The 53,045-nt window shown below is 56.9% G+C and carries 42 protein-coding genes and 1 tRNA gene; 29 read left to right on the top strand and 14 right to left on the bottom strand.

The features are described from left to right. Together VMJ32_16760 and VMJ32_16765 are read right to left on the bottom strand one after the other, a co-directional pair. A partial coding sequence (locus VMJ32_16760) for a hypothetical protein (protein ID HTQ40676.1) occupies window positions 1-237 on the bottom strand: 237 nt, incomplete at its 3' end. Window positions 238-302: 65 nt separating this feature from the next. Continuing rightward, window positions 303-980, bottom strand: coding sequence for a carbonic anhydrase (locus VMJ32_16765; GenBank protein HTQ40677.1), 678 nt, complete (start codon window positions 978-980; stop codon window positions 303-305). 425 nt (window positions 981-1,405) lie between these two features. On the opposite strand from VMJ32_16765, the gene VMJ32_16770 reads away from it, so the two are divergent. Next, window positions 1,406-2,554, top strand: coding sequence for a hypothetical protein (locus tag VMJ32_16770; GenBank protein HTQ40678.1), 1,149 nt, complete (start codon window positions 1,406-1,408; stop codon window positions 2,552-2,554). A 56-nt stretch (window positions 2,555-2,610) separates the two neighbouring features. Here the strand turns inward: VMJ32_16770 and VMJ32_16775 are convergent, their stop codons facing one another. After that, window positions 2,611-3,804, bottom strand: coding sequence for a galactokinase family protein (locus tag VMJ32_16775; protein ID HTQ40679.1), 1,194 nt, complete (start codon window positions 3,802-3,804; stop codon window positions 2,611-2,613). A 207-nt stretch (window positions 3,805-4,011) separates the two neighbouring features. Here VMJ32_16775 and VMJ32_16780 point away from each other — a divergent pair, with 207 nt between their 5' ends. From VMJ32_16780 to VMJ32_16810, 7 genes are all read left to right on the top strand, one after another. After that, window positions 4,012-4,458 (top strand): hypothetical protein, encoded by a 447-nt coding sequence (locus VMJ32_16780; protein HTQ40680.1) that lies wholly within the window; start codon window positions 4,012-4,014, stop codon window positions 4,456-4,458. A 510-nt stretch (window positions 4,459-4,968) separates the two neighbouring features. Then, on the top strand, window positions 4,969-6,294 hold the full coding sequence (locus VMJ32_16785; GenBank protein HTQ40681.1) for a PLP-dependent aspartate aminotransferase family protein: 1,326 nt from the start codon (window positions 4,969-4,971) through the stop codon (window positions 6,292-6,294). A 3-nt stretch (window positions 6,295-6,297) separates the two neighbouring features. Further along, complete coding sequence (locus VMJ32_16790; protein ID HTQ40682.1) at window positions 6,298-7,440, top strand: PLP-dependent aspartate aminotransferase family protein; 1,143 nt, start codon at window positions 6,298-6,300, stop codon at window positions 7,438-7,440. Window positions 7,441-7,880: 440 nt separating this feature from the next. After that, a complete protein-coding gene (locus VMJ32_16795) occupies window positions 7,881-9,959 on the top strand; it encodes a DUF6666 family protein (GenBank protein HTQ40683.1) in 2,079 nt (692 codons plus the stop codon). Between the two features lie 151 nt (window positions 9,960-10,110). After that, complete coding sequence (locus VMJ32_16800) at window positions 10,111-11,337, top strand: C45 family peptidase (GenBank protein ID HTQ40684.1); 1,227 nt, start codon at window positions 10,111-10,113, stop codon at window positions 11,335-11,337. Window positions 11,338-11,412: 75 nt separating this feature from the next. Then, entirely contained in the window at window positions 11,413-12,186 is a 774-nt protein-coding gene (locus VMJ32_16805; protein HTQ40685.1) for an AMP nucleosidase, read from the top strand. Between the two features lie 518 nt (window positions 12,187-12,704). Continuing rightward, window positions 12,705-14,456, top strand: a complete 1,752-nt coding sequence (locus VMJ32_16810) for a polymorphic toxin-type HINT domain-containing protein (protein ID HTQ40686.1) — start codon at window positions 12,705-12,707, stop codon at window positions 14,454-14,456. 79 nt (window positions 14,457-14,535) lie between these two features. Here the strand turns inward: VMJ32_16810 and VMJ32_16815 are convergent, their stop codons facing one another. The 3 genes from VMJ32_16815 to VMJ32_16825 form a co-directional block, all read right to left on the bottom strand. After that, window positions 14,536-16,392, bottom strand: coding sequence for a chloride channel protein (locus VMJ32_16815; GenBank protein ID HTQ40687.1), 1,857 nt, complete (start codon window positions 16,390-16,392; stop codon window positions 14,536-14,538). A 178-nt stretch (window positions 16,393-16,570) separates the two neighbouring features. Then, a complete protein-coding gene (locus VMJ32_16820; protein ID HTQ40688.1) occupies window positions 16,571-17,404 on the bottom strand; it encodes an arginine deiminase-related protein in 834 nt (277 codons plus the stop codon). Window positions 17,405-17,454: 50 nt separating this feature from the next. Continuing rightward, complete coding sequence (locus VMJ32_16825) at window positions 17,455-18,789, bottom strand: TIGR00300 family protein (protein ID HTQ40689.1); 1,335 nt, start codon at window positions 18,787-18,789, stop codon at window positions 17,455-17,457. A 343-nt stretch (window positions 18,790-19,132) separates the two neighbouring features. On the opposite strand from VMJ32_16825, the gene VMJ32_16830 reads away from it, so the two are divergent. After that, on the top strand, window positions 19,133-20,461 hold the full coding sequence (locus VMJ32_16830; GenBank protein ID HTQ40690.1) for a hypothetical protein: 1,329 nt from the start codon (window positions 19,133-19,135) through the stop codon (window positions 20,459-20,461). Between the two features lie 186 nt (window positions 20,462-20,647). Here VMJ32_16830 and VMJ32_16835 read toward each other — a convergent pair whose 3' ends face one another. Further along, entirely contained in the window at window positions 20,648-21,259 is a 612-nt protein-coding gene (locus tag VMJ32_16835; GenBank protein ID HTQ40691.1) for a hypothetical protein, read from the bottom strand. 333 nt (window positions 21,260-21,592) lie between these two features. Beyond that, a complete protein-coding gene (locus VMJ32_16840) occupies window positions 21,593-22,336 on the bottom strand; it encodes a hypothetical protein (protein HTQ40692.1) in 744 nt (247 codons plus the stop codon). A 338-nt stretch (window positions 22,337-22,674) separates the two neighbouring features. Between VMJ32_16840 and VMJ32_16845 the strand changes: the two genes are divergently transcribed. After that, the gene (locus VMJ32_16845; GenBank protein ID HTQ40693.1) at window positions 22,675-23,193 is read left to right on the top strand and encodes a methylated-DNA--[protein]-cysteine S-methyltransferase; all 519 of its coding nucleotides are present in this window, start codon (window positions 22,675-22,677) and stop codon (window positions 23,191-23,193) included. A gap of 129 nt (window positions 23,194-23,322) precedes the next feature. Further along, on the top strand, window positions 23,323-23,571 hold the full coding sequence (locus VMJ32_16850) for a hypothetical protein (GenBank protein HTQ40694.1): 249 nt from the start codon (window positions 23,323-23,325) through the stop codon (window positions 23,569-23,571). Window positions 23,572-23,630: 59 nt separating this feature from the next. On the opposite strand, the gene VMJ32_16855 is transcribed toward VMJ32_16850, so the two are convergent. After that, window positions 23,631-25,415, bottom strand: coding sequence for a hypothetical protein (locus VMJ32_16855; GenBank protein ID HTQ40695.1), 1,785 nt, complete (start codon window positions 25,413-25,415; stop codon window positions 23,631-23,633). Window positions 25,416-25,463: 48 nt separating this feature from the next. On the opposite strand from VMJ32_16855, the gene VMJ32_16860 reads away from it, so the two are divergent. From VMJ32_16860 to VMJ32_16875, 4 genes are all read left to right on the top strand, one after another. Continuing rightward, window positions 25,464-25,700 carry a hypothetical protein gene (locus VMJ32_16860; GenBank protein ID HTQ40696.1) on the top strand — a complete coding sequence of 79 codons (237 nt, stop codon included), beginning with the start codon at window positions 25,464-25,466 and terminating at the stop codon, window positions 25,698-25,700. A gap of 20 nt (window positions 25,701-25,720) precedes the next feature. Continuing rightward, window positions 25,721-25,794: transfer RNA gene (locus VMJ32_16865), tRNA-Arg, on the top strand. 420 nt (window positions 25,795-26,214) lie between these two features. Continuing rightward, a complete protein-coding gene (locus VMJ32_16870; GenBank protein HTQ40697.1) occupies window positions 26,215-27,555 on the top strand; it encodes a lipid II flippase MurJ in 1,341 nt (446 codons plus the stop codon). Then, the gene (locus VMJ32_16875; protein HTQ40698.1) at window positions 27,539-28,144 is read left to right on the top strand and encodes an acyltransferase; all 606 of its coding nucleotides are present in this window, start codon (window positions 27,539-27,541) and stop codon (window positions 28,142-28,144) included. The genes VMJ32_16870 and VMJ32_16875 overlap by 17 nt, the downstream gene beginning before the upstream one ends. Here the strand turns inward: VMJ32_16875 and VMJ32_16880 are convergent. From VMJ32_16880 to VMJ32_16900, 5 genes are all read right to left on the bottom strand, one after another. Further along, entirely contained in the window at window positions 28,141-29,577 is a 1,437-nt protein-coding gene (locus VMJ32_16880) for a hypothetical protein (protein ID HTQ40699.1), read from the bottom strand. The genes VMJ32_16875 and VMJ32_16880 overlap by 4 nt on opposite strands. Window positions 29,578-29,641: 64 nt before the next feature. Further along, window positions 29,642-31,516 (bottom strand): nucleoside-diphosphate sugar epimerase/dehydratase, encoded by a 1,875-nt coding sequence (locus VMJ32_16885; GenBank protein ID HTQ40700.1) that lies wholly within the window; start codon window positions 31,514-31,516, stop codon window positions 29,642-29,644. Window positions 31,517-31,537: 21 nt separating this feature from the next. After that, entirely contained in the window at window positions 31,538-34,333 is a 2,796-nt protein-coding gene (locus tag VMJ32_16890) for an O-antigen ligase family protein (GenBank protein ID HTQ40701.1), read from the bottom strand. A 48-nt stretch (window positions 34,334-34,381) separates the two neighbouring features. Continuing rightward, on the bottom strand, window positions 34,382-36,655 hold the full coding sequence (locus tag VMJ32_16895) for a polysaccharide biosynthesis tyrosine autokinase (protein ID HTQ40702.1): 2,274 nt from the start codon (window positions 36,653-36,655) through the stop codon (window positions 34,382-34,384). A 12-nt stretch (window positions 36,656-36,667) separates the two neighbouring features. Beyond that, a complete protein-coding gene (locus VMJ32_16900; GenBank protein ID HTQ40703.1) occupies window positions 36,668-37,960 on the bottom strand; it encodes a polysaccharide biosynthesis/export family protein in 1,293 nt (430 codons plus the stop codon). Window positions 37,961-38,247: 287 nt separating this feature from the next. On the opposite strand from VMJ32_16900, the gene VMJ32_16905 reads away from it, so the two are divergent. The 14 genes from VMJ32_16905 (at window position 38,248) to pyrF (ending at window position 52,955) form a co-directional block, all read left to right on the top strand. Beyond that, the gene (locus tag VMJ32_16905; protein HTQ40704.1) at window positions 38,248-39,333 is read left to right on the top strand and encodes a glycosyltransferase; all 1,086 of its coding nucleotides are present in this window, start codon (window positions 38,248-38,250) and stop codon (window positions 39,331-39,333) included. A gap of 64 nt (window positions 39,334-39,397) precedes the next feature. Then, on the top strand, window positions 39,398-41,194 hold the full coding sequence (gene asnB, locus VMJ32_16910) for an asparagine synthase (glutamine-hydrolyzing) (GenBank protein HTQ40705.1): 1,797 nt from the start codon (window positions 39,398-39,400) through the stop codon (window positions 41,192-41,194). After that, complete coding sequence (locus VMJ32_16915; GenBank protein HTQ40706.1) at window positions 41,188-42,234, top strand: glycosyltransferase; 1,047 nt, start codon at window positions 41,188-41,190, stop codon at window positions 42,232-42,234. Before asnB ends, VMJ32_16915 begins: the two co-directional genes overlap by 7 nt. A 13-nt stretch (window positions 42,235-42,247) precedes the next feature. Continuing rightward, complete coding sequence (locus tag VMJ32_16920) at window positions 42,248-43,045, top strand: CpsB/CapC family capsule biosynthesis tyrosine phosphatase (protein HTQ40707.1); 798 nt, start codon at window positions 42,248-42,250, stop codon at window positions 43,043-43,045. A 113-nt stretch (window positions 43,046-43,158) separates the two neighbouring features. Then, window positions 43,159-43,707, top strand: a complete 549-nt coding sequence (locus tag VMJ32_16925; GenBank protein HTQ40708.1) for a carboxypeptidase-like regulatory domain-containing protein — start codon at window positions 43,159-43,161, stop codon at window positions 43,705-43,707. A gap of 161 nt (window positions 43,708-43,868) precedes the next feature. Next, the gene (locus tag VMJ32_16930; protein ID HTQ40709.1) at window positions 43,869-45,203 is read left to right on the top strand and encodes a glycosyltransferase family 4 protein; all 1,335 of its coding nucleotides are present in this window, start codon (window positions 43,869-43,871) and stop codon (window positions 45,201-45,203) included. 2 nt (window positions 45,204-45,205) lie between these two features. Then, window positions 45,206-45,868 carry a sugar transferase gene (locus VMJ32_16935; protein HTQ40710.1) on the top strand — a complete coding sequence of 221 codons (663 nt, stop codon included), beginning with the start codon at window positions 45,206-45,208 and terminating at the stop codon, window positions 45,866-45,868. After that, the gene (locus tag VMJ32_16940) at window positions 45,861-46,685 is read left to right on the top strand and encodes a TylF/MycF/NovP-related O-methyltransferase (GenBank protein HTQ40711.1); all 825 of its coding nucleotides are present in this window, start codon (window positions 45,861-45,863) and stop codon (window positions 46,683-46,685) included. Before VMJ32_16935 ends, VMJ32_16940 begins: the two co-directional genes overlap by 8 nt. 56 nt (window positions 46,686-46,741) lie before the next feature. Beyond that, a complete protein-coding gene (locus VMJ32_16945; GenBank protein ID HTQ40712.1) occupies window positions 46,742-47,875 on the top strand; it encodes a DegT/DnrJ/EryC1/StrS family aminotransferase in 1,134 nt (377 codons plus the stop codon). An 83-nt stretch (window positions 47,876-47,958) separates the two neighbouring features. Continuing rightward, complete coding sequence (locus VMJ32_16950) at window positions 47,959-48,765, top strand: class I SAM-dependent methyltransferase (GenBank protein HTQ40713.1); 807 nt, start codon at window positions 47,959-47,961, stop codon at window positions 48,763-48,765. A 30-nt stretch (window positions 48,766-48,795) separates the two neighbouring features. Then, complete coding sequence (locus VMJ32_16955; protein HTQ40714.1) at window positions 48,796-49,668, top strand: transketolase; 873 nt, start codon at window positions 48,796-48,798, stop codon at window positions 49,666-49,668. Then, window positions 49,661-50,617, top strand: a complete 957-nt coding sequence (locus tag VMJ32_16960; GenBank protein HTQ40715.1) for a transketolase C-terminal domain-containing protein — start codon at window positions 49,661-49,663, stop codon at window positions 50,615-50,617. Before VMJ32_16955 ends, VMJ32_16960 begins: the two co-directional genes overlap by 8 nt. Before the next feature lie 84 nt (window positions 50,618-50,701). Continuing rightward, window positions 50,702-51,730, top strand: a complete 1,029-nt coding sequence (locus VMJ32_16965) for a class I SAM-dependent methyltransferase (protein HTQ40716.1) — start codon at window positions 50,702-50,704, stop codon at window positions 51,728-51,730. Between the two features lie 256 nt (window positions 51,731-51,986). Continuing rightward, complete coding sequence (pyrF, locus tag VMJ32_16970) at window positions 51,987-52,955, top strand: orotidine-5'-phosphate decarboxylase (GenBank protein HTQ40717.1); 969 nt, start codon at window positions 51,987-51,989, stop codon at window positions 52,953-52,955. Window positions 52,956-53,045 lie beyond the last annotated feature (90 nt).

The raw sequence follows: 53,045 nt of genomic DNA on the forward strand, positions 1-53,045 counted from the left end.
GCCGCTGGTGGGCAAGTCCTTGGGCGGATTCAGCGGCCCAGGCTGTCCGTCGGCGCCCAGCAGCGGCCACAGCCGGACCAGCGACGGATTCTGCTCCACGCTGGGCGCATCATCGAACACCAACGGCGAACCCATCGCCCGACCATACACCCACCACAACACGACGCCCAGCACGATTACGGCTACCCAGGAAAAAATCGCATCTTTTCGCTGGAGAGGATGATTCTTGGTCAGCATCGAGAATTGGCTGCTCGTGTGCAAAGTGCCCCGGCGGAAGCTCCTCGGCACTTTCTCACCGACGTTTAAATCGACGCCATGTCTAGGCGCGGCGGCGTGGTCGATTCAGGCGCGTGCTCTCGGAGCGAAACAAATTGGCCCGCGTCCGGGCTGAAGCCGAATACTTCACCCGTTTCTAGCTTGTACACCCAACCGTAAATTTGCAAATCGCCCCGTGCCATGCGCACGGCCACCGCGGGATGGGTGCGCAAGTTCTCCAATTGGCACAGCACATTTTCCTGAACGGCGACGTTCAATTTCGCATCTTCTGGCAATTCGGTGTAATTTTCCTGAACAATCCGCCGGGCGCTTTCCGCGTTGGCCAGCCAGCCGCGGACGCTTGGCATGCGCGATAAACCGTCCAGGTTCAGCAACCCTTGAACTGCACCGCAACGAGAATGGCCGCAGACAATAATGAATTCCACCTTCAACTGGGTGGCCGCATATTCAATGGCCGCGGCTGCCGCGCCGTCGGCGGTATGCGGCGTAAACGGCGGAACAATGTTGCCGATGTTTCGCAAAATGAACAATTCCCCCGGCTTCGTCTGTGTGATTAAATTGGGGTTCACCCGCGAATCCGCGCAGGTAATGAACAGGCCTGGCGGACTCTGGGTTTCCGCCAGACGCTCGAAAAACTTGCGTTGATTGGCAAACACGTTGTTTTGAAACTGATGGACGCCGGCCACCAGCCGATGCAATTCCATAGCGAATACCTCAGCGGGAAGATTTCTGAAAGGATGATTTTCAAATCGGTCAGGCTGATTCCGGCCAAAGCGCCGTCCACGGTGTGCAAAATCATGAACGAACGAGCACGGCAATTTATTATCGCTGAAATTTAGATTAAAGCGAAGAGGCCTTTACGAATGGTAGTGGGCCAATTTGAACATAGCCCGACTGTGTCAGTCGGGAAAAGCGGCTGTCGGAATTTCAAATTGTCCCACCACCTTACGAATCTCTCCATGAGCGGCGGCTCACACTATACGATTCCCGCTTCTGCTATGATGGGCGAAATGTTCATGATTTGTTCTATGTGCATACACCGGTCAGCACCTATCATCTCATACTACGGCTCACAGGCCGTTCAAACCGCTGGCCATTCTGGCGCCGGCAAAAGATAAAGATGCAATTCATGCCTCATGATAAACAACAAACGTCTCAAACTTGGCCGCAATCGCTGGCGATTGCCGGCGCTTGGGGGTACATCGGTCGTAAGTTTCTCGAAGCGTCACAACAGCTTGGCCTCCAGCCCAGCGTTTTCGATCCAGGACCCGCTCCCGCCGACATACCCACCGATCAATACCGCCGAATCATTGAAGAAGAAGCATTCTATCGTCAGCCCGCTGATTTATTTCATCTGGCTTTGCCCCCCGACGCGCGGCAGCGAGGATTGGATATTTTGCTTAGGCGGAGCCGCAGCGGACCCCTGGCCATCTTGAACGAAAAGCCAATGGTCGCGCCGGAGCATCCCCAACATGGTCGGCAGCTCATCAAGGCTGTCGACCACAGCGGGGCCCTGATGTTGTTCGATTTTCTGGAGTTGTACAGTCCGTTGACGGAAATAGTTCTCGGTCATTTATCAAAATTTCGCGAAGTGACCATCCATTCGTTCGATATGCTGCGCTCCAAAGATCGGGAAGATATTGCCAACTTGCGCAACTACAAACGCATGACGCCGATTCAATTCCAGGAATCGGTACATTGCCTCGCGTGGATTTTATTTTTCCTTGCTCGGTTGCGCGGCGGCCTGGCGGCAGCCCTGGACGGCGGTCTTAAAATCACCGCCGAATCGGAACCATACTCCCCGCCAAATCCGCAAGATTATCCCTACGTGGTTGATGGCCGATGTGTGTGGCAACTGCAGTGTGGTGAAACTTCTGTGACGGCGCGCACCGATTTCAAACGCCACGCCCCCTGGACCAAACGGCGTGTCGCGCGAGGTATCGCCGATGGTCAACCATTCGAAATCGAAGCGGAATATCTGGAGGGAAAAAAGCGGCTGCTGATCAATGGCGTCGACCAGCAGGTCGATCCGCGAGCCAATTCTTACGCGCAAGTGATCAGCACTTTCGCGCGTTGGCGCGGGAAATTAAGTCGCGAAGAACTGCTCGCCGGCGTGTACCCCAACCCGCGCTTTGCACAGGTTACGTATCAGTTATCAAGCGCTCTATGGCGCGCCGGGTTCGATCGGCGGCCCCTCCAATTCAAGAGTCTTCAATCGCTGTTGGATTTTGACGCCGGTTTCGCCGCCGCGGTGCCCTGGCTGGGACGATATGGATGAGAAGAAGTCGATAGCTCCAGCGACAGCCTAACCCTTTTTGTGACACTTTTTTTCTGTCACACGATCCGCGCCCCGTCGTCCGATTGGCATAACAGGACGCCGGCATGCGGCGCTAATTCTGGAATCGTCTCCTTGTATTTACGCTCCACGTGCCTCGCGATATCTTCGGCCGTCGTACGGTCGACCAACGCCACGCAGCATCCGCGAAAGCCTGCTCCGCTGAACCGTGCGCCGTATACCCCCGGAGTGGAAATCAGGAGTTCGTAGAGTGTAACCAGCGGCGGCGCGCCACACTCGTAATTGTGGATGGAGCTGGCGCACGATTGCGTCATCAATCGGCCGAATTCCACCAAGTTGCCGGCCTGCCAGGCCTTGATGCCCTGTGCCACCCGAGCAATTTCGGTGAAAAAATGCTCCGCTCGTCGGCTTTCTGCACCGCTCAAGTGGTGTTTGTGCTGGGCATATTCCTCGGGCGAAATATTCCCCAATTGAGGCGGCATTCTAGGGCGCCCTAAAGCTTCTAGGAGTATCCGGGCCGCCGCAGCGCACTCGTCAACTCGGCGATTGTAGTCCGTAGTTACAAGCGATTTGGTCAATCCGGAGAATGCCAGCAAAATGGCAAAGGGCGCCATATTCTTTGCCGATGCCAATAATTCGTGTTGCTGGGTGCGGCAGTCGATACACGTTAGTTTTCCGCGGCGCGAAAGTAAAATCGCCGCCTGATCGAGAATCCCGTTCCGCAGACCGAGATACTCGTTCTCAATTTTTTGATCCAGTAAAATATTGTCGTGCCGAGAAACACCCAGGCCGTTCACTGCTTCGAGCGCCATCAGGCAAGCCACGCCAAACGCGGCGGAAGAACTTAATCCCCCTTCCGAAAGCGAGCCGGCCGTAACACCCACGATCCCCTTTCGCAATGCATGCTTCTCAGAAAGGGCCTTCACAGCACCTCGCACATAATTGCCCCAGTCGCCCGGCTGTTTGCCCGGCACACGGTCAAGCGGAAATCGTACTTCGCCGGGAAACGACAAGCTGGTCATTCGGATTTCATGATTTTGTGATGGGGCAAAGGCTAGATTTACCGCCCGGTCGATGGTCATTGCCGTCACCCGCCCCAGCTGGTGATCGACGTGGGCTCCCAAGGGACAAATGCGATACGGTGCGACCACCACGCGCACGTCAGCGGGAGCCAGGCCATACTGGGACACGACCTGTTTTCGAACGGCTTCCATAGTCGGCGTTTCGAACACGATTGCAGCTCCACGATCTCGCCAGCCCGAACCCCCGGCCGCGACTTTTCCCAATTTTTTATTTCGTGGGGTGCTTGCCAAAACCCCTCATCTGGCGTTAGCATTTCCCACTCACGGATGACCAAGTTTACAAATTGAGTCTATCCATTCTAACGGGGTGTCACGATGAAAAGGAGATTCTGTGTAGGTTCTTTGTTGTGTTTAGTTTTGACTTTTCCAGTCATTTTGCGTGGAGCCGACGATCAGTCGAATAAAGCGACTGACGCGAAGCAGACGGCTAATGCGCCGGCCACTGCGACCGCGGCTCCTGCTGCCGCTGCTGCGACAGATTCCACTTCCGCCACCGACGACGCGAAAGCCAAAGGTCGTTTGCCCAGCGGGTGGGGAAAGCTTGGGATCACCGATGCGCAAAAGCAATCCATCTACAAGGTTGAAGCTTCGTATGAGACGAAGATCGAATCGCTGCGCAAGCAGTTGTCCGATCTGGAAACCCAGCGCGATGCCGACATCCGCAACTTGCTGACCGACGCGCAACACAAGCAACTTGATGATGCGGCCAGCGCCAAATCCGCTAAAAAGGCCGCTGCCGCGGACGCCAAGAATAATGCGGCTGCCGCCAATGCCAATAAAACTTCGATGAACGATGCCAAATAGCGGCGCTCTGGGCGTTTTTGAAGGGTTGTCAGGAGTTGCTGCATTTTAGCTGTGATTGGATGGGTCAGGCCAACAGGCAGGACTTATTTTCGGGTCGTTGCCTCTTTTGAAAATTGGAGCGGTCCCGGCGCGTCGGGATCCCCAGACGCCCGCAGTTTTCTCGAAGTAAAACGGCTGAGGACCCCGGCGCGCCGGGGTCACTGCATCGTTTTGATTCAAATTAGGCGACGACCTTGGCTTGCTATCAGCATCCGATCAAGATATAGTTTTGAATATCGGGATTTGCGGCCGCTTGCAGCCTTCAGAACTGCTAAAGTGCCATCGCGTGGTTGGTTTTCAGTTGGCTCATAGGAGCCGCTGCCGCGATTTAGCTTGATCAGAAACCCTGAAGCCGCTCTTGGCCCGTTGAGCCCAGAGCGGCTTTTTTGTTTGATGCGTCCAGCTGCTTCCCGGTGTGAGATTATTTTTCCACTTTCGTACGGGAGCGCGCGTTTGTCGCAGCGAAAAAAAATGAGTGCCAAGCCACACGCCAAAAGTCATCTGACCGAAAACTTGCCCAAGGCCAAGCCGGGCAATCCTGCCCCGCCCAACCACCGAAAAAACGGCGCACCGGCGGCGAAGCCGGCCGCTGCAAATGCTCATTCCGAACCGAATCCCGCGGACGCCTCGCCCGGTTCTTCAACTTTGGCGGTCCACGCCGGCGAAGATCGGCAAAAGGTGGCTCACTCGATTACCGATCCAATTTTTGTCGCTTCAACGTATACCTTCGCCGACACGCAATCGGTCATCAATTACATCGAGCAAAAACAACCCCGCGAGGAATACGGTCGCTATGGCAATCCCAGCGAGCGCGTCGTGGAGCGCAAATTGGCTGCTCTGGAAGGAGGCGAATCGGCGCTGCTGTTTTCCAGCGGCATGTCGGCGCTGGTGGCGCTGCTGTTGACCAAGCTCAACTCCGGCGATGAAGTGGTTTTTTTTGACGAATGCTACCATCGCAGTCGCGAATTTTGCAGCAAACATCTGTCCCGCTTCGGAGTCACCACACGCCAGGTCCCTGCCTGCAATTATGCGGCGATGGAAGCCGCCATCACGCCGCACACCAAATTATTGATCAGCGAATCCCCCACGAACCCGCACCTGAGCGTGGTCGATTTGGATCGTTTTGCCGAGTTGGGTAGTCGCCACAACGTGGAAACGCTGATCGATGCCACGTTGGGCACCCCCTTTAATATCCGGCCGTTGGTTGCGGGCATCGATTACGTACTGCATTCCGCCACAAAATATCTGGGTGGCCACAACGACTTACTTGCCGGCGCGCTGGTTGGCACTGCCGAAAAACTGGAACCGGTCCGCAAGTTACGCGGCATTACCGGAGCCGTCAATTCGCCGCATAACGTCTATTTGTTGGAGCGTGGACTTAAAACGTTCGAGCTGCGCATGCAGCGGCATAATGAAAACGGGCTGGCCGTGGCGCAGTTTTTGGCTGCCCACCCGCGAATCGAAAAAGTTTTTTACCCCGGCCTGCCTTCGCACCCATATTATGAGGTGGCCCAACGAACCATGCGCGGCTTCGGCGGCTTGGTGACGTTTTTGGTGCGCGATGCCGATTGGCAACAGACTGCCCGCATCGTCGATAGCGTGAAAATTCCGCGCATCGCTCCCAGCCTGGGCGGTGTGGAATCGCTCATTGAGCAGCCGCTGGTGATGAGCTACTTCGAATGCACCCCGGAAGAACGCCGGCAATTTGGCATTCCTGATAATATGATCCGCGTGGCCTGCGGCATCGAAAACCCGGAAGATTTGGTCGCCGATTTGAAGCAAGCGCTGGAAAGATGAACCATGCACTTCCGCACCCGTGCGATCCATATCGGTAACCAGCCGGACCCACATACCGGCGCCGTCGTGCCGCCGATTCATGTTTCGTCCACCTTTGTGCAGCCGGGGGCCGGTGTCTGGGGGCAGTTCGATTATACCCGCAGTGGCAATCCAACTCGCAAAGCCTTAGAAACCACGCTAGCCGATTTAGAAGGCGGTACTGGCGCCTTGGCTTTTTCATCCGGGATGGCGGCAACGCACTGCGTGACTATGCTCCTTTCCGCCGGCGATCATATTGTCGCGGGTTCAGATATTTACGGTGGCACGTATCGTCTATTGCATAAAATTGTCAACCGGGCCGGCATTTCCGTGTCGCTGGTCAACACGACGAATTTGAAAGCCCTGGAAGCGGCCCTGACACCGAACACCAAACTGTTGTGGATCGAGAGTCCCGGCAACCCGCTGCTTTCCATCACCGACATCGCCGCTTGCTCCGAAATTGCCAATCGACGCGGCCTGCTTTTGGGAGTTGACAATACGTTCGCCACCCCGGTCCTCACCCGACCGCTGGAATTGGGCGCCCATATCGTCATGCATTCCGCCACCAAATACGTTGGCGGCCACAGCGATTTGTTGGGCGGTGCTCTGGTGGTCCGGGAGAAAGAGCTGTTCGACCGGCTATACTTTATTCAAAATGCCACCGGTGCGGTGATGGGAACGTGGGAGGCGTTTCTTTGCTCTCGCGGATTGAAAACGCTGGAATTGCGGGTGCGCGAACAAAGTCGCACCGCACAACAACTCGCCGAGTGGCTTAGCCGGCATCCGAAAGTGAAACGTGTGTTGTATCCGGGGCTGCCCAGCAATTTGGGGCACGGCATCGCACAGCGCCAAATGCGCGGGGGATATGGGGCCATGCTCAGCTTTGACCTGGGCGACAATTTCGCCGCCGCCAAGCGTGTGGCCGAATCGACGAAGTTGTTTCAGCTGGCCGTGAGTTTGGGGGCTGTCGAATCGCTGATCGAACAGCCGGCTTCCATGTCGCACGCCAGTTACGATGCCGCTGATCGCAAAGCGCACGGCATTTCCGATGGACTGGTGCGTGTTTCCGTCGGTTTGGAAGCGTTCGAAGACTTGCGCGACGATCTTGATCAGGCCCTGGCGACGTGAATCGTGCCCAGTCTGTCGTCTCGAGTCGCTCCTGGGGACTCGTCCATTTTCGCCGTGCTTTCGGCTAGCTGCGCTGGGTTTACGCCAAATCATAAAATCGCCTCGTCTTTGCCGTTTGACGCAACAGTTAAATTCTTCCGGTCGGGAAAACTTTTCCGGAAGTTTTGCTTAGACAAACACCGATAAGACGCCTGCTATGTCTCTTAACAGGAATAGTTTGGGTAGTTTACGCATTTAAGGTATGTGATATGAGTACCGCAGTTCGTACATTTGGAAACTTGGCGATTTTGAGTTGCGTTGTGGCTCTTCTAGTGCCAGCGCGCCAAATTTGCGCCCAGAACAATTCCAATCAGTCTGTCTTCCCTAACTCTTCTTCCGCCGACGATAGCGACGCCAATTCTCCCGACTATAGTCCAGCGAATTCGCAACGACTTAAATCCGTGCAAACAACCCATGACGTGAATCCGCGGGCAGGATCGAATTATCGCAACCAGGCATCCAGTGATGGAACTTCTGCCGATCCACGCAGTCGGATATCGAGTTCGGCGGCTTTACCGACGAAGAATACTGCCCCAAATTACAACAACGGTTACAACCAGTCGCACCCCGCAAAATCGCCTTCGAGCAACAATGTTGCGGTGCAGACTGGTTATCAGTCCAACGGTCAGAGCTTTCAGAGTGATCAAAATGGGGCCGGGGGCTCGGTGCCCGGTTATCAGCAACCGCCCCGAGGTAATCCGTCGGGAAACGTCGGCGCCTTTGGATCGCAGTCCCAGCGCTCTCAACAGAGCGGCACAGCGTCTAACAACACACTGAAAAACAATTCCCAGGCTAACATGCAGTCGGCCCAACGAATGCAGACGAATAACTTCGCTCCCGGCTATCAAAGAGCCGGCAGCATTCCGCCCGACCATCAGCCGTCGAACAATAACACCTCGGCCAAGTCTCAGGAGTATCAGCCATCGGACAGTGTTCAGAATAGATATCAACAAACAGCAAACACACCGCCCAAGTACGCATCAGCGACTGGCACGCCGCGCTATGTGGCCCCCACGCCGCCGTTGCCTTCTCGGAACATGCAGGCAAGCCTGCAAGCGACGCCGCCCAGCAGTGTGATGTCGAGCAATAATTCCTACGGCAGTGGCACGTACAGCCCGGCAACCCCGGGTGCCGTGGTATCGGGTCCGATGTCCTTGCCCGGTTCGGCGCCCAAACTGCGATCCACATCGAACATGCCAAGCATGGTGCATCAGCCCATGGTTACGCCCAACGCGGTTTATCTCGATGCTGCCGTGCCGGTCGAAACAATCGGTCCGGGACAACAACCCCGAGCCGGCAGCCACGTGATGTACGGCGGCGCGCCGGGTAGCCCGATGATGCAGTCGGGGCCGCCGATGGCTGAATCGGGCGAAATGATCAGTCTTGGATTGGCGCCGGGAACGGAATCAATGACCATGGATCCAGAATCGCCGATGGATGCCGGTCCCATGATGGACCACAGTCCCGACGGTTTCACAAATCCATATTGCAACAGTTGCAATGCTTGCGGCGGATGTGGTTGTGGCGGATGTGGCAACAGTAGTTCGTGGCTTGGTTCAACCTGCGGCGGAGGTTGCTGCAACTCTGGAAATTGCGGCTGTGGCTCCGGTGGCGGCTGCTGCGATTGCGACAATTGCGGCTCCTGCTGCGAACATGCGCCCTACGGTCGACCTTGGATTTTGGCGCCCTTCGATTGGCTGGCTGGCGAAGTGAACGGCTGCCACAACGATTGGTGGTGGGGAGAAGACCTTACGGTTTTTGCCGGCGTGCAAGATTTCAAAAACATCGCCGATGGCGGGCTCATTTCCAGCTTCGGCTTTCAGGAAGGCGTCAATTGGGGTTTGCCCCTGTTGCCTGATTTGGGCATCAACGGACAAGTCGGCTACGAAGCCACGCAAAGCGAGTTCGAAAACATCGACGGTTCCCGACAGCAATCGTTTCTCACCGCGGGGGTGTTTCATCGTCCGTGGTGCGACCAGGGCTGGGATGATGGCATCGTATTCGACTGGCTGCACGACGATTTCTTCGGCAATAGCTTCGATATTTGCCAGCTGCGCGGCCAACTGGGCTGGCAATGGAATCGTTGCAACGAAATCGGCTTTTGGTTTGCCGCAAACGTAAGCAGCGATTTAGGTTTTCAGACGCTTGATCAGTACAACTTCTATTATCGCCGGCAGTTTTGCTCCGGCGGCGATGTCCGTTTCTGGGGCGGTTTTACCGGTGGCAACCGGAGTTCCACCTCCGGCGGCATGTTCGGCGCCGATTTTGAAGCGCCCCTGGCTAAGCGCTGGGCGCTGGATGGCGGATTCAATTACTTCATTCCCAGTGCTGGAGCCGGCAATGGCGGGTTTTCCGAGGAATCTTGGAATGTGGGATTTTCCCTGGTGTGGTATCTGGGCGGCACTGCCCAATGCTACAGTCCATACCGACCGCTGTTTAACGTGGCCAATAACGGCAGCTTGATCACGATTTCGCACTAAGCGACCTCTTTTTCGCAATAATCGGCGCCGACGGTGCTGGCGAAGCCAAGAGATCAATCTCTGCGGCAAAACCGCCGCTGTTCCTTTGGCTCTTTGGCGTTAGAATATCGGTAATACCCTGTCGGGCCGGTATTTCTCTGGAGCACCCTTCATGTCCGTCCGCACGATGCACCCCTTGGCGCCCCGACGTTGCGCCGCTGTCGGCCGCACCGGTTTGTTACCGTTCAGATGTCTTCGATGTGCGCTGTTGCTTGCGGTAACTTTGGTTGCCGGCTTGTGCATTGCAAATTCTTCCGCTTGTGCTGCGGACAAGTCTCCCTATACGCCCGGTAAATGCGGCACGGCCGAACTGAAATTTGTGGACGGTCTGCCGATGGTTACCGCCATCGGCACTCCCGACGAAATCGGCCAACAGCTGGGCACGCTTTTGAAAGCGCCGCTCACGTCGCTGTTGGGCAAGAAAGAAGAAATCGCACACGGGTTTGGGTTTCGTTCCGCTCCTGATTTGTTGGTGAAGACCAGCCGCTTGCTGACGCCGTCGTTTCCTGAAAGCCAGCGGCGCGAAATGCAATCGCTCGTGCAAGCCGCAGGCGTCGATTTCGACACGCTGGCCTTTGCCAACGTAGTGTACGAAGTTTCTCACTTTCCGGCCTGCTCTTCGTTGGCGGTGGAGCCACAGCGTTCGGCCACAGGCCAGCCCATTTTCGGTCGCAATCTGGATTTTCCCACGTTCGGTTTTCTGGACAAATATAGTTTGATTGAAGTCATTCGCCCGCAGGGGAAGCACGCCTTTGTGTCGATTTCGTTTCCCGGCGTGGTGGGCGTGTTTTCCGGCATGAACGATGCCGGGCTGTGCTTAGCCCAGTTGGAAGTGAACTATTCCGCCGATCACGCGCCGCGAGTGAATTTGTCGGGCACGCCGGTGGCCATGTGTTTCCGCCGGTTGCTGGAAGAATGCAGCACCATCGACGAGGCCGAAAAACTACTCCGCGGGCAAAACCGGATGATGATGTGCAACCTCGCCCTGTGCGATCGGACGCAATCGGCGGTGCTGGAAATCACGCCCAAGACGGTGGCTCGCCGTGACGACGACCACGGTCTGTGCCCTTGCACCAATCATTTCCGCACGCCGGAATTGGCCGTCGATACGCAATGCCGCCGGTACGACCAACTGCAGCACGGCCAAGAGCTGGACAAATTGGGCGTGTCCGACGTGGCGCGCCTACTCAATTCCGCCAATCAAGAGCAGTTCACCATTCAAACGATGATTTTTGAGCCCGCGTCGTTTTTGGCCCACGTTTCGTTCGGTCCTGCCCCGTCGTCCGCGCAACCGCTCAAAACGATCGACCTGGCGGCGCTTTTGCATCCTGAAAACTGAATCCTCAACGGCATTCACTCCATGGTTTTTGCTTTGCGATGGTTTCGTTGAATTGTTCGGTTTCGGCGCCCGCCCATGAAAGATCGACTTGAAATCGCCAAAAATTGGCTCCCGCGCTATACGGGCATGCCGCTGGAGCAATTTGGCGACTACGTCCTGCTGACGAACTTTCATTATTACGTCAGCCACTTCGCCGAAAAATTCCACTGCGATATTTGCGGCGAGGGTCGACCCATGCAGGCGGCCACCAATTCCGCCGGCCTGTCCATCATCAATTTCGGCATTGGTTCGGCCAACGCGGCCACGATCATGGATTTACTGTCGGCCAGGCATCCCAAAGGCGTGCTATTTTTGGGCAAGTGCGGCGGGCTGAAAACTTCCACGGAAATCGGCCATTTCATTTTGCCGATTGCCGCCATCCGGGGCGACGGCACCAGCGACGATTACTTTCCGCCCGAAGTGCCCGCCCTCCCCTCGTTCAAGCTGCATAAATTTATTTCAGAAAAAATCGTGGCCCGCGGAATGGAATACCGCACCGGCGTCATCTACACCACCAACCGCCGGCTGTGGGAACACGACACCGACTTTCTGGCCCGCCTGAAACGGATGACCTGCATCGGCATCGACATGGAAACGGCCACCATTTTCATCGTCGGCCATCATAACGAAATTGCCCGGGGGGCGCTGTTGTTGGTTTCCGACACACCCTTTACCCCGGAGGGAATTAAAACCGAGGAATCGGACCGCGTCGTGACCGAAAACTGGTCCGACATCCATCTCAACTTGGGCATTGAAGCAATGACCGAAATCGGCACCAGCGGCGAAAAGATCAAACACTTTCGGTATTGAGGGTTGCTGGTCCGGTGTCTAGTGGTCAGCTGAAGTGGCGATGGTGTCGCCGGATCGCTGGCTCAATTTTGGCTTGCGTGATGCGTCCAGTGGTCGTATACTGTACAAGCGTATGGGTACACGATTTTTCGGCGCAAAGCGGCATCAAATGCAACGGTTTAGCTTTAGCCAGCAGTCGTAACCGTTCTTTGGCAATTCGAAATTCGGCGAATCATTTTTATAGAAAAAATGTTGTGCCGCGGTTTTTCACCGTTTTTGCCTTCGTTTCCGGCGGTTTTCGACCGTTTTCTCGGTTTTTCCACAACGATCTGAGTGCAGGCCGCAGACTTGTCGCGTCGCATGGAATGATGGTTGATTTTTCTGGGACTATTTCGTTTGCCAAAAATTTAGATGACAATCCGCCCCCCATTTGGTAAACTTTGGGCGGTTGGGGACGATTATGTTTTGAACAGAGGAATCACGCAGGCAACTTTTCTTCGCCGCATTGCGTAACGCCGGTCTCCGGCAGAGAGGCAACCATGCGGACCACATTCCAGGGCCACGCTCGAACGGTTAGTTTTCTGGCGCCATTGACGGCGCTTCTGTTAGGGGCGGCAATTGCTTTCGCCGAAGCTCCAGCGGCGCAGCCGCCGGCGGCGAATGCAAAAGCCGATCAGGCGGCGAAGTTGGTCGAGCAGGCGCTGCAAGCGGAAGCAGCGGGCAAGCCGGCGGAGCGCGACGCGCTATTGAAACAGGCGCTGGCGATTGCGCCCGATTATGCGCCGGCGCACTGGCAGAGCGGCGAGCTGAAATCGGACAATGCGTGGGTTTCGGTCGACGATGCGGCCAAGCACGATGCGCATTCGGCCAAGCTGGACGAATATCGCCAGCGGCGCGATCAGGCGGGCCAAACGGTGGACGATCAACTGGCGCTGGCCGCGTGGTGCGAAAAGGCGGGGTTGAAAGAACAGCAACGTGCGCACTTGATGTTCGCGCTGCAGTTGCAACCGAATAATGAGGAAGCGATTGCGAAGCTGGGGTTGGTGTGTTTCCGAAACGCATTGGTGTCGGCGGCGCAACTCGATCAAATTAAAGCCCAAGTTCGCCAGTCGTTTGCGGAATCGAAGCAGTGGAAACAACAGGCGGCGGCGTGGCAGCAACAATTGCGCGACAAGCCGAAGAGCGTGGATGACGTGGCGAAGCAAATTCGGGCCGTGCGGGACCCGGTATCGATTCCGAGCTTGGAGGGAACGTTCGCCAATAATAGCAGCCCGGAAATTGGCAAGGCGGTGATTGATTGCCTGGCGGCGATGCCGCAACAAGCGGCGACCGAATCGCTAGTGCGGTTTGCGGTATTTTCGCCTTATGAGGATGTGTCCCGCGCTGCAGCGTATGCTCTGAGGAAGCGTTCCGAGTACGCATATGTGCCGATTCTATTGGGTGCAATGCAGGCGCCGATTCGAGTGGAGACGAATTTGCGCAGCGGTAATCCGCTCGGTGCCAATTACGTAGTACTTGCAGAGCAGGAAGGTCCATCGGAAAACTATATCGCTCCGGCATCAATATGGAGTGGTGTCTTAGTCGCACAAGCACCTGTGGTACACGTAGTTCCTAGTCACCGAGCATTTTATACTAGTGATGGTTTTATCCCATTGATGAGCAATGAGCAAATGGACCATTTGAACGCAGTACTTGCCAACGTGCTTCAGACGACCACCGATCAGCACTTGGGTGACAATCCGACAGATTGGTGGAAGTGGTGGTTGGTCGACGAGAATGAATATTACGAACCGCCTCAAAAACCTAATGTTACGCCAGTTAGGTTTAGCAATTCTTGTTCCTGTTTTCCTGCGGGGACTGGGGTGTGGACGATGAGCGGGCCGATGCAGATTGAAAACATCAAAGTCGGCGAGTTGGTACTGGCGCAAAATACCGAAACCGGCGAGTTGGCATACAAGCCGGTGATTGGCACGACCATTCGGCCGGCCAGCCCGGTGATTGAAACGAAATTGGGCGAGATGGAAATTCGCTCCACGCGCGGGCATCCGTTTTGGGTGGACGGCATTGGCTGGCAAATGGCCAAGGAATTGAAGGCGGGCCAGTGGTTGCACACGGCGCAGGGCATGGCGCAGATCGACAGTGCCGAGCCGAGCGAGGACGCCGTATGCTACAACCTGGTGGTGGCCGATTTTCACGATTATTTTGTGAGCGGCGCGAAATTGCTGGTGCATGATAATTTGCTGCGCGGGCCGACGCTGGCCACTGTGCCGGGCCTGGCGGAAGGGAAGTGAGCGGCGGGTGGAAGGCAGAAAGCAGAAAGCAGAAGGCAGAAAGGGGGCGGAAGAAGGCAGAAGATTGGCGTCGCAGGAGTCAGGTTTTTCGCTTGGATTTGCGGCGGCCGAGGCGGGGGACTTTGAGCGTGGGGGCTTCACGGGCGCTTTCGTCCAACTCGCGGCGGTAGACGGAAAGAATATCACTGCGAGTCAGCATGCCGACGATTTTCGGCGGTTTTTCGTGATTCAGCACCGGCAGGCGGCCAATGTTGTGCCGCGCCATGTGATCGGCGGCCTGGCGGACAGTGGTATCTTCGTACACAAATTTGGGGAGCCGGGTGAGAATGTCTTTGAGCGTGTTACTGTCGGGCGATTGTGATTCCAAAATATCACGCCGGGTCAACACGCCCAACAGCACTCCGCCGGATTCGACAATGGGAAAGCCTTGATGCTTGGAGTCGGGGCCATCGGCGGCCATCCAAGCCCGAACTTCTTTGACGGTTTGGGTGTCCCGCAGCGCGATGACTTTTTTCGCGGCCACGTCACGCACCAGGACTTGTTGGAGCAAATCGGGGGTGAATTCGGAGGGAGCGGCCACACCGCGGCGGGTAACTTTTTCGGTCATCAACGAGTGCTTGGTCAAGAGCGAGGCCACCAAGTAGCTGGCGGCGCAGCCGCCTAACAGCGGCACCAGGCTGAACGGCTGCAGCGTGGTTTCAAAAGCCATGACGGTGGAAGTTAAGAGAGCCCGTGCGGCGCCGGCAAACAGCGAAGCCATGCCGACGACGGCGGCAATTCGCAGATCGACCCCCGCGGAGGGCATGATCCACGCGGCCAGCGCGCCCACTAACTGCCCAAGCCCGGCGCCGATGGTGAACAACGGCGCTAGCGTTCCGCCGGAAGTGCCGCTGCCGACGGAAATGGTCCAGGAAATCAGTTTCATGACGCACAAAATGGCGACGGTATTGAGGGCCCATTTATCGGAGATGAGATTTGAAATGTTGCTGTAGCCGACTCCGAGCGTGTGCGGCACAAAAAAACCGATGACGCCGACAGCCACGGCGCCAATGGCCGGACACCACATCCAGTGAATGGGGAGGCGTTCGAAGGCCCTTTCGATGGCATATACACCGCGCGTGACTCCGGCGGCAACCACGCCCATCAATGCGCCTAGCGCCACATAAAACATCATCGCCCGTAAGTGTGGCTCGTCAACGTCGGGCATGGAGAAGGCCGTATGGGTGGTAATTAAAATCGCGCGCATGCCGGCAGCCGATACGCTGGCCAGCGCCACGGGAATAATGGAGCGCGGACGAAACTCGAACAACAGCAGCTCGATTGCCAACATGACGGCCGCGACGGGGCAACCGAAGATGGCCGAAACGCCGGCAGCGGCCCCTGCGGCAAGCAAAGTTTTGCGTTCGGCTGGGGTGGTGCGGAAAAACTGTCCGACCAATGATCCCAACGCCCCGCCGGTGGCGATAATGGGGCCTTCTGCTCCGAACGGACCGCCGGTACCCATCGAAATGGCGGCCGACATTGGTTTTAGCAAAGTCACCCGCGCGGGAATGCGGCTGCGGTTGGTGAGCACCGTTTCGATGGCTTCGGGAATGCCGTGGCCCTGTATCGCTTTGGACCCGTAACGAGCCATCAGCCCGATGATTAAACCGCCGATCACGGGGATAAAAATGACAAACAGTCCCAGGTGATTGTCCCAAGCGTCGACGGCGTCGAGCGAGAAGCGGCCGTAGAAGGCCAGGTTGGTGATGAAATCGATCAGGTGGATGAGCACTTTCGCAATGACCGCACCGGCCACGCCGATGCCGACGGCGACAGCGCACAGCCAGATGACTCGACGATCCAGCGGGGCCACGCGGGGGGGAGCCTGGACCGATTCCGCGAGCACATCCAACCCAGGCGAAGGTGAAATAACCACACCGTCCGGTCTGTTCACGTGGGAATTGTTGTCACCCGCCATGTCCACCGTGTCCACCTCCAAGTTGCGTTCTCAACAAGTTGTGCCAATCGCATCCGATCATGAAATCAGAGCATGGTAATTGCTTTCGTGCAAGTTGAACTGTTTCATTCAGAACAAAAAGTGCGCAATTTTCGTGGCAATTTTCCTGATTTTGTCAGCAAAATTCATCAATTTTTTTCCAGCCTGCCGCTTCTTCGCCATCGAGCCGCAAGGTGAGGCATTTGGCGCTGCCGCCGGCTTTCACAAATTCGTCGAGCAGCGTATCCTGCGGCGTGAAGCCGCGCTCGCGCAGGGCGGCGTGCAATTGCGGGCAACCAGTGTTGGTGGTGACCGTGCGGCCGACCACGACGGCATTGCAAGCGAAGCGGCGTGCTTCGTCGGGCTGCACTTCGATGAGTTCGGGAATGTGGGCCTGCAACGCGGCGCGGCCGTAATCGTCAAAGGCGGGGGAAAAATAAATTGCCTGCGTTGGCGAAAGCGGGCAAAAACAGGTGTCGAGATGATAGTAGTACGGATCGACCAGCTCGAGCGGAATCACACGGCAATTTAACATCTGGCCAATTTGTTGATGACCGCGGGCATGGCTGCGAATGCGATAGCCGGCGAAGAGCGTGTCGCCGCAGAACAGCGCGTCGCCGGCCCCTTCGAAGTGCAAATCTTCGGGGACGTGGCGGATTTCGAAGCCGTGCTCGCGGAGCCAGGCTTCGTCGTACGGCACTTCGCCCTGGCGTTCCGGATGACGGAAGCGGGCCATGACGGCGGTGTTGCGGTAAACGAGCGCCGCATTGGCGGTGAACACCAAATCGGGCAAGCCGGACTGCGGCGGGAGCAATTCGATGGTGGCGCCGGCCTGCTCCAGCAATTTTTTAAGCGCCGCCCATTGCCCCACAGCCGCCAGCTTGTCGCTTTGCCGTTGGCGGCTCATCCAGGGATTGATTTCGTACTCGATCCCATAGAAGTCAGGCGGACACATGAGGATGCGAGGCATGGAGGTAATGGCGGAGCGTGTGGTTCCAAGCGAGAGTTAGGGAATGTCATTCACGACGTCGATTTTTCCATGATTTCCAAATCTTCCACCAGGGCGCGGAGAAAGGGTTCGACATCGGTGACGAGGCCGACGGTTTGGAACGAGCCGCGGTCGCTAAGTTTGATGACCGTCGAGGGATTGATGTCGACGCAGACGACTTTCACCCAGGCCGGCAGCAAATTGCCCACGGCCACGGAGTGCAACGTGGTGGCAATCATCAGGCAGAAGGAAAGGTCGCGGATTTTTTCCCGCATTTGCCGCTGCGCTTCCAGTGAATCGGTAATGACTTCGGGGAGCGGGCCGTCGTCGCGGATGCTGCCGGCGAGAAGAAAATCAACGCCGTGCTTCACGCACTCATACATAATGCCGGTGCGCAAGACCCCCTGCTCCACCGCTTGGCGGATGCCGCCGGCGCGGCGGATGCGGTTGATGGCGCGCAAATGATGCTCGTGCCCGGCTTCGGCCAAGTCGCCCCGTTCCAGATGGACGCCCAGGCTGGTGCCGAACAGCGATTGCTCGATGTCGTGCGTGGCCAGCGCGTTGCCGGCGAACAGTTTGTGAATGTAGCCGCGGCGAATTAGCTCGCACACATAGGGCCCACTGCCGGTGTGAATGATGGCCGGGCCGCCCACGAGCAGCGATTTGCCGCCGGTTTGTCGGGTGTGGAACATTTCCTGGGCGATTTGCCGAATGGCGACGCCTTTGGGCTTTTCTGTAGAGACGGCGCTGTTCATGAATTCGAACGAATGCCGCTCCAATTTTCGCTCTTCGGGAAACACGCGCACGCCGGCGTGGCCCACGACCAGCGACATTTCGCGGCGGACATCGGTCATGGCGATGCAGCGGGCGGTGGCTATTTTTCTCGCTGCTGTTGAAGATGCGGCGCGAGCCGGCGCAGAAGATAATGCAGCGGCCGGTTCGATCACAATGCCGCAGTCCATTTCTTGATCGGCTACGGGAATCCAGTGTCCGCCCAGGCGGACTTCGGTCCGTTGATTGGTGGTGCTGTAAAAGCCCTCGGGGAATGCACCATCGATATCGGCCGGCTCCAGCCGGGCATCGTGGAGCGCGGTGGGGACTGCTCCGTGATCGGCGATTTGCCCCAGAATTTGCGAGAGGGTATCCGCGTTCGGCGCTTGCACTTCCAACAGTGCGTAGCTGGCATCGGTGCGGCTTTGGCCGATGACGATATTTTTGATCTGGAAAGCGCCGCCGCCGGCCATAATGACGTCCAAAATTTTTGGCAGCAGCAGGCTGTCGATAATGTGTCCGCGGACCTCCACTTCTTCCACGCATTTCGGGTGAGCGGCAGTTGCAGCGGCGGTTCGAGTGGATTGATGATTCATGCAGTGCCCGGAGAGGTCAGCGATCGGAGTTCGGTGGCCAGCAGTGAAGTAGGTGGTGAGTGTTCGGAGGCGATCAAGAATGGCATGCAATTGTACGTCGATTTTGTCCAATCGAACAATTGCGCCATCCACTTAGCGAGATTGCCGAGCATTCCAGCGATTCCAATCGCGAAGTGCGTGCCAGCGGCGGGCAGCCCATCTTCCCAGCTTGCGGCACTGGCCTTATACTGACATGTGCAGGCAACAATGCCTCGCCACCACCATAACCCATTCAAAATACAAGGCCGCGGCTCCCATGCTTTTTTGGGAAGCTTCAGCGGCAGATTGCACTACAGGAACCTCTATGAGCGACAATCCGAACGATCCCTGGCGGTCGTTAGCCGACGAACTGGGAGTTCAGCCCGGCGACGAAAGCGCCGCTCCTCCGCCGGCGTCCAGTCCGGCGAAGGCGCCGCCACAGCGGGCAGCGTCGACTTCCGCCCACCAAGCAGCGCCGCCGAAAAAAATGAAACCCGATTGGAATGCTTTGGCCGGAGAGTTGGGTGTCGAAGCGCCGCCGGAATCGGAAACGACGCCGCATGACCCCGTAGCGGAATTACTTGGTTTCCCGCCGCCTAGTGCTTTGCCGCCGCAAGCAGAACGTGACCAAGGTCGCCGCGAGAAAGAATCGTATGGCGAGGATTACGACGAAGAACAGGTCAACCGGCCTGCCGCACGAGAACACTGGCGTGACGAGGCCGACGAACAACAGGTGCGCAAAGATTTCGACGATACTAAGCCCGTTTACTATGACGAGCCAACCGAGGGCAGCAGTTCTCGAGAACGTCCACAAGGGGACGAAGAGCGCAGTTTCCGTCCAAGCAAGCGTCGTCGGGGCCGTGGAGGTCGGGGCCGCGGCGGTCGAGATCGAGGTGGCGATCGTGGCGGTAGTGATCGAGCGAGTGGCGATCGAAGCGGCGGCCGAGCGAGCGGTCATCGAAGGAGTGAAGGAGGTGGGAATCGGACGGGCGGGCAATACCCTGGCCGCGAGCCGTACGATGATCGAGGTTATCACGAGCGTGAGCCGCATGCCGATCGTCCGCTTGATCAAGAAGCTACGGAGGGCCCTGCATCGCCGGCCGGTGAATCAGGCGATGCAAATCTGCAGCATACCCGGGACGAGCAGTCGCAAAGGCGTCGTCGCCGCCGTCGACGAGGGCGCGGTGGGCGCGACCGTGACGAACAACGTCCACGCAGTGCGGCAGGAGATTCCGAACGGCCGGAGGACCACGATCTTCCGTTTCTGGAATTGGTGTCTGAGGAAGAATTAACCGCCGACATTGAGATGCCTGGGGGTGATTTCGCTTCCGTCGACAACCTACATGAGGGGCCGCACGACGCCGAATCTGTTCATCCCGACGAAGAGCTTTCACGGGAGCCGGCCGGCGGTGGGGATGAAATGGACGACCACGACGAGGAAGGCCTTTCCGATGGGGATGAAAATCACGTCGGAAAAACTTCGGTGCGCGACATCGTCACCTGGAAAGAGGCAATCGGCATGATTATCGAGGGGAACTTGCAAACCCGCTCCCATGCGCCGAGCCACGGATCGCATCACGGGTCGCACAACTCGCGGGGCCCGCGGGGCGGGCACGGCCGTGGTGGCCGAGGCCGTGGGGGCCGGCGTCGGTGAGGCACGATTGCCGTCTGCAGCGGCGGCGACTGAAAAGGGTATTCAGCAGCACCATTCCGGGGTTCGGCCTATCGAGCGCCTGCGGAACCAACAGCGGCGCTTGATCCCGGGCATCCAACGGTTTGCGGTGAGAGAGACCTGCTGCCCGGCCGCCACAACACTTCCCGATTGGGCGACGAGCCTGCATCAGAATTGGGCGTGCTTCGGATCGGATCGGGGGAGTTCGCGCAACCGATCGCGCAAGGGAAACTCATCCTGCAACGAATCGCTCGATTCGTCCGGCAACAGGCTGACATCGGCGCGCTGGTCGGCCCCCAGTTGTGAGACGTACAAATTATCGTGGGCGCCGGCGCGATTGCTGTGGTCTGCGGGGGTGCGTCCAGTTTCGGTCCTTTCGGCGAACATTTCCATGCGCTGGGCGACGGCGTTGAATTCATCGGCCAGTTCGAACCAGTAATCTTCGTCACGGAAGCGGAGGAGGGATACGTTTTCACCCGCCGCCAGCCGCCGCAGTTCACGCCGTAAACGATAGACGGGGCCGGTGAACCTGTTGCTCAGTTTCATAATGTCGTAAACCAGCAGCGGCAAAATCAGCAAGGAGACGACCGCAGTGGGCAAGAAAAACCGCCACGCATCGAGGAAGAATTGATACAACGGCTGGTCCGGTCCGGTGAGCAGGCTCCAGGCCAACAGCGCCAAGGCGATGGTCAGCACGCAACAAAACCAGTACTCGACGGCGCGCAACATCAGCGCGCCTTGCACTTTGCGGTCCACAAATAATCGTTTGCGAATACGCATTGGAATTTCCTCCCTCGATTGCGCTGGGACGGCCCATGACAGCTGGAAGTGACCGAAGAGCACGTCTCAATTTTCGGTCGGCTGGTGGCGCACGTCCCCCACATACAACGTAGCTTGCTGGCGGGCGTCAGGCCGTGGTTGCTACTTACGGGATGCGGGGGAAATGGACGGAAAACATCCGGTGCGAAACCGTCCGGCAATAGAGGTTGCACAATCGATATAATTGCGCGCCGGCTGCGGCAAAATTAAAACGTACCAAATGAGGGGGTTGGTGATTATTTGATCCATTCGCCGGCCCCCACACACCCGGGGCGCACGAATTCACCAACTTGTTCAACGGAGGGCGATCGTCCGTTGCAACGGACGCAGCACGCTTTCGACCACGTACTGATCGACCACATCCTGGCAGACGCGGGCCAAGTTATCGACCACTTGCACAAACGTCAGGTCCGGCTCCAAGCTGCCGTACTGCCGGGCGGTGACGTAAACGCTGAGTTGTTCCTCAGGATATTCGCCGGTGCGAATTTGAAAAGCATTGGTGCGGTTTTCCACGCTAACGCGCACTTGGGTGCGGCATCCTTCATCCAAGGACAATGTTAGCGAGGGTTCGAAATTAATCACGCTCCCGCCGGGGAGTTCCTGCAGCCGTTCCATGGCTGGACAGACCCCCAGGGCTTCCGCCACCAACTGGTTGTGGTTGCCCCGGTAAGTGAAATCGAAGCCAAACAATAGGTCCAGCGCCTCGCAATCCAGGGGACTGACCGACAGCATGAAGGGCGCCATCTCCAGTACCAGCCGATGTTGCTCCAGCGCCTCTTCCACGGAGGCCGGATTTACCTGGCCGGAGCACAGCCGTCGCGGTTCCACGGTGGCCCAGCGATATTGGGAGCGGTCCTTGTCTTCCTCCAGGACAAAATCGCGCTTATCGCGGCAATAAAACTTCCGCATGGTGGGATATTTTTTTTGAATCCGCTCGAAATAATGGAGCACCGTTTCGCGCTGCTGAGGGAGCTCCATCTCCGTGCTGAGATTCATGTTGATGTAGAAATCATCGGCCAAAGCAGCGTATTTAGTCATCGCGAAGTTGCTCCTGGATGCACGAGATGAGAACTTCCATGGGCGAGGAGCGGCGGTGGTCGAGAACTCGATGGCGGTCTGTATTACTTAGCGGTAAATCAGTATCAGATTGCAGCGTTCAGTATAAATTGTACCGCCGGACGCTGTCAAAGGCGTTCTGATCGCTGCCGGACGCCGGGGGTTGCGCCGCCGCCAAAAATCTTCTGCTTTCCGATCCGGCGGCTTTACAGGCCGCCGACCGCCGCTATACTGTCCAGGTGTTCATTCAATGCTCGGTTCTGTGGCAAATATCGAAGCTAAAATCGCATCGCCATTCATCGGACAGGGAGGGATATACCATGCATGACGAACTCACTACTTTTCGCACGCCTTTGGGCTGGTGCGCTATGTTGGGCCGCGGACACCAATTGCGGGCCCTGACGTTTGGCCATCGAAATGCAGACGGCGCCTTAGCGGCTTTGGAGGGCAAAATAGTGGCTGGTGCTCGATGTTCGGCGTGGAATCGGAGTCTGGCCCAGCGTTTGGTTGCTGCCTTAGAGGGCGAGCCCGATTTATTTACCGATGTGGATGTAGATTTGACTCATCTCACACCGTTTTCGCGCAAAGTGACGGCAGCTTGCCGCCGTATCCCGTGGGGTGAAACCCGCACTTACGGCGAATTAGCGGCTACGGCTGGAAGGCCCGCCGCTGCTCGAGCCGTGGGGCGAGTGATGTCGCAAAATCGCACTCCGCTGGTGGTGCCGTGTCATCGGGTGATTGGCAGCACCGGCCGGCTCGTTGGGTTTTCCGCCCCGCAGGGGATTGCGCTGAAGCGCAGGTTGCTGATGCTGGAATCGGCGGCATTGGTCGGATGCTAGTACGGTTGAACGGCAGGAAGCCATTAAGATTGTGAAAATCGTCGAGAAATCTGGCCTAGAATTGATTCGGTTCCTCGACAACAATATCGCCCCTTGCCCGCCAGTCGAATCCCACCTGTCGGAAGTGGATTGTCGCTTCCGTTTTACCCACCCAACCGTTTGCCCAATCACGGCATGCTTGCCGACGCTCAACAATCGCCGCTACCTGATTCGTGCATTCTGCAGCGCCGCTCCGACGGCGCGGTGTTGGTGCGCGTTCCTTCTCGCCACCGCGGAGCGGCTCCGCTGCCCGATGCCGTGTTCACGTTCCGGGCAGGCGATCCGCAATTCGATTTCTGGCACCAGCAATTAGCCCAGCAAGAATCGCAGCAGCAGTGAAGGCTGCAGCTTACCACTGGCGCCAGACAACGGGCTAGATGGGAGAATGTCGCGCTGGTTTACGGGCCGTGATGCTGCAATTGTTGCGTATAGGTTCCGATGCCCTGCAAAACCGCCGCGGGCACAAGCATTTCTAAGTCGATGTTTTGCGAATCCATTTGTGCGGAAAAGCCGATATCCGGCGTGCTGGGAAACGGCGGCAACTGAAAGGGCATTTGCGGCATCATGGTTTGCATCATGTGTGCCGTAAATTCCAGATAGCCCGAGGGGCTAACGAAGGCCCGCCATTGGGCGTTTTTGGGCAACAGGGCGACGGTAGTTTTTACATTGACATCGGCGCCGAGCGAGGTATCGGGCGATTTGACCGCTTCGAGAACGGTTTTCAAATTTTCTGGTTCTCCCCAGGCCATTACCACGGTAGTCGGATCGGCCGCGGTCATATAAGTTATCAACTTTCCCTCGCTGCCGAAGAGCGACTTCACAAACGCATTGGCTTGGGGCGCGGCGGGATTTTGCTGCTGCATACTGTTGAATACGTTGGTCATATCAGTGGTGACTTCCACGACGGGCGTGCCATCGAGTTCCGATTTGCTGACTTCGTAACTGGGCATCGTCGGAATATGCAATTTTTGCAGCAGTGCGGCGTAAGTGGTCAGGGAAGATTCATAGTTTTGTAAACGGCTTTGCGCGTTTTCCACGCGCATGACGGCAAACATTTGCGAGTACATGGATTTGCCCGCGGGGGGCACGCCCATCACAAACGCCATCGACTTGCCGCCTTGCATCATCTTCTGTAGGGCATCGGCAAGTTGTTTCCAATCGTCGTCGCTGATTTTAACGTCGGGTTGTTGGGCGGCCGTGGCCTTGAGCGTGTTCAAGCTAAAGGTGGAAAGCCAATCTTGCAGGCGCGGGCCCATCGTTCCATCGACGGCAGCCAAAAACGGACCCGCCGGCAGTCCGGCCAAAGGCATAGTTCCGGGGGGCGATAAATTGGCAGCCGCTTTGGACAATTCGCCGCCGCCGGCCAAACAAACCCGGCTGGCGATGTGCACCGTATGGTCATCGTCAATTCGCAAGCCGACGCCAATTTGCGAGGCTTCCTTTTCCGCCATCGGGATTATCTGCGCGAGCATATTTTCCATCTGGCGTGCGGAAGTTGGGACCTGCTTTTTTTCGAAGGCGTTAATGCCGCGCTGAGCGCGATCGAGGAACAATTTGACTCCGCTAGGGGTCATGAGATATGCCAAATCTTGCTGCAGCGCCCAACTTTTTAACGGGGCGATGGTATTGGACATTTCCGCCTTCCGTTGCAACACGCTCTGTAATACTTTGCGCTGGTCGTCGGTAGCTTTCACGAACACCGCAAAGCCATTTTTTTGAGCGACGTATAATCCCGGAGTTTGTGGAACACGCACCAGGCTGATGCCCTGGCCTTGATCTTGCGGCGAGTATTGCCCAATCAGTTTTTGATAATCGTCGGCAGCGACGATGCCCAGGACGGCGCCGTAATCGTCATCTCCCTTGACCGGACCCACCAGTGCCAGCACCAGGGGACCGTCGTCTTTTAATCCGTCTTTCAAACCGATCATGCTGCGGCCCAACATGACTGTGGACGGAATGGGCATTTGCAGCGGCCCACCCAGCCCAGAGATTTTGGCATCCAGCATGCTCAGTTGCGGCACGACCAGGGCGGCCAGCGTTTCGTCGGGCAAGATTTCCAGAGCGGCCGAGGCACTGGCAGCAGCTCCGCCTTCCGCGGCACGGGCGGCTGCGCCGCAAATTGGCCCCGCCAATGTAAGCCAAAGGGCTAGGTGCGACGCGGAAAAAAGAATTCGTTGTGGCATGGGAGTTTGTCCTGATATGGAAAACAGCCGGAGAACAAAAGGATTGCAATGCTCGTTGATCCCCTGGCGCTGCCGACACGTAAACCGTGCAAATTAGACCAGCATCGGGCAGGTATTTCAATTGGCCCGGCGCGAACAAAGCGGGGTTTCAGCGCCTCGATTAAGATTCTGAAATGGTTTGAAAACGGAGAAGCAGGCATCACCTGGGCGAGTTCGCATGGCGATGATTCGGTGATCTTAGGCCCACGTTTTAATCGGGCATTGCAGGCTTTTCGCCGGGTCTGATATGATTCAGTGTTTTACTTGCACCCCTAGCTCAATTGGATAGAGCATCGGTCTACGGAACCGAAGGTTACAGGTTCGAATCCTGTGGGGTGTACTGCCAAGTAAGTTCTGCGAAACGCTGAGACTGGGCATCTTCTCCTCAGAGGCCGCGGTGAAGCACGGCACAACGTGCAACGGCTTTGCCCAATAAATCATGTCAAGCCACTAAATCGGGAAGCGGTCTGACGTTGCAGTCGCAAGCATTTGTGCATGCAAAGGACTTTTTGGGCAAAGCTGGTGAGGGATACGGATTGCCGCAAAACCGCGGATGGTTGGGCTTTGCTCTTTGGAAAACGAAAATCAGTCGTTACTGTTTCTGCCCTACTCCGGAGCTCAGCCGTTTCAGGGTGAAAGCTCAGCCAATTCAAGGCAAAGTTCGACAATTCCAGGCGCAAGTTGCAGCGGTCTACCTGATTGCGTAGCGAGCGCGAGATGACTTTCGTTGAACTTACAGGCAAATCTGTCGGGCAAGTCTATGCTGACGCACAAGCGATTGGCGCTGAAACACATATTGCACACGGCTCAAATTGTTGGCAATGCGCTGATCGGGTATTTGTTTCTCAAAGTGCTGGCGAATCGCTTTGGCACATCGGCGGAAAAAGATATTTTCGACGTGGCCTACTCGATCCCGTTTCTGATTTTGAACGTGGGCGGGCTGGGCTTTGCACACGCCGTCATTTCGTCGTACTTCGCCAAAACATCGGTCACCCGGCCACACCGTTGTGGGCCGTTGTTCGCAACCACGGTAACCGGCGTGTTTTTGGTTTCGGGCTTGATGGCATTATCCTGCGCTTTATTTGCCGAACCGATTAGCACCTTGATGGCGCCTGGCGCCGCGCCATCGTTACAGGCCGAGTTATGCGAACTAACGCTATTGCTGCTGCCGATTGTGTTCAGCTTTAGTCTGTGCACATTATTTAGTGCTGTTTCCATTGCGCACGGCGTGCCGCTGAGCAGCGAACTGGGACCGTTGATTGCGCGAGTGGTGGTGCTGTCTGGATTGATTCTTGGCCTGGTTGCTAACAGCCTTCGCCAAATTGCGTTGGGCTTGGCAGTCAGCAGCGTGCTGGGCTTGGCCGTGCAGTGGGTTCTATTGCATCGCACGACCAACTTTCGAGTGCGGGTGTCGCTGGATTTCCGCGATCGCGATTTTCGACAGATGATGGGGCAGGCGATGGGTTTCTTTGTGGCTGCCTGTGTCGCGCAGGTCAGCATGACCTATATGCGCCGCATGGCGATGATGGACAACGCCGGCACCAATGCGGCCCTCACCTACGCTCTTAGTCTGTTGGTGCCGCTGGGCTTGTTCGTGGGCAAACCCCTGGCGATGGTGACGGGACCGCATTTCGCGCGGACCTTTGCCCAAGGTGATACCCGGAAAGCCCGAGCGATATTTGATCGAGCCGTTTTGGGCTGCCTGACGATTGGCCTGTTGGCGGCATTGGCCGGAAACATGATGGCGGAACCCGTGATCCGCCTGTTTTATGGCGGGGGGCGTTTCGATGATCGGGCGGTGCATGCCACGGCCGAGTTGCTGGGCTGTCTGACGTGGTCGCTGCCTGGCAGCATTGTGCTGTGGGCCGTGTTGATGCCGATGATTTCGGTCAGTCGGACACACCGTCCGTCGATGATTTACATCGGCGGTTATTTGTTGCAACTGGCATTCATGGTGTTGTTTTACCCGGTGTGGGGAAGATTTGCGCTTGCTTGGGGTTACACGCTGGCCTCGACCACGCAAGCGCTACTGGCGTGGTTTGTCGTATATCGAACCATTGAAATGCCCATGGGTGAGGTGCCCCTTGAACCTGCTTGCTAGAATTTACCGCCGCTTGAATTGGCGGTATGTTCATCGCACGGCCTGGGTTCGAGGGCACGTGCAACTGGGGCGTGCGGTGCACATTGGCCCGCAGGCGGAATTGTTAGCCCGGCGAAGCGAACAGATAACGGTTGGCGACGGGACGTTCATTTTGAAAGGGGCATTGCTCCATCCGTACGGCGGCTGGATTTCTGTGGGTCGCCACGTGGGCATCAACCCGTACTGTGTGCTCTATGGACATGGGGGCTTGGAAATTGGCGACAACGTGCTGATAGCCACCTCCTGCGTATTGATTCCGGCGAATCACAAATTCGATTCGTTGGAGATTCCCATTAACGCGCAGGGGTTGACGACGCGCGGCATTCGCATCGAAGACAACGTGTGGCTGGGCGCCCGGGTGACGGTGCTCGATGGCGTTACGATCGGCACAGGCGCCGTGATCGGCGCGGGCGCCGTGGTGACACGCAATATTCCGCCGTTCAGCATTGCGGTAGGAGTACCGGCTCGAGTAATTGGCCAGCGATCGGGCTTCTCGACAAGCGAAGGCCGATCCCACGGTTTAAAACTTTCCGTCAATTCAGCTGGTTAGCGAACGTAGGTTCGGTCTTCTGATGCGGGGCGATGATTACTTTCAAACGAACGGCTACCCTGTAAGAGGCAGGTTTCAGCAGCTTGCTCTTGCGAAAACCAAAGCACGGCGAAGGGAACCAGCAGTGCATCAATGAACGCCCCCTTGTACACTTCCGGCCCCGCTCGAATGAGCGTGGGGAGGTAGGCTGAGAAGGACAGCGCCGCATAGCTAAAAAAAAGCCGCGCAGCCGGGGAACGGTATCGATCCAGCCGCCGTGATGCTGCAAATAGCCGACTCCAAACCCAGCCTAACAACACACCGCCCAACAGGACGCCGGGGGGTCCAAAATTCAAATACCATCCGGCGGCATGATGGATGGAATATCCTTGGCCCGCCGCAGCTTGAACCGAGACGGCGTAATGGGTGTAAATGTCCGAGGGACGGTCCGGCCAAAGATTGCGTGGGACCACGGAGGCCACCAGACTTACGAGACTGGAACCGTAGGTCAACGGGACTTCATAATGCAGGCAGCCATACAGGGACATGTGGCTGGCAAACGCTTCGTTGCTGGAGATGATGTGGCCTAGCGCATCAAACACGTTCTCGGTGCTGATCAGTTCCTGCACGTCATTTGGTGCAGCACCACGGACGAAATCAATGAATGCCACGCCGGCGAAGGCGGCAATGCTCAATCCCCCCAGCAGAAATTTACGGGGTTGCAAATCGTTGGCCAGATAAAACAACACGCCGGTGACGAGCGCCACGAATAATTCGTTTTTGTTTCCCAAGATCAAACAAAACACGAACATGGCCGATAGCAGCGCCGCGTAGGCCAACAGGATGCCGGGTCCACCGGGCCCAAGCACCATCCGCACGTTCTTCCCCGAAACGAGCACCGCCAGCCCGATGACCGCGGGGAACAGCGCCAGGCGGTTGAGCGTAGCATGCAGCGTAAACAAAGAAATCACATCGTAATCGGTCTCTCCACGCGTAACCAAATAAGCAGAGATATTGTTGCTGGACGCAAATTCCAAGCTGTCTCGAATGAGGAAGTAGCTGACCAATCCGGCCAGCCCGCACAGGATCAATAGTTTATTGTGGGAAATGCGGATTAACCGTTCCGTCGGCAGCGGTTTAGGCAGTGGAGAGCAAGGCAAACACCACAGCAATGTTATTTCTACGGCAATGACGAACAGTCCGAGATATACCAGTGCTTGGAAATAATCGCCATCGAGATCGACGGGGAACATTTTGTCGAATAGGTACTGATAGTGCATGCCACTGTCGCCGCCGCGCAGATCGAACACCAGCGACCATGCCCCAAAGAGGGACCAGTAATACAGAAAGCCGATGCCCAGCAGGATGGCAATCGATTTGGTTTGTCGCCACAGCAACAGGGCGAATCCGCCGATCACCAAAGTCAGCGTGGCAAGGAGAGCGTAGAATTCCATTTCTCTATCTCACAGAAAGCAGTCGGTGAGTCGCAAATACGGCCAAGCGAAATACGGGCAGATGTCAAGCAGCCAACCGAAGCTGCGCGGGCTTTGGGAAATGGAACTCGGGAATAAGTTTGCCCAACTCCGCGGCAATGGCAGCGAAGGGTTCTTCGGTAATCGCGGCTAATCGCTCCACGGCGGCCACGACCGCATCGGCATCGACGGGTTCTTGTGAGGCGACCATAATTTTGGGATGCCGCGTGGGCAAGTGCTGCTCGCCATAGGAATGCAGCTCCTCGAACAGCTTTTCGCCGGGGCGAACGCCGGTGAATTCGATCTCGATGTCCTCGCCCAAACGCAGGCCGGAAAGACGGATCATGTCGGCGGCGAGGTCGACAATTTGGACCGGCTCGCCCATATCGAGGGCAAAAATTTCGTGGGCCTGCCCGATGGCCGCGGCCTGAATGACCAATTGAGAAGCCTCGGGAATGGTCATAAAAAATCGCTGCATGGCGGGATCGGTGACTGTGACCGGTCCGCCGCGGCTGATTTGCTCGCGAAAAATCGGCACCACGCTGCCGGCGGAGTCCAACACGTTGCCGAAACGAACCGTGATGAACCGGCAGGCGGAGTTTTTGGCAACGGCCTGCAAGTACAGCTCGGCCGTGCGTTTGCAGGCGCCCATGATGCTGCTGGGCCGAACGGCCTTGTCGGAGGAAATCATTACGAATGAATCGACCGCAAACTCGTCAGCCAAATCAGCCAATTCGCTGGTGGCCAGGACAATGTTTTTGACCGCTTCGCCGGGATTGCTCTCCATGAGCGGAACATGCTTGTAGGCCGCGGCGTGGAAAATGATTTCCGGACGATGCTGTGCCAACAGCGCCCGCATGCGGCGGCGGTCGGTAATATCGGCCACGCAAATTTCGATGGGGCAAGCGCTGTGTTTGACAATTAATTCTCGTTCGAGATAGAACTGTCCGTTTTCCCAGCGATCGACCAGCACCAATTTGCTGGGGGAAAAGTTCAAGAGTTGCCGGCAAATTTCGGTGCCGATGCTGCCGGCGCTGCCGGTAACCAGGATGACACGATTGTCGATAAATTGGGAGATATGTTGCAGATCGAGCTCCACGGGCTCGCGGCGAAGCAAATCTTCGATCGATACGGGACGTGGCTGGAATGAAACATGACCGGTTAACAGTTGTTCGTAACTGGGCAACACGGTGACACGAACCTGGTCATTTTGGCAGTCTTCAATAAGCTGCCGGACCTGCCGGCCGGAGAGAGCTCCTGCCACGATCAGCACTTCCTTCACCGCGTGTTGATGAACCAATAATTGGGTTTCGTCGAGCGTGCCGCGAACGGGAATGCCATCGACGCGCATGCCGACGTGTTGCGAAGAGCAATCGAGAAAACCGAGGACCTGATATTTCAATTGCGAGCTGTAACGGAGGATGCGCAGCAACGCTTCGCTGGAAGAATCGACCCCGGCAATAAACGTGCGGATAATCTTTTCCGACGGCGGCCGCGAACCCAGCCGCTCCCGCACCAGACGCAAGGCGACGCGTAGGCCGCTTACGGTCAAAATGGTTCCGCTTAAATCCAACAGTAACACACAAATTGGGATAGCAGGTTGGGAGGATTGCAGTTGGTCGATCAGGCAAATGGCGGCCGTGCTTCCAGCGGCGGCTTTAATGATGGCCAGCAATTCCTGCAGCGTAACATGGCGGCTCCAGTGCCGATAGACGTGAAACAGTCCGAAGAAAGCGAGTTTGACGGCCACGATCCAGGCGAGCGTTGCGGTGAAAACGCGCGTTTGCGGACGATCCAGAAATGGGCCGAATCGCAGCCAATAGGCTACATAATATACCGCGATAAAGAGGGGCGCAAGGACGCTTAAGCGCAGAAGATTTCGTAGCAGTCGGCGTTTTAACACGATGGCCCCGTCGAACATGTTACATCCTGTTGTATGAATTTAGCGCCGTGTTGCCGCGCTAATTTGTGCTTGCGTGCCTGTTTGTGTTTCCCGGGCTGGATGATGTGCAGTGCGGGTATTTATGGTGCTGTTGTCCGCCGTTGCGGAATCGTGTGGGGTATCCAATCGTGCTTTCACGACGGCATCGCGAATGCGTTTAAGATTGGCGTCGTTGGGCGCGCGGGCCAAACACCATTTCACCTGTTCATCGGCGTTGTCAAAATTGCTCTGCTCATAAAAGCAGTTGACCGCAGCGTAGTGAGCCGCATAGTTGGCAGGATTGGTGGCTAAAGCCTGTTGGATGCACCGCAGTCGCTGGGGTGCATCGTCCAGATCATGAAAGAGCGGTTCGGCCTCCAGCCACAGAGCGCATGCCTCTGGCCCGGACTGTGAAGGAGCAGCCTTGATGAGTTGAGCAGCAGAATATTGCCACAGGGTGTTGCGTTGATCGGACGGAGGTAGAGAGCGATAGCGTGCTCGCAAATGGCGCAGGCCATCCAAGTCGGGTTGGAACTGATCGAGGAAGAAACTGATGGGAACTTGCGAAGCCAATTCGCCAGTGAATAGCTCGATCAAACGGGTTTTATATTCCTGCCCACTGTGGTATGCCAGACGCCAATGTTCAATGGCTTGGTCGGATTGTCCCTGGAGAAAGCATTCTTTGCCTGCTTCGAATTGGACCTCGCCATCGAAGGGCCGCACCGCCAATGCCTGGGCCAGAAACTGAGTCTTGGCGGCGGGCGAGGTTCCTTCCAAGAAGCATAAGTCGGCTAAGTAAAGGTAGGCTTCGCCATACAAGGGGCATAAAGCGAGCGCATGCCGAACTTCCACGCGCGCTTGTTCCAATTGCCGGCTGTGCGGGCCAGTGGCTCGCTGCAGCCATTCATCGAGTTGTGCGCGAGAGGAAAAATGCGATTGCAGCGCGGCATCGCTCACCGCGGCCAGCGGCATCGGCAGGGGCGATTCTTGCTGGCGCAATTCGAACCATTGTAATCGGGCGGCGGCTAAACGAACGTGAGCCAGCACGTGTGTGGAATCGTAATTCACCACCGTTTCCAGTTCCGCGATCATGGCTTGAAGCTCGGTTTTGCGCCGCGAGAGTTCTGAGGCAACGTTGTTTGCGGCGACGCTATTTTGACCGGCATTGTTTTGAGTGGCGTCGGCGGCCAATAAATCGACTTTGGTGGCCGCCACGGAAAGCCGTAAATAACGATCCCACGCCGGCGCGGCTAACGCCGGGCCGATTGACAAAGCAATCATCCAAATTCCGCCGGCGGTTACGGCCAGAGCGGCCCATCGATAGTGTGCTACCGATAAGGCGCGACTATATTTTTCGATTCGCAAATCATTTCCCGACCAGAGCCAGAGACGGTAGGCGCAAGCGGCCAGGATGACCGTGGTCGCCATGCAACTGGGGATATACCAAACGAAATCGACCAGCGAATGCAGGGCGCTCACCATGAGGCCGGCAGAGACGGCGCAAATGCAACCGAGCGAGCGCTTCGAATCGGTTTCACGGAATCCACGCCAACACCAGCGACCGATCATTCCAATTGCCGCCAAAGCCAGCGCTAGGCCCACGACGCCTGTTTCCAATGCGATTTGCAAGTAACCGCTTTCGGCATGGGTGTATTCCAAATCGTCAGACGATTGCGGAAAGTAAATCGGGTACACCGCCGCATGGGCGCCCACCCCGGCGCCAAACCATGGGAATTGAGCGATGGCCTGCAAGTCGGCTGACCAAATTTGACGCCGGCTGGCCGCATGGTCGAGCTTGTCCAGCGAGCCCGAGGTGACTTCGTCCAGGCGATTGAATATCCCGTCGGCGCCATGTACGAGCAACGCGACAGCCAATAATGCTACTAGTCCGATCAGCGACCACTTCAAATTTGAGTTGAGCAACGCCGTATGCTGCAGCAAACCCACGCCGACAACGGTCGCTAACACCAGGGCTGCAATTCCGCCGCGCGATAAGGAAAGCAAACCCGCCAGACAAACCACGCCTAAACCCAGCCACAGCCATATAGGATACGCAGCAGCCTGGCGGCGATGACTAAATCTGTAGCCAGATCGAACCGACGCGGCGCGTTTTGTGATGTTGGCCAACCACCAGATGAGTGGCGCAATTCCCAGCGCAAGGAAATGCGCGAAATGATTTCGATTAATGTACGCGCCTTTGACAACATCGCTGGTGTCTCGATAGGGATGCTCGTAGAACCAGAAAAACTTTCCATTCCCCACCAGATATTGCAGCAGCCCGAAGGCCGCCATGGCGATGGCGGCGGAGGCAATCCACTTCAACACGCGTTCCACGTCGGAGATCTCTCGCACTCGTTGAACCATCGTCGTGAAGAGGAGAATGTATGCCGAAAGCGTGACCAAGCCTGCGCGGGTGCCGGCGGGCAGAAAGGAAAGTTGATTCCAACGTGCAAATCCATTGGCGGGAGCCGCGCCGTTAGTCAGCGGCAGTAAGTTGCGCGTGTTTGGGGAAAGCCAATCCAGAACAGCTGCCGGCCAGGGAATCAATTGGACGATAAGTAGCGCAACGCATGCAGCGAGGACGAAGCGCAACGGCGAACGAACCCAACAACTGGGTTCGTTCTGCGATTGATACTGCAGCCATCCCGCGGCGGCAGAGACCGTGAGGGCAACCAGCAGTAGTTGTCCCCACGGATGCCGCCCGCCCATCACAAACGGCAAAAATAAGATTGTGCCAGCCAGATTGAAGTCGACGAAACGCAACAGAGGCGGATCGCTGGTGTGACTGCGCCAATGTGGAATGAAGGATAGACTCATTTCGCGTATTTCGCCGTGCAGTCGTTGTGCTATTTTGTTGGTAGGTGACTATGCTGCTTTGCTTGTGTAGTCGTCGGCAGTTGCTTCTGGGGACTCGGAATCCACACCATCCGTGGCAATTTCTTCGCCGTTGTATTCGTACCCATAGCCGTAACCGTAGTTGCCTTGCTCTTCCTCGCTGCCGGCGCAATTGACCACGACGCCTAGCACCGTTGCGCCCAAGCTCGTGAAGCCTTCGGCAGCGCGGATGACAGAGCGGCGTTGGTTTTTACCGGGCTGGACCACCAGCACGACACCATCGACCAACTGACTGATGGTGGCGGCATCGCTGGTGGCCAGAATGGGCGGACTGTCGACCAAAATTTGTTGGTAGTTTGCTTCGGCCCAAGCCAATAGCTCTTTGAAGCGATTGCCCAGCAGCAGTTCCGCCGCTTGAGCCGACCAATTGCCCGAGGGAAGTATATCGAGCGATTCAATTCCACTGGGTGTGATCAATTGTCGAGCGCGTTCGATCACGGGATCTGAGGAACTAAGCAGTTCAGAAAGTCCAGGACGGCCGCGCATTTCCATAAGCCGTGTAAGGCCGGGGCGGCGCATGTCGGCATCGATAAGCAGTGTTTTCTTGCCAGAGTAAGCGTAGGAAACTCCCAGGTTGGAAAGCATGGTGGTTTTGCCGTCGCCCGGCTCGGCGCTGGAGATGACCAGCCGCTGCGATTCTTTGCCGGAGAATGCCAATGCGGTGCGCAGCGTGCGGAAGGCTTCACTCTTGGGAGCATTAGGAGCGACGTACGCTTGGATGGCCCGTAGCCCGGTGGCGGGCAAGCCTTCGGTCGGACGGACAATTGCCAAAATGGGCACGCCCAAATGCAACTGCATTTCTTGCGGCGAACGGAAACGGTCGTCGAGCACATCGAGGACATAGACCACACCCAGGCCGAACAGCGTGCCGGCCAGCAGCGACATCAGGGCGATGCGCTTGCCGTTGGGCCAGATGGCCGGCTCGACGGCCGGCTCGCTGACGACGGCAGTGCGAATTTCGCCCTGGTCTTGCCGCAGGTCAATATTGGCGATTTGATTCAATAAAACATCGCGCAGGTTGCGCATCCATTTGACGTCGTGATCCAGGATTTCAATTTGGGCCAAGTCGCCGTTTAGCCGCACCGCTTCGGCCTGGGCTTCCGCGAAGCTTTGCCGCAAGTAATTTTCCTGGGCAGTGGTTTCGGCTAGTTTCTGCCGCACCAATTGCAACAACATCGGGGCTAGTTGTTTGTCTTTCAAAGCCGCCAATCGGTCTTGCACGTGGCCGGAATAACCCGCCAAGTATTGTTCTGTCAACTGGATTCGCTGAGTGATTTCTTGCACATCGGGATGATTGGGGCCCAGATGTTCCTGCAAGGTGCGGAGTTTGGCGCGGTCATCAAGCATGCTTTTTTCAAGTTCGGCCTGCATGGTGGCGTCACGTCCGCTCAGACCCAAATCGCTGAGAATCAATTCGCGTCCGGCGCCGTTATCGAGGCTCATCAGATGCGGCTCCAGGCTTTGGCCCGCTTTCACAGCCGCTTCGACCGACACGAGTAGTCCTTGCAATTCGATACGGCGTTGCTGCGTTTTGATGATTTCCTCGTTCACGCTGATGGCCCGTTGAATGATGGGGTGCGTAACCGTTCCATCAGATTTCATGCCCAAATCACCGCTTTGGCGCCGCGCGGCCAGGAGCTCCGCCTGTTTGCTTTCCAACTTTTCTTCGACCTGGCTTTTTTCTTTCGTGAGCACGGAAATCAACTGCCCGGCGGTGCCTTTGTGGGTGGTATCCATGAATTCCAAGTAAGCTTGTACGACCGCATTGACGACTGCGACGGCGGTTTCCGGCCGTTTTGATTCGTAAGACAACTCGATGATGTTCGTGCGGCGGATGGCCACGGCGCGAAGCTGCGTTTGCAAAAGTTCGATCCAGCGTTCCTGAGGCGTTTCATCAAAATCGATGCGGTCTTCATAAGGCAAGCGATTTAACGCGGCCTGCAGCACCACGGCGCTAGTCATCAAGCGTTCGTACGTGGGCATGAGGCCTTGACCGGCGTTTTCGGTCGACATGGATGTGGACGCCACATCGTTCCCCGCCTGAAGCACTAAGAGCGAAGCGCGCGACTCGTACCGGCGGTGGGCGGTGGCGTAATACAAGGCTCCCAACAACAAAGAAACCACGATGCAAGCGGCCATGACCCCGCGACGCAGCCGGACGACGCGCAAAAAATACCAAACGGAGTGAACCAGGTTGGTCCGCATCGTGGAATCAGCAGCGTCAGATAATCGCGGCGTTTGCATATCAAGTTTCAATTAAAACAGCGGAATGGAACCACTGATGCCGAAGCGGAGGAAGTTGTTGATGGTGTCGTACATGACGGTCGCCGGCGTTTGCTCCACACTGACGATATCGCCGGAGGCCAATCGAATGTTGCCCTTGCCGCTGGTTTTGGCCTCGTGCAGGCTGATATCGATGACAATGGGTTCGGTCTGGCCGGGCATCTGGCGGATGACGTGAACTTTGTCGGCCAGTTGCGAGCTGACGCCTTTGGCCTTCGCCAGGGCATCGAGCATCCGCATTTCGCGATTGACGGGCAATTCGAACTCGCCGGGTTCACGCACCAGCCCGATGACGTGAACGGGGTGCGGATCGCGCTTGTAAACCATGACCACGTCGCCATCGTTCAGGTAATAGGATTGATCGCCTTGTTTCACCGCCTGGGCCAGATCGATACGTGTGGAGACCGGGGGCGTTGCTCCGCCGCCCCCTGCGACCCATTGTGGATTGCCATTTCCCGCGATGTTGTCGGCAGCGGAACCGGCGATAGCTTCGGTCTGCGGGGTTGGTTGATCGGTATAAGCAGCCTGCACGGTGGACGGATCGGCCTTGGTTTGCGTCAAGCCATTGCCGTCATAAGTATGTGCCAAGCGGCTGTCGCCGTTCAAATGCGGAGGCCGATGCAATTCCACTTCCGTGCCGGCGTCCTTGTTCAAACCGCCGGCCACCACCAATGCATTAAGCAAGGCGCTGGAAGCGCGCGGCAATTCGTAAATTCCGGGATTTTCTACGGCGCCGATGACCGTCACTTTGTTCATGCGTTGCCGTTGCATGGTGACGGTGACCACCGGATCGCGGAAGATGCCGCGTTCCACGGAGGCAGTGCTAATGGCTTGTTCAGCGGCGCTGAGAGTTAAGCCAGCTAAGGGCACTCGGCCAATTAGCGGCACATTGGCGTTTCCATCGTCGCCTACGCGCACGGGCGTAACCGTGGGCCGGCGATCGTTTGTGCCGTTGAAGCTGCTATCCACGGTTACCGCCAAGACGTCTCCCCGATCGATGGCCTCGCTATTGACGGCCGGCGCGCTGAGCTTGGAGAGATCGACAGTTTGCACGTTGTCCACGTTGGGCGCCAAATACTTTGTCGGCAGTTTGGTGGCCTGAAACTCGTTGTGAGCGCAGCCACAGCACTGAGCAATTGCCAGCAGTACACTACCCCAGCACGCGGCCAAGCATCGAGAATTGTGCAGCCCGGCGGCAATCCGCTGCCGAGAAGAGTCGTCAGAGATAGCGTGCACGGCCCGGAATGTTGAGCGAGTTACACTCATGAAAAAAAATGTCGACAGACAGTATTTGGTCTTTGCCGCCCGCAGCATCTGAGCCACCGCAAGCTTGGGACCATGATGAGAAGATAGGAAAGCGGCACTGAGCTTAACGGACACACGATGACGAGAAATCAATCGGCATAACCCGCCGCCAACCAAATGCGGAGAGCCGCAAAATGATGCCTGAGAGGGGGCCGACAAACACATGGGCTTTGGAAGATCGTCAGAGGTTGTTACTTTCTGCGACCCGTGATGACGACCTCCATCCGAAGTCATTTAGAGAACCAAGCGTGAACAACACGACAGAAAGCGCAATAGCTTGCGCCCGGGTGCGCTTAAATCCGCTGCGAGTGCTGTCGGTCATTCCCGGCGGTAGCGGCAGCGGATCGATGATTTTTGCGAAGCGCCAGACACACTCGCTGGTGGGCGAAGGAGTGGAGAATCGCAATTTTTTTCTCGCGAGCCGCACGTCACCGTGGAGATTGTGGCGAGAAATCTGGCGGTTTCGCAAGGAAATTCGTGAATTTCAGCCACATGTGGTGCATACCCATTTTGGCACAATGACCGCATTGTTTTGCGCGGCGAGTACAGGACTTCCATTGGTTATTACGTTCCGGGGCAGCGATTTGAATCCTTGTCCGAGCATGCGTTGGTGGCGAAGTTTCTTGGGCAGATTGTTTTCGCATTTGTCTGCCGTTCGTGCTCAGCACATTATTTGCGTGAGCCTGCAGCTACGGCGTCGGTTATGGTGGCGGCAAAAACAAATCAGCGTGATTCCCTCGGGCGTGGACACCGACGATTTTCGGCCTCTGCCGCGCGATCAAGCCCGCCGGGAGCTGGGTTGGGGTGCAAAAGATGTGATTGTACTTTTCAACGCTGGGAAATCTCCAGCGGTCAAGCGGCTTGATCTCGCCCAAGCAGCCGTTGAAGTCGCACGGCGTGAGGCGCCAGCGGCCCGGATGGTTGTACTCGATGGATTTACCGCTCCCCAGTTTTTGCCGCTGATGATGAGCGCTGCCGATTGCTTATTGTTGACGAGCGATTGGGAAGGTTCGCCAACCGTGGTTCAAGAAGCGCTGGCCTGCAATTTGCCTGTTGTGACGGTGAACGTAGGAGATGTGCGCGAGCGGCTGCAGGGAGTGGAATCGACGGCGATTGTGCCGCGGAATGCTGCCGCGATTGGAAAGGCCCTAGCGGCGATGGTCATGCCGCCACGGCGAAGCAACGGCCGGGCATTCACCGAAGAAATATCGCTGCGGGCTATCGCGCCGCAGATCGTCGACATTTATCGGGCTGTTTTACATCGGCCGACTCCGGCAGCACGAACGGACCATTGTGCGGGAGCCGAAGTGGGCGGTGCCGCGCGCGCAGCGTAGGGTGCCCGCGCAAGACTTTTTATCGCTGGCCTAATCATTGAAAGCGCCGAACATGTGCGGAATCATGGGAATTGTTGGATTGCCGGATTTATCACGGCGGAGCCATATTTCGGCCATGGCTCAGCGGTTGGCACATCGGGGGCCGGACGATTTTGGAATGTTTTTGAACGATAGTGCTGGGGTGGCGCTGGCGCATCATCGGCTGTCGATTATCGATTTGTCTTCCAACGGTCGCCAGCCGATGTCGACCCGCGATGGCCGTTGGACCATTACGTTCAACGGCGAAATATACAACCACGGTGAGTTGCGCCGCGAGTTGGAACAGCTTGGTTGCACATTTTCCAGCACGAGCGATACGGAAGTTTTGCTATACGGCTATCGGGCGTGGGGGGAGCAGGTGCTGAACAGGCTGGTTGGAATGTTTGCCTTTGGCATTTGGGACGCGCACGAGCGGACGTTGTTTTTAGCGCGCGATCGAGTTGGGAAAAAGCCGCTGGTGTATTTTCGGCAAGGGAATGTGCTGGCGTTTGCCTCGGAACTGAAGGCGCTTTTGGCCGTGCCGGGGTGTGAGCCGGTTTTGAATCCCGATGCGGTCGATGCTTACTTAGCGTTGGGCTATGTGCCTGCGCCGTTGACGGTTTTCCGCGGCACGCAAAAACTCCCGCCCGGCCATTTGCTGGTCTGGCAGGATGGCCAACTCGACGTGCGGCGCTATTGGCGGCCGGAAACGACGGTGAAGACTTTGAAACCGCAGACGTCCGGATCGCAAGGCAGCGCGATCGACCAATTTCGCCAATTGTTCCGCGAGGCAGTTCGCTTACGGCTGCGGGCCGATGTGCCTGTGGGGTTGTATCTGAGCGGAGGCATGGATTCTTCAGCCATTGCGGTGGAATGCGCCGCCTTGGGTCAGAACATTGAAGCGCTGACAGTGGCCTTCGATGAAGACAAAACCGATTTGCCGCATGCGCAAATGGTGGCCCGTCTGTTTGGATTGCGGCAGCAGATAGTAGGGGCATCGGGCCGGCAATTGGCGGACGATTTAACGAACATACATTGGTTTTACGACGAGCCATTTGCCGATTCGTCGAGCATTCCCTGCTATTACATCGCCCGGGAAACGCGGGGTCGATTCAAAGTCATTCTGACCGGCGACGGTGGCGATGAGGCGCTGGCTGGTTATGCGCACTATGAATTTGCGGCAGCAAAGCAATGGATCAAGCGTTGTGCGGCGGCCGTCGGCTTGTGCGACGGCTTGTGGCACGATGCGTGGGCTACGTATTTTCAATCGAAGGCTTTGTTTCGGAGACGGTTCCGCGACGAATTGCTGTGCGAGGGTCCGGCACGCAGCGGTGGCTTTGCCGGCTACTTGGAAGGCGAGCCATTTTTACAGGCCGGGCCAGCCAGCGATACGTTACATCGTGCGTTGTGGGCCGATCGGCATGTCTATTTGCCTAACGACCTGCTGTACAAGATGGATATTGCCCTCATGTCGCACGGCATTGAGGGGCGATCGCCATTTCTAGATCACCGTTTGTTGGAATGGTGTCAAAGGTTGCCGGCCCGGCAACTGGTGCGAAATCGGTCAAAAAAATGCCTGTTACGGGCCGCTTACATAAATGAACTGCCCGGTGAAATACTTCATCGGCATAAACACGGTTTTGGAGCGCCGGTCATGCAGTGGCTGCGCGGACCGTTGCGCGAGATCGTGCAGAGCCATCTGCCGACGGAGTTGTTCAACGCCGAAGCGCAAACCAAATTAATGGAGCAGTTTCAGCGGAAGACAAATCTTCAACTAGCCCGCCAAATATGGACACTGCTGGCCTTTGCGATCTGGGCCAAACAATGGAAGGCGACATGGTAACAGAAAACAATATGGCGAACATCGGGGAAGCTGCCGAGATTGCACCGGGCAGACCGCCGATCGTATCGGTGTTGCTGCCGGTCTATAACCAGAAACCGGCATTGTTGGAGGTTGCGTGTGGTTCGATCCTGGCACAAACCTTTCGTGATTTTGAGTTCGTCGTGGTCGATGACGGATCGCGACGGCGCGACACGGTCGCCTGGCTTGATGGTTTAGCAGATAATGACGCACGAGTTCGCGTGTACCATGAGCCGCATCGGGGGCTGACGCGAACGTTGAATGTGGGGCTGGCGTATTGCCGGGGCGATTTTATCTGTCGGCAAGATTCCGACGATTGGTCAGACCCTCAGCGGCTGCAATCGCAAATCGAATTTCTGCAAGAACGTTCGGATTTAGCCGTGGTGGGTAGCTGGGCCATGCTGCATCGAGACGACGCGGTGCCGCTGTGGATTGATCGATTGCCCACCGCCGCGCAGGATATTGCGGCGGCGTTTACGCACCAAAATCCGTTTTGCCACGGGGCCATTTGTTTCCGTCGCGCGGCGGCGGAAACCATCGGCGGATACCGCGAGGAGTTTACCACGAGCCAGGATTACGATTTTTTGTGGCGGTTGTGCGAACGCTTCGGCGGGGAAAACTTGCCGGAGGTGTTGTATCATCGTCGGTTTACAGCCACTGCGATATCGACAAATCGAGCGCGGGATCAGGCACGCAATCGTGCTTTGGCACGACGGTTGGGCGCCATGCGGTCTTGCGGACAAACCGAAGATTTTCCTCGGGCGATGCAAGAAGCTGCCGGCGACGAGGAAGGCAAAGCACTATCAGCGCTGTCGACGCAAGGAGATTATTTGCTATTGTCGGGCCACTATCTGGCGGCGTTGAAGGCCCATTTGCGCGCAGTGCTGCGGGCGCCATGGCGGCAGTTGCCCTATTTGAAGACGTTGCGCTGGGCGTTGTACGTGCTTGCGCCGGCATTACGACCGCGGTTGTTTGGACATATGCGATCAGTAGAAAACGGCATGGTTGCTTCGAACGGGTAGTAAAGACGAATTCATGGAAAACTTTGTCGACATCCACTGCCATTTGCTTCCTGCCCTTGACGACGGCGCCAAGAACATTGACGAATCGTTGGCGATGGCTCGAATGGCGGTGGCCGATGGCATTCGAGCCATCGTGGTTACCCCGCATCAACTGGGGGGCTTGTCGCTGGATGGCAATACCATTCGCCTGAAAACCAACGAGTTGCGGCTGCAATTGCAGGCTGCAAACGTGCCGTTGGAAATCTATCCCGGCGGCGACGTGCGAGTGGAACCTGATCTGTTACAGCGGATCCAACACGGAGAGGTGCTTACGTTGGCTGATCGACAAAAGCACGTGTTATTGGAACTACCGCACGAGTTGTTTCTGCCCATCGACCAACTACTTAAAGAGTTGCGAGCCGCCGGGATGGTGGGCATTTTATCGCATCCGGAGCGAAACGAGGGGCTGCTATCCCATGAGAAGCCGTTGCATGACATTGTTAATCAAGGCGGATTGCTGCAGATTACGGCCGGCAGCTTGCTCGGAACCTTTGGCGGCCGCATCAAGCATTTTGCGGAAACGCTGGTGGAAAAGGGTTTGGTTCACTTTGTGGCCACTGACGCGCACGGCACGCAGGCTCGTCCTCCTTTAATGCGAAAAGCGTTCGAACGGATCTGTCAACTGGCCGACGAGAGCACCGCGCTGGATTTATGCGCACGACACCCGGCCGATGTGGTTTTCGGGCGTGATGTAGCTGGCGGCCAGCGGGCGACATTTCGCACCCGTTGGCGGCGCTGGTTCAAGCCGAGTCAGTCGAAGCAGTTTCATTGAGCGTGCGGTAAGCCGCAGACATTTCAATCAATCTCTGATTGTTAACAGGCCGATAGGACGATAGGAAAAGAGCAGCTACAATCACTCTTCTTATTGGCACGGAGAAGCCTGTCATGTTGTCTCACTGGGGTGGCGGAATGAAAAAAACGATGTTGAGTATTGCCTGCTGCGGCATGATCTTGCCCGTTAATGTGTGGGCTGCCGAAGGTCAATCCACACCTGGCGTGGAAATTGCAACAGTGGCGCCGCCTGCGGCTACGCCCATGGTCTCTGATGTGGCCTTGCAGGCAGGCAATGTTCTCCAAGGACAAGTTGTCGATAGCGCGGGACAACCCGTGAGCGGAGCTCCTGTTTCATTGCTCCAACAACAGCAGGAAATTGCCAAAGCGACGACCGCTGCCGACGGATCGTTCCAGGTCAACGGCGTTCGCGGAGGAGTTTACCGGGTGGTGACATTCCAAGGAGATGGCACCTATCGAGCTTGGCCAATGAATGCTGCGCCGCCGGCCGCCAAGCCGAAAATTGTGCTCACGCAGAACAGCAGCGACGCGCATCCGGTGATTAAAGCTTTAACTTCGCCGCTTGCCATTTGCGCGATCGTTGCCACCGCCATTGCCGTTCCCGTGGCCTTGGCGAACCGGAACCACGGCAGCAGCAGCTAAAATCATTTGTCGCCGCACTGTCCGATTGATCCGCCATCGCGGGTTCCCGCAATTTGGGCGAATTGCTCGCGTTGAAGCTGTGCCGCGGTGGGCTGTTTTGCTAAGGTTTGCGTCCCACTTCACGGCATAGGATGCCACAGGCATTTACAGGGACGTGGCCGATGCGAATTTGGTTGGTGACGATCGGTGAACCATTGCCTACCGACGGCAGTGCCGAGCGATTGCTGCGCACCGGCATGCTGGCGGATATTTTGGCACGGCGTGGGCATGAAGTGGTGTGGTGGACCTCGACGTTCGATCACGCGCGCAAGCGGCAACGGTTCGAACGAGATACCACTGTGTCGGTAGCGGGCAATTACGCGTTACGGCTGATCCACACCCGGCCGTATCCACGGAACATTTGTCTAGAGCGGTGGTTCAGCCATCAAACCGTCGCCAAGCGGTTTGCAGCGTTGGCGGCCGCTGAACCGAAGCCCGATTTAATTTTGAGTTCGCTGCCGACGGTGGAACTCTGCCGTGCGGCGCTGGATTATGCGTGGCCGCGCGGTGTTCCGGTGGCCCTTGATATTCGCGATTTGTGGCCAGACATTTTTGTCGATTTGGCGCCTCGTTGGCTGCACGGGGCGACAAAGTTCGCTTTGGCGCCGATGTTTGCCCGGCTTCGAAATGTTTGCCGTCGCGCACAAGCGATCTTGGGCACGACGAACGAATATATCGATTATGTGTTAGCAAAGGTCGGCCGCACTGCTAGGTCGTGGGATCGAGCGTTTCCGTTGGGTTATCGGCGGGGCCGCAACTCGGAGGCGGCGATCGAGGCCGCCGATTCATTTTGGAATCGGCAGGGGGTCGCTCGTTCAGCCCCCGAATTCATTTGCTGCTATTTCGGCAACATGGGCCGGCATTGCACGTTGGAGACTGTCTTGCTGGCTGCCCAGGCCATCGAGCGGCGTGGTTTTCGAATGCGATTTGTTTTGTGCGGCATGGGGGACAAGCTGCCGCGCTATCGCGCACTGGCGCAAGGCTGCGGCTCGGTCGTGTTTCCGGGTTGGATTGATGCGGCGCAAATTGAAGCGTTGATGGCGCGCTGTTCCGTCGGTTTGGCCCCGTATGTTTCCAACACCAACTTTCAGAACAACATTCCGAATAAACCGATCGAGTATTTGTCGGCCGGCTTGCCGATTGTTTCCAGCTTGCAAGGCGTTTTGGAACGGTTGATTACACAGCACGATTGCGGTGCAACGTATGACGCCGGCAATGTGGAACAACTGACAACCCTGCTGTTGAATTTAGTACAAAACCCAGGCCATGTGCGGCGGATGTCGGACAACGCTCGACGGTTGTATCAGGAAAAGTTCGACGCCCAGAAAGTGTACGGACAAATGGCCGACCATTTGGAACGGTTGACATCGGTTCGAAATGTTTCCAGGGAATTGCATCCGCGAAAAGTGCAGACCCTCAGTCCAGCTTTTCAGACCTGCAGCCACACTATCCGTTGAAAGTGATCGGTGGGAAGATGATCAAGCGGACTTTTGACATTATCGTTTCAACCATTGGACTACTGCTGGCAGTGCCGCTGTTGGCGTACATGGCCCTGCGCATCAAGTTCGATTCGCGCGGTCCGGTGTTATACCGCGGCGAGCGAGTGGGCAAGCACGGCAGAACATTTCGCATTTACAAATTTCGCACGATGGTTGTCGATGCAGAGCGGTTAGGAGCTTCGTCCACGGCCGCTGATGATCCCCGCATCACGCGCTGTGGCGCCTGGTTGCGACAGTACAAATTGGACGAATTGCCCCAGCTCATCAATGTGCTATTGGGCGACATGAGTCTGGTCGGACCGCGGCCGCAAGTGGGTTGGGCCGTGGCGCAATATACGGCGGAAGAGCGCAAACTGCTGAACGTGCGGCCTGGAATTACAGACGAAGCTTCGATCGCATTCCGCCACGAGGCGGAAATACTGCGTGGCAGTTCTGATCCGGACAAAACGTACTTGGAGTTAATTGCTCCCGAGAAAATCCGGCTGGGATTGCACTATGTAGAGCATCACAACTTGTGGAACGACATTTGGATTCTGGCCAAAACCATCGTGTGCATGTTCGCCGAGCCGGAAAGCCTTTCATCCACAACATCACGCCCACTGCCCGAGCCAACTCATGGATAACGTCAGCGTGCAAGTTTCCAACGGCAAAAGCCGAAGCGAGAACAAACATCGGTCGCATTCCGGTCGCGCTACGGTTGGGGCGGAAGGTGGCTTACGCAACCAGTCGGAGCGCGAAGCCACGGCCGCTTATGCGCGGTTGTTTGCCGAGAGCCCCGATCCGCTGGAACTGAAGCTGGCTCATTTCGCAAAGTACGTCCGCCGACAGGATATGACTCGGCTGCTGGCCAGGTACGAAATTTTCAAACGCATTCTCCCGGTGAAAGGGTCGATTGTGGAATGCGGCGTGTATCGCGGGGGCGGGCTGATGTCGTGGGGAAATTTTAGCGCGATTTTGGAGCCAAACAATCTCACTCGCCGGGTATATGGCTTTGACAGTTTTGCAGGATTTCCGCAAGTTTCGGCCCAAGATGCGACGGCGGCACGGATCACTCGGCCGGGAGAGCTTGCGGCCGATTGTTTTGGCGAATTGCAGGAGTTAATCGGCGCGTTCGACCAGAATCGATTTTTGGGGCACGTTCCCAAGGTAGAACTCATTCGGGGCGATGCAACGGAAACCATTCCGGCGTTTTTGAAATCGCATCCGCATGTGGTCATCAGCTTATTGTTTTTGGATTTCGATCTGTACGAGCCGACCAAGGTGGCCTTGGAGCATTTGTTGCCGCGGATGCCCAAAGGCGCGGTCATCGCCTTCGATGAGTTAGATAACCCCGCTTGGCCTGGCGAAACTTTAGCGCTGCTGCATCAATCGGGCATTTGCCCGTTGCGGTTGGAGCGGTTGGAGTTTGATCCGTACATCGGCTTCGCGTTGATCGATTGAGCGGCAGCCGTAGAAGCAACCAGAACAGCAGCGATTAAAAAGGACGGAACATGCCCATGGAATGGAAGGTTCGCTACGTTGATTATCCGACGCAATTTCGAGGGCTTGAATCCGAGGTGCTGGCGACGATTCGCAGCGTATTGGCTGGCGGCGATTTAATGCTCCGGCAGCAGCTGCGAGATTTTGAAACACACCTGGCGGCGTTTGTGGGGACCCAGCACGCCGTGGGCGTGAGCAATTGCACCGACGGTTTGCGGCTGATTCTGCAGGCGCTGGGCGTCGGTGCGGGAGACGAAGTCATTACCGTCTCGCATACGTTTGTGGCCACGGCTGCGGCCGTGCATCATTGCGGTGCCAAGGTGGTGTTGGTTGACGTAGGAGACGATCATCTGATGGATCCGGACGAGGCCGCCCAGGCTGTCACGCCGCGCACGAAAGCAATTCTGACGGTCCATTTGAACGGGCGCATATGCGATATGCGGCGGATTAAATTGTTGGCACAGCGCCACGATCTGCTGTTAATCGAAGATGCTGCCCAAGCCTTGGGTGCTCGCTATGCCGGCGTGGGGGCGGGCGCCTTTGGCGTGGCCGCCGCGTTCAGTTTTTATCCTGCGAAATTGTTGGGGGCTTACGGGGACGCCGGCGCGGTGGTGACTTCGAATGCAGACTTGGCGCTACGAATTGCCCGGCTGCGCGACCACGGTCGAATGCCGGGGGGAGAAATCGCGGAATGGGGCTTCAATTGCCGGCTGGATAATTTGCAGGCCGCGCTACTGGATTTGAAGTTGGCTCGATTGCAGCGGGCGCTAACACGTCGGCGCGAATTGGCCGCGCAGTATCACGAGTTGCTCGTCGATGTCACATCGCTAAAACTGCCCCCGCCGCCGGCCGAGGGAAGGCACTTCGATGTGTACCAAAACTACGAAATAGAGGCCGACGAACGGGACCAATTGGTCGCGCACTTGCAAGCGCAGGGTATCGAGATCATGAAGCCATGGGGCGGTAAAGGCATCCATCAATTTGCAGCGCTTGGGCTGGGGCATTTTTCGTTGCCTCGCACAGAAGCGATGTTCCGCAGAGCCTTGATGCTGCCCATGCATCCGGAACTGTCGAATGAGCAGATCGAGTATGTGGCCCGGGAAATTAAGGCGTTTTATTCGGGTCGAATGGTACGCAATCGCGCCGCATAAACGTTGCTACACAAAACAATAAGGTGAGTTTGATAGTTCTGCTCTCCTGGCAAGATGCTTGCATCGGAATTCATTCAGCACGCATGACTACCGACTTTTCCACCGTTACTGAATTGCCTGGCATACGGGCGACGAGCCAGCAGCGCTCGATGTTGTATACGCGCTATCATTTGGCAAAATTACACTGTGTTGATAAAGACGTTTTAGAAGTTGCTTGTGGCGCTGGATTGGGGTTGGGCTACTTGGCACGCTGGGCACGCTCGGTCACGGGCGGCGACATCGACGAGACCAATTTGAACGTGGCCCGTCGGTCGTACCGCAACTGTCCGCAAATCCAATTGCATTGGCAGGATGCGGAGCATCTCGAGGTTCCCGATGGCAGCTTTGATACGTTGCTGCTGTTCGAGGCTATTTATTACTTGCCCGACGCTAAACAGTTTGTGTCGGAGGCGCGACGCGTGCTTCGTCCGGACGGAAAGTTGATTGTATGCACCGTAAACCATCGCTGGAGTGGGTTCAATCGCAGTCCTCATGCCGTGCGGTATTTCGATGCCGACGAATTGCGCAGCCTGCTAAATCAGCATGGGTTCGCGGTGCAAGTGTTTGGTGGATTTCCAGATCGAACTGATTCGGCCGCCAAACGGCTGGTTTCCGCGATTCGTTCGGTGGCGATTCGCTGGCGATTGATTCCACAGACAATGAAAGGCAAACAATGGCTCAAGCGTCTGTTTTACGGCAAGTTGACTGCGCTGGAAGCGAAAGTTCACGAGCAGATGGCCGCTTTGGAACCGCTGGTTGAAGTGTCGCCCGGTAGTAAGACGCATCCGTATAAAGTGCTGTATGCGGTAGCACAGCGCGGAAATATTGCCGTGGGCAAGTTTGCCGCGTGATCGCCAAAGCCGAGGATGAAAGATACTGATATGGGATCAACTCCAATTAAGCTCGGTAAGGGGCATTTTTCCGATACTCGCGAACTTGCACGACGCATCCGCCTGCATGCCTTGCGGATGACGAGTTACGGCGGCAGTTCGCACATTGGGTCGATTTTTTCCATCGTCGACATTGTGGCGGTGCTGTATGGGCTTGTGGCGCGCGTCGATCCTGCCGTCCCGCAGCACCCGCAGCGAGATCGAATTGTGCTGAGCAAGGGTCATGCCGGGGCGGGAATCTACGCGGCTTTAGCGGAATTGGGATTTTTTCCGCTGGACTGGTTGAGCACACACTACCAGGACGGGTCCAAGCTGAGCGGCCACGTTTCGCATAAAGGCGTACCGGGCGTGGAATTTTCGACGGGGTCGCTAGGCCACGGATTGCCGGTGGCCACGGGCATGGCGTATGCGGCCAAGCTACGCGGTGAGAATCACCGCATGTTCACCATCATGAGCGACGGCGAATGCGACGAGGGATCGAACTGGGAGGCTATTTTGTTTGCGGGCCACCACGGGCTTTCCAATTTGATAGCCGTGATCGATTACAACAAGTTGCAAAGTTTGGCGTCGGTGGAAGAAACATTGCGATTGGAGCCGCTGGCGGACAAATGGCGGTCATTCGGCTGGGCTGTTCAAGAAGCGGATGGCCACGATCATGCGACGTTAGAAGCTACGCTGAACGCTGTTCCGTTTGAATCGGCCAAGCCGAGTTGCGTGATTGCGCACACGACCAAGGGCAAAGGCGTTTCGTTCATGGAAAATTCGGTGTTGTGGCATTACCGAACCGCGCGCGGCGAAGAGTTTGAAACGGCCCAAGCGGAATTAGCGGCCGACCAAAACCGCGGAGGATATTGCCATGCGTGACGAATTCGTCGGACGGTTAACGCAGATGGCCGAGCGCGATGCGCGCATCATGCTTGTGACCGGCGATTTGGGATTTGGCGTATTGACCGAATTTGCACGGCGTTTCCCCAGGCAGTTCGTCAACGCCGGCGTGGCCGAGCAGAACATGACGTCGCTGGCCACCGGGCTGGCGTTGGAAGGATACATCGTATTCACCTACTCGATCGCCAACTTCGCCTTCATGCGGTGCCTGGAGCAAATTCGCAATGATGCGGCTTACCATCGGGCGAATGTGAACGTGGTGGCGATCGGCGGCGGGTTGAGTTATGGCCAACTGGGCGTATCGCACCATGCCACCGAGGATATTAGCATCATGCGGGCCATCCCCGAACTTATGGTCGTTTGCCCTGGCGATGCTTGGGAGGCGGCCGAGGCCGCGGAGGCGGTCGCCCAGCAACCTGGCGCCAGCTACATTCGGCTCGATCGCTCGTCCGCTCAGCGGATGGAGCAGCCCGGTGATCAATTTATATTAGGGAAGGCTCGCATAGTGAGAACAGGAACGGATGTAGCGCTTTTGGCCGCTGGCGGCATATTAAGCGTGGCCCACGAGGCGGCATCGCAGCTTGCCCTGGAGGGCATTCAATGCCAGGTGATCAGCATGCACACGTTGAAGCCGTTTGACGAAGAGGCGGTTTTGGACGCAGCGCGGCAAACCAGCGGCATTGTGACGTTGGAAGAACACACGGTCGACGGTGGATTGGGCAGCGCCGTGGCGGAGCGGTTGCTGGAACAGAGTTGTATTCCCGGCTTCTTTTATCGCGTTGGATTGCGGGGCGATTTTCCAAGTGTCGTCGGCTCGCAAGCGTATTTGCGACAATTGTACGGGCTGGACGCCGCCAGCGTGGCGGTTGTCGTAGCCAATTTAGTCAGGGGCCTGTCGGCAAGCGGTCGTCGCCAGCTTGCCGCGTGACAGCGCAGTGGCCGCTTGATATCGTTCGGTTCGCGTGAAGCATTGGTTTACAGGGAGCAATTCCTAGGATCGAAGGTTGGCCCCATGCACTTGTCGTTTCTCGATTATTTAGCCGATCCCACGACGGGCGAACCGTTGCGTCTGAAAATCGCAGAGCAACGCGGCGAATTTGTCGAGGCTGGCCTCCTGGAATCGGCTGTGCACACTTATCGCATCGTCCGAGGCATTCCACGGTTTGTGGAATATAAAGCGGGCAATTATACGCGGAGCTTTGGATACCAATGGCGGAAATGGCCCCGCTTGCAATTCGATTCGGAAAATGTCGGTCGGCCGATGGAGGGATACACCCAGAAGATGTGGGAAAAAATCACCGGCATGGCCGACGAGAACGTGAATCTGAACGGCGGCAAGCCCAATGTGAATGGCGCCATACTGGCCGATATCGGTTGCGGGCCGGGAAGGTTTATTGAGGTGGCCCGTACGAAAGGCGCGCGAGCGATTGGCATCGATTACAGCGCCGCCGTGGAAGTGGCAGAACAGAATTTCAAGCATGACCCGAACGTGTGCATCGTGCAGGCAGATGCGTTGAACTTGCCGCTCAAGCCGCAGTCTCTGGACGGGGCGTTTTCCATCGGCGTGCTGCATCATACGCCCAATCCCAAGCGCGGCGTCCAGCAAGCATTTTGTGCAGTTCGCCCCGAGGGCTGGTTTGCCTTGTCCGTATACGGCCAGAACGGGTATTACGATTTTCCTGCGGTTCAATTTTGGCGGAAAGTGTTCAAACGCCTGTGGCCGGTTTTGGGACATTATCCGCCGCTAGTCTATACGTACGGCACGGTTCATTTATTTTGGCCAGTGGCGCACTTCGTGCCGCCAGTCGGTCGGGCAATCCGCGCACTTCTGCCGTTCATCAAGCTGCCCGATTTTCAATGGTCATTGTTGGATACCTTCGATAGCGTGACGCCGTCTTACCAATCGGCACATGCCAGCTTTGAGGTATTTAGCTGGCTCAAACAGGCCGGCTTTTCCAATATCGAACCGACGAATTGGGGATTCACTTCGTTTCGAGGGTGCGTATCGCAGAAGCCTTTAGCTCCCGCCCAAGCGGCATAATCGTGAATTCCGGTGTCCATTGGCTATTTTGGGCCTGCGACCTAGGGACGAATTTGGGCGTCTTGCTGCAAAATCTGCTTCCGGGAGTGGTGGGACAATTTGAAATTCCGACAGCCGCTTTTCCCGACTGACACAGTCGGGCTATGTTCAAATTGGCCCACTACCCTTCCGGGTGACCCCTGTGGTGATTTGCCGCTTCGCATTATCATTTTTACAGCCCAAAACGCGAGTTGCATTAGCTTTTCGGTCGCCTGCGATGATTTCCTTCGCCCAAAAACTTGCCGCAGCGGTGCGAGAAAAGCAAACGCCTGTCGTGGTGGGACTTGATCCGCGCTGGGAATCGTTGCCCGAGGGTTTGCGCCAGCCTTCCCAAGCACACGGTGACAATGAACCTGTGCAACGGGCGGCCGCCGTCGCTGAGTTTTGCCGGCGAGTGATCGACGTGGTTGCTCCGTTGGTTCCTGCTGTCAAACCGCAAATTGCGTTTTTTGAACAGCTAGGACCGCCAGGTCTAATGGCTCTTGGGCAAGTCATCGCTCATGCCCGAAAGCGGGAATTGTTGGTCATTGTCGACGCGAAGCGGAACGACATTGGTTCCACTGCCGAGGCTTATGCCGCAGCTTATTTTGGGCCGCAGGCGGCGTGGCGGGCCGATGCATTGACGGTCAGCCCATATTTGGGAGACGATAGTTTGACGCCATTTGTTACCGCGGCCGAAGAACATGGGGGTGGAGTGTTTGTGTTGGTGAAAACATCGAATCCCGGCGGCGGGCAATTTCAAGATTTATCGTGCGAGGGACGGCCCTTGTATCGCCATGTGGCGGAATTTGTTGAACGATTGGCCAGCGACGAAGTTCAGGCCGAAAACCAGGGCACGGAGAGCGACGGCTACAGCGAAGTTGAATACGGCAGCGTGGGCGCGGTGGTGGGGGCCACCTATCCGGAACAACTCGCTGAATTACGCGCTGGCATGCCCCATGCGTGGCTGCTGATTCCCGGTTATGGCAGTCAGGGTGGCACGGCGAAAGATGTCGCGCCTGGATTTGATGCCCAGGGCCTGGGCGCCATTGTCAACAATTCCCGCGGCATCATTTTCGCGCATCAGCGTGCGGAGTACGCTGGCTTTGGCCCATCGCGCTGGCAGGAAGCGATTGAGGCAGCCACACGAACGATGATTGCACAATTGCAAGCGGAAACCCCGGCCGGAAAATTGGTTTCGCATTGAAGCGATTCGATCGCTGCGGGTGTGGAAATCGCCGATCAAGCACTGCTAGCACGCAGCGGGTTGGGAAGTTGCTCTTGACCCGTGCTCCAG

It is taken from the genome of Pirellulales bacterium (assembly GCA_035499655.1).
Taxonomy (GTDB): domain Bacteria; phylum Planctomycetota; class Planctomycetia; order Pirellulales; family JADZDJ01; genus DATJYL01.

Coding starts and splice junctions, on each gene's coding strand:
- VMJ32_16835 (HTQ40691.1), bottom strand. CDS start 21,259: ATGCGTATTCGCAAACGATTATTTGTGGACCGCAAAGTGCAAGGCGCG.
- VMJ32_16925 (HTQ40708.1), top strand. CDS start 43,159: ATGTTGTCTCACTGGGGTGGCGGAATGAAAAAAACGATGTTGAGTATT.
- VMJ32_16840 (HTQ40692.1), bottom strand. CDS start 22,336: ATGACTAAATACGCTGCTTTGGCCGATGATTTCTACATCAACATGAAT.
- VMJ32_16770 (HTQ40678.1), top strand. CDS start 1,406: ATGCCTCATGATAAACAACAAACGTCTCAAACTTGGCCGCAATCGCTG.
- VMJ32_16895 (HTQ40702.1), bottom strand. CDS start 36,655: ATGCAAACGCCGCGATTATCTGACGCTGCTGATTCCACGATGCGGACC.
- VMJ32_16930 (HTQ40709.1), top strand. CDS start 43,869: ATGCGAATTTGGTTGGTGACGATCGGTGAACCATTGCCTACCGACGGC.
- VMJ32_16785 (HTQ40681.1), top strand. CDS start 4,969: ATGAGTGCCAAGCCACACGCCAAAAGTCATCTGACCGAAAACTTGCCC.
- VMJ32_16855 (HTQ40695.1), bottom strand. CDS start 25,415: ATGCCACAACGAATTCTTTTTTCCGCGTCGCACCTAGCCCTTTGGCTT.
- VMJ32_16900 (HTQ40703.1), bottom strand. CDS start 37,960: ATGAGTGTAACTCGCTCAACATTCCGGGCCGTGCACGCTATCTCTGAC.
- VMJ32_16870 (HTQ40697.1), top strand. CDS start 26,215: ATGCTGACGCACAAGCGATTGGCGCTGAAACACATATTGCACACGGCT.
- VMJ32_16885 (HTQ40700.1), bottom strand. CDS start 31,516: ATGTTCGACGGGGCCATCGTGTTAAAACGCCGACTGCTACGAAATCTT.
- asnB (HTQ40705.1), top strand. CDS start 39,398: ATGGGAATTGTTGGATTGCCGGATTTATCACGGCGGAGCCATATTTCG.
- VMJ32_16825 (HTQ40689.1), bottom strand. CDS start 18,789: ATGAATCATCAATCCACTCGAACCGCCGCTGCAACTGCCGCTCACCCG.
- VMJ32_16955 (HTQ40714.1), top strand. CDS start 48,796: ATGGGATCAACTCCAATTAAGCTCGGTAAGGGGCATTTTTCCGATACT.
- VMJ32_16965 (HTQ40716.1), top strand. CDS start 50,702: ATGCACTTGTCGTTTCTCGATTATTTAGCCGATCCCACGACGGGCGAA.
- VMJ32_16800 (HTQ40684.1), top strand. CDS start 10,111: ATGTCCGTCCGCACGATGCACCCCTTGGCGCCCCGACGTTGCGCCGCT.
- pyrF (HTQ40717.1), top strand. CDS start 51,987: ATGATTTCCTTCGCCCAAAAACTTGCCGCAGCGGTGCGAGAAAAGCAA.
- VMJ32_16945 (HTQ40712.1), top strand. CDS start 46,742: ATGGAATGGAAGGTTCGCTACGTTGATTATCCGACGCAATTTCGAGGG.
- VMJ32_16915 (HTQ40706.1), top strand. CDS start 41,188: ATGGTAACAGAAAACAATATGGCGAACATCGGGGAAGCTGCCGAGATT.
- VMJ32_16765 (HTQ40677.1), bottom strand. CDS start 980: ATGGAATTGCATCGGCTGGTGGCCGGCGTCCATCAGTTTCAAAACAAC.
- VMJ32_16845 (HTQ40693.1), top strand. CDS start 22,675: ATGCATGACGAACTCACTACTTTTCGCACGCCTTTGGGCTGGTGCGCT.
- VMJ32_16960 (HTQ40715.1), top strand. CDS start 49,661: ATGCGTGACGAATTCGTCGGACGGTTAACGCAGATGGCCGAGCGCGAT.
- VMJ32_16820 (HTQ40688.1), bottom strand. CDS start 17,404: ATGCCTCGCATCCTCATGTGTCCGCCTGACTTCTATGGGATCGAGTAC.
- VMJ32_16860 (HTQ40696.1), top strand. CDS start 25,464: ATGCTCGTTGATCCCCTGGCGCTGCCGACACGTAAACCGTGCAAATTA.
- VMJ32_16805 (HTQ40685.1), top strand. CDS start 11,413: ATGAAAGATCGACTTGAAATCGCCAAAAATTGGCTCCCGCGCTATACG.
- VMJ32_16950 (HTQ40713.1), top strand. CDS start 47,959: ATGACTACCGACTTTTCCACCGTTACTGAATTGCCTGGCATACGGGCG.
- VMJ32_16920 (HTQ40707.1), top strand. CDS start 42,248: ATGGAAAACTTTGTCGACATCCACTGCCATTTGCTTCCTGCCCTTGAC.
- VMJ32_16940 (HTQ40711.1), top strand. CDS start 45,861: ATGGATAACGTCAGCGTGCAAGTTTCCAACGGCAAAAGCCGAAGCGAG.
- VMJ32_16880 (HTQ40699.1), bottom strand. CDS start 29,577: ATGGAATTCTACGCTCTCCTTGCCACGCTGACTTTGGTGATCGGCGGA.
- VMJ32_16790 (HTQ40682.1), top strand. CDS start 6,298: ATGCACTTCCGCACCCGTGCGATCCATATCGGTAACCAGCCGGACCCA.
- VMJ32_16810 (HTQ40686.1), top strand. CDS start 12,705: ATGCGGACCACATTCCAGGGCCACGCTCGAACGGTTAGTTTTCTGGCG.
- VMJ32_16830 (HTQ40690.1), top strand. CDS start 19,133: ATGAGCGACAATCCGAACGATCCCTGGCGGTCGTTAGCCGACGAACTG.
- VMJ32_16890 (HTQ40701.1), bottom strand. CDS start 34,333: ATGAGTCTATCCTTCATTCCACATTGGCGCAGTCACACCAGCGATCCG.